General features: G+C 58.4%; 49 protein-coding genes (2 of these 49 cut by a window edge). 13 read left to right on the top strand and 36 right to left on the bottom strand.

Translation table 11 applies throughout. From position 1 onward, the window contains the following. Together ppdK and BW950_RS10505 are read right to left on the bottom strand one after the other, a co-directional pair. Window positions 1–1,276, bottom strand: partial view of a pyruvate, phosphate dikinase gene (gene ppdK / locus BW950_RS10500; RefSeq protein ID WP_076489256.1) — the 5' portion only. Its footprint begins 1,394 nt before the window's first position; only the first 1,276 of its 2,670 coding nucleotides appear in the window; its start codon is at window positions 1,274–1,276; the stop codon falls past the left edge of the window. A gap of 153 nt (window positions 1,277–1,429) precedes the next feature. After that, window positions 1,430–2,311, bottom strand: coding sequence for a sigma-70 family RNA polymerase sigma factor (locus BW950_RS10505; protein WP_076489257.1), 882 nt, complete (start codon window positions 2,309–2,311; stop codon window positions 1,430–1,432). 434 nt (window positions 2,312–2,745) lie between these two features. On the opposite strand from BW950_RS10505, the gene BW950_RS10510 reads away from it, so the two are divergent. Continuing rightward, window positions 2,746–3,012 (top strand): co-chaperone GroES, encoded by a 267-nt coding sequence (locus tag BW950_RS10510; protein WP_076489258.1) that lies wholly within the window; start codon window positions 2,746–2,748, stop codon window positions 3,010–3,012. On the opposite strand, the gene BW950_RS10515 is transcribed toward BW950_RS10510, so the two are convergent. Then, window positions 3,009–5,516, bottom strand: coding sequence for a helicase C-terminal domain-containing protein (locus tag BW950_RS10515; RefSeq protein ID WP_076489259.1), 2,508 nt, complete (start codon window positions 5,514–5,516; stop codon window positions 3,009–3,011). The genes BW950_RS10510 and BW950_RS10515 overlap by 4 nt on opposite strands. Before the next feature lie 68 nt (window positions 5,517–5,584). Here BW950_RS10515 and asd point away from each other — a divergent pair, with 68 nt between their 5' ends. Then, a complete protein-coding gene (asd, locus tag BW950_RS10520; protein WP_076489260.1) occupies window positions 5,585–6,637 on the top strand; it encodes an aspartate-semialdehyde dehydrogenase in 1,053 nt (350 codons plus the stop codon). Beyond that, window positions 6,634–8,025 carry an aspartate kinase gene (locus tag BW950_RS10525; protein WP_076489261.1) on the top strand — a complete coding sequence of 464 codons (1,392 nt, stop codon included), beginning with the start codon at window positions 6,634–6,636 and terminating at the stop codon, window positions 8,023–8,025. The genes asd and BW950_RS10525 overlap by 4 nt, the downstream gene beginning before the upstream one ends. A 30-nt stretch (window positions 8,026–8,055) precedes the next feature. Here BW950_RS10525 and BW950_RS10530 read toward each other — a convergent pair whose 3' ends face one another. The 11 genes from BW950_RS10530 to rnhA form a co-directional block, all read right to left on the bottom strand. Beyond that, window positions 8,056–9,411, bottom strand: coding sequence for a sigma-54-dependent transcriptional regulator (locus BW950_RS10530; protein ID WP_076489262.1), 1,356 nt, complete (start codon window positions 9,409–9,411; stop codon window positions 8,056–8,058). Further along, on the bottom strand, window positions 9,408–10,655 hold the full coding sequence (locus BW950_RS10535) for a two-component system sensor histidine kinase NtrB (protein ID WP_234969088.1): 1,248 nt from the start codon (window positions 10,653–10,655) through the stop codon (window positions 9,408–9,410). The genes BW950_RS10530 and BW950_RS10535 overlap by 4 nt, the downstream gene beginning before the upstream one ends. Beyond that, window positions 10,656–11,855, bottom strand: a complete 1,200-nt coding sequence (locus BW950_RS10540; protein WP_076489263.1) for a DNA polymerase III delta subunit-related protein — start codon at window positions 11,853–11,855, stop codon at window positions 10,656–10,658. Window positions 11,856–11,857: 2 nt separating this feature from the next. Beyond that, window positions 11,858–12,331 carry a CvpA family protein gene (locus tag BW950_RS10545; protein WP_076489264.1) on the bottom strand — a complete coding sequence of 158 codons (474 nt, stop codon included), beginning with the start codon at window positions 12,329–12,331 and terminating at the stop codon, window positions 11,858–11,860. Between the two features lie 18 nt (window positions 12,332–12,349). Then, window positions 12,350–13,453, bottom strand: a complete 1,104-nt coding sequence (murG, locus tag BW950_RS10550) for an undecaprenyldiphospho-muramoylpentapeptide beta-N-acetylglucosaminyltransferase (RefSeq protein ID WP_076489265.1) — start codon at window positions 13,451–13,453, stop codon at window positions 12,350–12,352. After that, window positions 13,450–14,790, bottom strand: a complete 1,341-nt coding sequence (locus BW950_RS10555) for a DUF445 family protein (RefSeq protein WP_076489266.1) — start codon at window positions 14,788–14,790, stop codon at window positions 13,450–13,452. Before BW950_RS10555 ends, murG begins: the two co-directional genes overlap by 4 nt. Window positions 14,791–14,798: 8 nt before the next feature. Continuing rightward, window positions 14,799–15,188, bottom strand: a complete 390-nt coding sequence (locus BW950_RS10560) for a hypothetical protein (RefSeq protein WP_076489267.1) — start codon at window positions 15,186–15,188, stop codon at window positions 14,799–14,801. Beyond that, on the bottom strand, window positions 15,185–17,167 hold the full coding sequence (uvrB, locus tag BW950_RS10565; protein WP_076489268.1) for an excinuclease ABC subunit UvrB: 1,983 nt from the start codon (window positions 17,165–17,167) through the stop codon (window positions 15,185–15,187). The genes BW950_RS10560 and uvrB overlap by 4 nt, the downstream gene beginning before the upstream one ends. An 88-nt stretch (window positions 17,168–17,255) precedes the next feature. Further along, window positions 17,256–18,446: a S1C family serine protease gene (locus BW950_RS10570; RefSeq protein ID WP_076489269.1), complete on the bottom strand. Its 1,191-nt coding sequence runs from the start codon at window positions 18,444–18,446 to the stop codon at window positions 17,256–17,258. Window positions 18,447–18,466: 20 nt separating this feature from the next. Beyond that, entirely contained in the window at window positions 18,467–19,981 is a 1,515-nt protein-coding gene (locus tag BW950_RS10575) for a YifB family Mg chelatase-like AAA ATPase (RefSeq protein WP_076489270.1), read from the bottom strand. A gap of 71 nt (window positions 19,982–20,052) precedes the next feature. After that, entirely contained in the window at window positions 20,053–20,508 is a 456-nt protein-coding gene (gene rnhA, locus BW950_RS10580; protein ID WP_076489271.1) for a ribonuclease HI, read from the bottom strand. 61 nt (window positions 20,509–20,569) lie between these two features. Here rnhA and BW950_RS10585 point away from each other — a divergent pair, with 61 nt between their 5' ends. Then, a complete protein-coding gene (locus BW950_RS10585; protein WP_143559209.1) occupies window positions 20,570–21,193 on the top strand; it encodes a restriction endonuclease subunit S domain-containing protein in 624 nt (207 codons plus the stop codon). Here BW950_RS10585 and BW950_RS10590 read toward each other — a convergent pair. The 8 genes from BW950_RS10590 to BW950_RS10625 form a co-directional block, all read right to left on the bottom strand. Next, window positions 21,190–25,233, bottom strand: a complete 4,044-nt coding sequence (locus BW950_RS10590) for a hypothetical protein (protein WP_076489273.1) — start codon at window positions 25,231–25,233, stop codon at window positions 21,190–21,192. The genes BW950_RS10585 and BW950_RS10590 overlap by 4 nt on opposite strands. Before the next feature lie 122 nt (window positions 25,234–25,355). After that, window positions 25,356–25,778, bottom strand: a complete 423-nt coding sequence (locus BW950_RS10595) for a secondary thiamine-phosphate synthase enzyme YjbQ (RefSeq protein ID WP_076489274.1) — start codon at window positions 25,776–25,778, stop codon at window positions 25,356–25,358. Next, window positions 25,769–26,302, bottom strand: a complete 534-nt coding sequence (cmk, locus tag BW950_RS10600; RefSeq protein ID WP_076489275.1) for a (d)CMP kinase — start codon at window positions 26,300–26,302, stop codon at window positions 25,769–25,771. Before cmk ends, BW950_RS10595 begins: the two co-directional genes overlap by 10 nt. A gap of 62 nt (window positions 26,303–26,364) precedes the next feature. Beyond that, window positions 26,365–27,231, bottom strand: a complete 867-nt coding sequence (locus BW950_RS10605; RefSeq protein ID WP_076489276.1) for a YicC/YloC family endoribonuclease — start codon at window positions 27,229–27,231, stop codon at window positions 26,365–26,367. Window positions 27,232–27,243: 12 nt separating this feature from the next. After that, window positions 27,244–28,800 carry a UDP-N-acetylmuramate--L-alanine ligase gene (gene murC / locus BW950_RS10610; RefSeq protein ID WP_076489277.1) on the bottom strand — a complete coding sequence of 519 codons (1,557 nt, stop codon included), beginning with the start codon at window positions 28,798–28,800 and terminating at the stop codon, window positions 27,244–27,246. Between the two features lie 57 nt (window positions 28,801–28,857). Further along, window positions 28,858–29,226, bottom strand: a complete 369-nt coding sequence (locus tag BW950_RS10615; protein ID WP_234969089.1) for a response regulator — start codon at window positions 29,224–29,226, stop codon at window positions 28,858–28,860. Window positions 29,227–29,354: 128 nt separating this feature from the next. Next, a complete protein-coding gene (locus BW950_RS10620; RefSeq protein ID WP_076489278.1) occupies window positions 29,355–30,104 on the bottom strand; it encodes an RsmE family RNA methyltransferase in 750 nt (249 codons plus the stop codon). Beyond that, the gene (locus BW950_RS10625; protein ID WP_159438782.1) at window positions 30,082–30,642 is read right to left on the bottom strand and encodes a TetR/AcrR family transcriptional regulator; all 561 of its coding nucleotides are present in this window, start codon (window positions 30,640–30,642) and stop codon (window positions 30,082–30,084) included. Before BW950_RS10625 ends, BW950_RS10620 begins: the two co-directional genes overlap by 23 nt. A 194-nt stretch (window positions 30,643–30,836) precedes the next feature. Between BW950_RS10625 and BW950_RS10630 the strand changes: the two genes are divergently transcribed. Beyond that, on the top strand, window positions 30,837–31,046 hold the full coding sequence (locus BW950_RS10630) for a PspC domain-containing protein (RefSeq protein WP_076489280.1): 210 nt from the start codon (window positions 30,837–30,839) through the stop codon (window positions 31,044–31,046). A 45-nt stretch (window positions 31,047–31,091) separates the two neighbouring features. Here BW950_RS10630 and udk read toward each other — a convergent pair whose 3' ends face one another. After that, complete coding sequence (gene udk / locus BW950_RS10635) at window positions 31,092–31,697, bottom strand: uridine kinase (RefSeq protein WP_076489281.1); 606 nt, start codon at window positions 31,695–31,697, stop codon at window positions 31,092–31,094. 117 nt (window positions 31,698–31,814) lie between these two features. After that, a complete protein-coding gene (locus tag BW950_RS10640) occupies window positions 31,815–33,668 on the bottom strand; it encodes an ATP-binding response regulator (RefSeq protein ID WP_159438783.1) in 1,854 nt (617 codons plus the stop codon). A gap of 46 nt (window positions 33,669–33,714) precedes the next feature. On the opposite strand from BW950_RS10640, the gene BW950_RS10645 reads away from it, so the two are divergent. Next, window positions 33,715–34,788: a metallophosphoesterase gene (locus BW950_RS10645; RefSeq protein ID WP_200796821.1), complete on the top strand. Its 1,074-nt coding sequence runs from the start codon at window positions 33,715–33,717 to the stop codon at window positions 34,786–34,788. Between the two features lie 79 nt (window positions 34,789–34,867). On the opposite strand, the gene BW950_RS10650 is transcribed toward BW950_RS10645, so the two are convergent. The 3 genes from BW950_RS10650 to BW950_RS10660 all read right to left on the bottom strand — a co-directional run bounded on the left by BW950_RS10650 (window position 34,868) and on the right by BW950_RS10660 (window position 37,611). Beyond that, the gene (locus tag BW950_RS10650; RefSeq protein ID WP_076489284.1) at window positions 34,868–36,154 is read right to left on the bottom strand and encodes an O-acetylhomoserine aminocarboxypropyltransferase/cysteine synthase family protein; all 1,287 of its coding nucleotides are present in this window, start codon (window positions 36,152–36,154) and stop codon (window positions 34,868–34,870) included. Continuing rightward, window positions 36,151–37,089 (bottom strand): cysteine synthase A, encoded by a 939-nt coding sequence (gene cysK / locus BW950_RS10655; RefSeq protein WP_327077627.1) that lies wholly within the window; start codon window positions 37,087–37,089, stop codon window positions 36,151–36,153. Before cysK ends, BW950_RS10650 begins: the two co-directional genes overlap by 4 nt. Window positions 37,090–37,194: 105 nt before the next feature. Further along, the gene (locus BW950_RS10660) at window positions 37,195–37,611 is read right to left on the bottom strand and encodes an RrF2 family transcriptional regulator (RefSeq protein ID WP_076489285.1); all 417 of its coding nucleotides are present in this window, start codon (window positions 37,609–37,611) and stop codon (window positions 37,195–37,197) included. A gap of 216 nt (window positions 37,612–37,827) precedes the next feature. Here BW950_RS10660 and BW950_RS10665 point away from each other — a divergent pair, with 216 nt between their 5' ends. After that, window positions 37,828–40,836, top strand: a complete 3,009-nt coding sequence (locus tag BW950_RS10665; protein WP_076489286.1) for a M16 family metallopeptidase — start codon at window positions 37,828–37,830, stop codon at window positions 40,834–40,836. Between the two features lie 179 nt (window positions 40,837–41,015). Next, a complete protein-coding gene (locus BW950_RS10670; RefSeq protein ID WP_159438784.1) occupies window positions 41,016–41,465 on the top strand; it encodes a GyrI-like domain-containing protein in 450 nt (149 codons plus the stop codon). Between the two features lie 80 nt (window positions 41,466–41,545). Here the strand turns inward: BW950_RS10670 and BW950_RS10675 are convergent, their stop codons facing one another. Both BW950_RS10675 and BW950_RS10680 read right to left on the bottom strand, forming a co-directional pair. Next, window positions 41,546–42,130, bottom strand: a complete 585-nt coding sequence (locus BW950_RS10675) for a 5-formyltetrahydrofolate cyclo-ligase (RefSeq protein ID WP_076489288.1) — start codon at window positions 42,128–42,130, stop codon at window positions 41,546–41,548. A 153-nt stretch (window positions 42,131–42,283) separates the two neighbouring features. Further along, on the bottom strand, window positions 42,284–42,850 hold the full coding sequence (locus BW950_RS10680) for an LPP20 family lipoprotein (protein WP_076489289.1): 567 nt from the start codon (window positions 42,848–42,850) through the stop codon (window positions 42,284–42,286). A 133-nt stretch (window positions 42,851–42,983) separates the two neighbouring features. On the opposite strand from BW950_RS10680, the gene ptsP reads away from it, so the two are divergent. Then, window positions 42,984–45,251 (top strand): phosphoenolpyruvate--protein phosphotransferase, encoded by a 2,268-nt coding sequence (gene ptsP, locus BW950_RS10685; protein WP_159438785.1) that lies wholly within the window; start codon window positions 42,984–42,986, stop codon window positions 45,249–45,251. A gap of 57 nt (window positions 45,252–45,308) precedes the next feature. Here ptsP and BW950_RS10690 read toward each other — a convergent pair whose 3' ends face one another. The 3 genes from BW950_RS10690 to BW950_RS14930 all read right to left on the bottom strand — a co-directional run bounded on the left by BW950_RS10690 (window position 45,309) and on the right by BW950_RS14930 (window position 49,040). Beyond that, the gene (locus BW950_RS10690) at window positions 45,309–45,926 is read right to left on the bottom strand and encodes a YqgE/AlgH family protein (protein ID WP_076489291.1); all 618 of its coding nucleotides are present in this window, start codon (window positions 45,924–45,926) and stop codon (window positions 45,309–45,311) included. Window positions 45,927–46,020: 94 nt separating this feature from the next. After that, the gene (locus BW950_RS10695; protein WP_076489292.1) at window positions 46,021–48,057 is read right to left on the bottom strand and encodes a tetratricopeptide repeat protein; all 2,037 of its coding nucleotides are present in this window, start codon (window positions 48,055–48,057) and stop codon (window positions 46,021–46,023) included. 101 nt (window positions 48,058–48,158) lie between these two features. Beyond that, window positions 48,159–49,040 carry a tetratricopeptide repeat protein gene (locus BW950_RS14930; protein WP_159438786.1) on the bottom strand — a complete coding sequence of 294 codons (882 nt, stop codon included), beginning with the start codon at window positions 49,038–49,040 and terminating at the stop codon, window positions 48,159–48,161. On the opposite strand from BW950_RS14930, the gene BW950_RS10705 reads away from it, so the two are divergent. The 3 genes from BW950_RS10705 to BW950_RS10715 all read left to right on the top strand — a co-directional run bounded on the left by BW950_RS10705 (window position 49,021) and on the right by BW950_RS10715 (window position 52,133). After that, window positions 49,021–50,373, top strand: a complete 1,353-nt coding sequence (locus tag BW950_RS10705; protein ID WP_076489294.1) for a tetratricopeptide repeat protein — start codon at window positions 49,021–49,023, stop codon at window positions 50,371–50,373. The two genes, BW950_RS14930 and BW950_RS10705, sit on opposite strands and share 20 nt — an antisense overlap. Next, a complete protein-coding gene (locus BW950_RS10710) occupies window positions 50,370–51,038 on the top strand; it encodes a metallophosphoesterase family protein (protein WP_076489295.1) in 669 nt (222 codons plus the stop codon). Before BW950_RS10705 ends, BW950_RS10710 begins: the two co-directional genes overlap by 4 nt. 111 nt (window positions 51,039–51,149) lie before the next feature. Continuing rightward, entirely contained in the window at window positions 51,150–52,133 is a 984-nt protein-coding gene (locus BW950_RS10715) for a transcriptional regulator (protein WP_076489296.1), read from the top strand. On the opposite strand, the gene BW950_RS10720 is transcribed toward BW950_RS10715, so the two are convergent. From BW950_RS10720 to recO, 4 genes are all read right to left on the bottom strand, one after another. Continuing rightward, on the bottom strand, window positions 52,130–52,798 hold the full coding sequence (locus BW950_RS10720; protein WP_143559211.1) for a hypothetical protein: 669 nt from the start codon (window positions 52,796–52,798) through the stop codon (window positions 52,130–52,132). The two genes, BW950_RS10715 and BW950_RS10720, sit on opposite strands and share 4 nt — an antisense overlap. 61 nt (window positions 52,799–52,859) lie before the next feature. Continuing rightward, complete coding sequence (rpsU, locus tag BW950_RS10725) at window positions 52,860–53,069, bottom strand: 30S ribosomal protein S21 (RefSeq protein WP_026245120.1); 210 nt, start codon at window positions 53,067–53,069, stop codon at window positions 52,860–52,862. Between the two features lie 75 nt (window positions 53,070–53,144). Continuing rightward, window positions 53,145–55,292 (bottom strand): single-stranded-DNA-specific exonuclease RecJ, encoded by a 2,148-nt coding sequence (gene recJ, locus BW950_RS10730; RefSeq protein WP_076489298.1) that lies wholly within the window; start codon window positions 55,290–55,292, stop codon window positions 53,145–53,147. A gap of 168 nt (window positions 55,293–55,460) precedes the next feature. Next, window positions 55,461–56,222 carry a DNA repair protein RecO gene (recO, locus tag BW950_RS10735; RefSeq protein WP_076489299.1) on the bottom strand — a complete coding sequence of 254 codons (762 nt, stop codon included), beginning with the start codon at window positions 56,220–56,222 and terminating at the stop codon, window positions 55,461–55,463. Window positions 56,223–56,282: 60 nt separating this feature from the next. Here recO and lon point away from each other — a divergent pair, with 60 nt between their 5' ends. Further along, window positions 56,283–57,671: the 5' portion of an endopeptidase La gene (gene lon / locus BW950_RS10740; protein ID WP_076489300.1), read on the top strand. The gene runs 978 nt beyond the window's last position; the window shows 1,389 of its 2,367 coding nt (coding positions 1–1,389); its start codon is at window positions 56,283–56,285; its stop codon lies off the right edge, out of view.

The following is a 57,671-nucleotide window of genomic DNA, read 5'->3' on the forward strand; positions in this document are numbered from 1 at the left end:
CCTTGTTTTTTACCCAGTCCTCGGCCTCGTCGGCGGTGAAGACGATCTCACCAGCCGCGGCACCGGGAGAGGCGTTGAGTCCCTTGGCGATAACGGGAGCGCTCTTGCGGGCTGCCGGATCGATCATGGGATGGAACACCTGGTCCAGCTGCTCCGGAGTTACCCGGGTCACGGCCTCTTCCTTTGTGATCAACCCTTCGGCGACCATGTCCACGGCGATCTTGATCGCTGCAAGACCGGTGCGCTTTCCGTTTCGAGTCTGGAGGATGTAGAGCGTTCCCTGCTGGATGGTGAACTCCAGATCCTGCATGTCCCGGTAGTGCTTCTCAAGCTTGGAGCGGATATCGTCGAGCTGCTTGTACATCTCGGGGTTGGCGTCGGCCAGGGATTGCAGGGGCTGGGGCGTGCGGATACCAGCCACAACGTCCTCACCCTGGGCGTTCATCAGGTACTCTCCGTAGAAGTAGTTCTCGCCCGTGGAGGCATCGCGGGTAAAACACACACCGGTTCCGGAGGTGTCGCCCAGGTTGCCGTAGACCATGGACTGGACGTTCACGGCCGTTCCGATGAGCCCTTTGATGTTATTGAGCCTCCGGTACTTTTCTGCCCGGGGGTTATGCCAGGAGCCAAAAACAGCGTTGATGGAACCCCAGAGCTGCTCCACGGGATCCTGGGGAAAGTCAGTTCCCACATGGTCGCGGTAGACGGCCTTGTACTTCTCGACGACCTTCTTGAGGTCCTCCGTGTCCAGGTCCAGGTCTTCCTCTACGCCCTTCTCGGCCTTGACAGAGTTGAGTGCTTCCTCAAACTTCTCGTGATCGCAGCCCTTTACCACATCGCCGAACATCTGGAGGAAGCGGCGGTAGGCGTCCCAGGCAAAGCGGTCGTTGCCGGAGACCTTGGCGAGTCCCTCGACAGCTTTATCGTTCATTCCAAGGTTCAGGACGGTGTCCATCATTCCCGGCATGGAGGCTGCTGCGCCCGAGCGAACCGACACGAGCAAGGGATCGTTGGCATCGCCAAGTTTCTTGCCCATGAGCTTTTCCAGACGAGCCAGGTGCTCTGCCACTTCTTTCTGCAAGCTCTCGGGATGTTGCTTGTTGTTCTCATAGTAGGCCGCACAAGCCCTGGTAGAAATGGTGAATCCTGCCGGTACGGGAACGCCCGCGCTGGACATGTCCGCCAGGTTTGCTCCTTTTCCGCCCAAGAGTTCCCGCATGTCTGCGGTTCCTTCAGCCTTCCCACCACCAAAAAAATAGACGTTCTTCTCTGCCATAGAAAAAATTTCCCCCTGGAATGTTATGGTTGCACAAATCGATTGATACAATTGCAACAGTAAACGAAAGGCCCCCTGCTGTCAACTGATCGTTGTGATCGGTTGACACGCGAAGGGGCCTTGGTGTAATGCGAAACGGGTCAGCCAGGCCGATCAGGCCACGTAGGCTTCCAGATACTGCGCCCGACGCGGGCTCTGGAGCTGGCGGAGGGCTTTTTTCTCGATCTGACGGATGCGCTCCTTGGTGAGGCCATAGCGGTCACCAATCTCTTTCAGTGAAAGGGGACTCCGTCCGTTCAGACCAAAGCGAAACCGGATGATGTCAGCCTCTTTCTCCGTGAGGGTAGTGAGCGCCTTGTCTATATCGGTCTTGAGCGCCCGCTCGATCATGAGAGCCTCCGGCTGAACATACTGCTTGTCCTCGATGAAGTCTCCCAGCATGGAAGAGTCCTTTTCGTTGTATACCGGTGTCTCCAGGGAGATCATGTCCCGGGATATCCCCACCAGATCGGCCACGTGCTCGGGCGTCATGTCCAGGGTCCGGGCAATTTCCCGCAACTCTGCTTCTTCACCCCTGGTACCGGTGATCTCCTTGCGGACTTTTTCGATCTGCACCAACTCGTTTGCCCTGTTCAGAGGCAGCCGGATCATCCGCGATTTCTCGCAGATCGCCTTGAGAATCGCCTGACGAATCCACCAGACTGCGTAGGATATGAAGTGGTACCCTTTCTCCACGTCGAATCGGTCAATCGCGTTCATAAGACCAATGTTCCCCTCACTGATCAGATCTGACAGAGGGAGGCCCTGGTTTTGGTATTTTTTTGCCACGTTCACCACGAAGCGGAGATTTGCGTTTATCAGAACCTCTTTGGAGGCCTCATCGCCGGCAGCAACCCGCCGTGCATGTTCCACTTCCTCTTCCCGTGTGAGCAGGGGAATGCGGTTGATTTCTTTCAGGTATATGGAGAGCACATTCTCGTCATCGCGAACGGGAGCGTTCACGGTCACATGCTTTTTTGTCATTGTTGTCGTCATTATTGCCTCCTGGTACTATACAAGCAACTTCCGTGCCATCCTGCGCAAATCACCCTAAAAGCAATCTATCTCGTTGCTACACAAAACATTACGTTTCTTCAACCAAAGCCCTTGGTGCTATCAGATTGTTTCTCTGGCGAGACATTTTGACCCACACCGGACCGATCGCCAAAAAAGCGGGTTTTTTTGGCCCATTCCAGACCTGAAAAGGGGGAAAAAGCGGGTGACCTCCGGTAAATTCTGAGCCTCTCCTGGGTTATTCCGGCAGTCCTCCCCGGCCAGGCGGGAAAAAACACGAACAAACCAGTCTCTTCACGTGGCGAATGCCCGGGATAACTCTGTTTTTTCTTGACCCCGCGACAGTCCATCGGTATATTTCGGAGCGGATAATTTCTCCACAGAATTATAAACACATAGAATTACAGGAGGACAGCATGACTGTTAAACCGTTAGGCGATCGAGTGCTTGTGAAGATGGAAAAGGAAGAAGAGAAGACCAAGGGGGGGCTCTTCATTCCCGAGACCGCCCAGGAGAAGACCCAGATCGCTGTGGTTGTCGCCGTGGGCGACGACAAGGACGAGATCAAGGTGAAAGAGAAAGACCGCGTGATGTTCGACAAGTACGCAGGAACCCAGATCAAGATTGACGGCGACGATCACCTGATTCTTTCCATGGGCGATATCCTGGCAGTAGTTTCCTAACCCTCCTGGCTTGCCAGTGTTTCCTGTCCCTCCGAATCACGGAGGGATTTTTTTTGCCCTTGACTGTGGGCTCCCAGGAAAGACCGGACTTCTTCAACCACCTCTTCTCCCGGAGCAACCAGCGGGCGGGCCGGCGGCAAGCTTTCCCAGAAGAAGGAACCGTAGCGTTTCCGCACCATGCGGGGGTCGGCAACCACAACGGCACCATAATCACCAGCCTGGCGCATGAGCCGCCCGAAGCCCTGCTTGAGTCTCATCACAGCCTGGGGAAGGCTCAACTCGTAAAAGGCGTTCCCCCCTGCCTCCACCACCGCTTCGGCCCGGGCCAGTTGAACCGGTTCCGTGGGGACCCGGAAAGGAAGTCGGCAAACCACCACCAGACGCAGGGATTCCCCCGGCACATCCACGCCTTCCCAGAAACTGTCAGTTGCAAAGAGAACACTGGCCAGGTCGCACCGGAACTGATCCAGAAGGCGGGAGCGATCCTCGCTTCCCTGGCGATAGCAGGAAAATCCCCGTTGTTCCAAATCAGGCGCCACGGCCTGATAGATCGATTCGAGCTGCCGGTAGGACGTGAAGAGAATAAGAGCGCCTCCCCCGGAGGCGTTGATCAACCGGGGAATCAGTATGGTCAGGTACCGCCCGTAGTCAGGGCTCTCGGGAGGCGGTGCATCGGAAGGAACAGCCAGCATTACCCGGTTTGTATAGTCAAAGGGCGAGGGAAAGAGCCCCTGCAGGGATTCCCCCTGCCCCAGAGGGACTCCCAGCCGTTTACCCCAGAAGAGGAAGCTCCCGTTCACACTCAAGGTGGCACTGGTGAGAACAACCGTCTCGTGAGGCTGAAAAAGAGAGTCTTCCATCAGTTCCCGGATATCAAGGGGAGTACTGCACAACACAACGAAGGGCTCACCCCGACCGTCCCGGCGACGATCCATCCAGAGGATCGATTCAGCCTCAAGCTCCGCTGCGGCGAACCGTTCGTAGAGCGAGGCGACCTCCTCAAAGCGGCGGATGGCTGATGCAAGTTCTATCAGGGGAGGTTCTTCCCGAAGCTCTTCGGAGACCTCCCGGATAATCGCCGCCAGATCCTCCGCCACGGCCAGCACCGCCTTCTGGGCATCAAAGAGCGCCCCTCCCAGGAAGTCTGCCAGACGGTCAGCTTCCTTCTCCACAAGGCGCCAGGAGGTCTCTGTCCCCAGGAAGGCCAGAAGCTCGGCGTTGAGACGCAGCGCCTCGTTCCGCACCGTCTGGAGCGAGGCTTCTGCCCTGGCAATACCCCGGGAAGAGGCTCCCAGGGGGATCACCCGCTCCAGCAGACCGAACCGGCGTCCCCGGCGCGTTCTCAGAACACGGGAAACCTGGCGCAAGAGAGCGATCCCACTGGTCTGGTGGGAAAAAAAGGACGTGGCAGACCGCTCCAGATTATGAGCCTCGTCAAGAACAAGCCGCGAGAAGGGAGGGAGAATCGCCGTGGCGCCCCAGCCGACTCCAGCGTTTCGAAGCGCAAGATCGCTAAAAACAAGATGGTGATTGGCCACCAGAAGAGATGCTCCGGCTGCCCGTTGCCGTGCCCGGAGAACAAAACACCCCTCCCGCCGGGGACACCGAATGGCGCAGCAGGTGTCAGCCTCGCTATTCACCCGATTCCACTGTTCGTCGCTCACGGGAAAGGGAAGATCGCTTCTTGAGCCATCGGTGCTGGCCCGGGCCCATTCCTGGATTGCCTTCACCGTTTCCCCATCGTCAAAGAGATCTGCTTCCTCGAGGCGGTCATCGAGACGGCGATGACACAGATAATTGCCCCGCCCCTTTACCAGGGCTGTCTTCAGATCAGTCCCCAGAGCGCGCTGCACCAGCACCAGATCCCGTTCCAGAAGTTGCTGCTGCAGGGTAATCGTGGCCGTGGCGATCACAACCCGTTCTTCGTTTGCCGCCGCCCAGGCCACCGCCGGCAACAGGTAGGCGAAAGACTTCCCTACCCCCGTGCCCGCCTCGGCCACCACCACCAGGGATTCGTTGAAGCCCTGCACCACCTGGCGGAGCATTTCCTTCTGGCTGGGCCGTTGCCTGAAGCCCGGCAAAATTTTCGCCATGGCCCCCTGATCAGAGAGGATTCCTGTCAGCTCCTCCGGATCGATGGGGCTGATCTCCCGGGGCGATACTGGCTCAACCAGCACATAGATCGAGGTAACCTGATTGTCGATGATGGCCGAACCGATGCCGTCTGCAGCAAGCCTGGCCGAGATAGCCACGTCGGCATCGCTGGGCCGGAGATCGCCCGAGGGGTGGTTGTGGATGACCAGGTCCCCCGGCTCGCACATTCCGATTCCGGCGGCGGCTACGCTGGAGTAATTGCCCCGAGCGTAAACCTCCACCTGGGCGATCCGTCCCGCCCGATCGGGGTGGCCGATACATACTATTTCCTGGCCCTGGGCTCGGAGGATTTCCGTACGAAGAGTTGCCTGCGCGGCAACCCCGAGACGGTCCTGAATCTGTGAACTCACTGAAGACAAGTGTACCACCTTTTGGCCCTCTGTTGACAGTAGATATTCTCCTGCCATACGATCAGCCCATGAAGAGAACTCCCGTAGCGATCCTGGGTGCGACCGGCACCGTAGGACAGAAGTTTATCACCTTGTTGCAGGATCATCCGCAATTTGAGATTGTCGAGCTCGTGGCAAGCCCCCGCAGCGCGGGGAAGCCCTACCACGAGGCCACCTCGTGGAAACAGAACGTCCCCATCCCTGCCTCGGTTGCCACCATGACCGTCCAGGACACCTCTTCTACCCTCACGGCACCCCTGCTCTTCTCGGGGCTCGACAGTTCCGTGGCAGGAGAAGCAGAAGACCGCTACAGCAAGGCCGGTCATGTGGTGATCAGCAACTCCAGCAACTACCGCATGGCCCCCGACGTGCCTCTGGTTATTCCCGAAATCAACCCCGATCATTTTGAGCTGATCCATCGCCAGGGTCGCAGCGGAGCAATCATTACCAACTCGAACTGCTCCACCATGTTCCTTGCCATGGCCCTGGCCCCGCTGTACCGGACCTACGGGATCGAATGGGTACAGGTGACCACCCTCCAGGCGATCAGCGGCGCCGGGTATCCGGGAGTTCCATCACTGGACATTCTGGGGAACGTGATCCCCTTTATCGGGGGGGAAGAAGAGAAGGTGGAACAGGAAGCCCAGAAAATCCTGGGCACCCTCACAGAAAAGGGTATCACCCCGGCACCATTTCGCGTAAGCGCCACCTGCACCCGTGTACCTGTGGTGGACGGCCACCTGGAAACGGTGACAGTCAAGTTCCCCCAGGGAGTTGATCCCTCGCCCGAGGAGGTAATCCAGACTCTCTCATCCTGGCGGGGACTCCCCCAGGAGATGAACCTTCCTTCAGCACCAGGGCAGCCCCTGGTGGTCCTTCCTGATCAGGACCGGCCTCAGCCAGCCAGAGACATCTGGTGCAACGGGGGCATGTCCACCGTGATCGGACGCGTCCGCAGGGATACCATTGGAAACATCCGCATGGTCATCCTGGGGCACAACACCGTGCGCGGCGCTGCCGGAGCGGCGGTGCTCAACGCCGAGGCCCTTCTTGCCCAGGGCCTTCTGGACGACCGCCTGTGATCGTTCTCAAGTTCGGCGGTACCAGCGTCAAGGATGCTCACTGGATCGGCAATACCCTGAAGATAGCAGAGCAGCGACTGGATCAGGCCCCGTTGCTGGTGAGCTCGGCCATGGCCGGGGTCACCGATACCCTCATAGAGATCGCTCACTTTTCCGTAGAGGGAGAGATCACGTCTGCCCAGGCCCTTCTGGAGGGCATCAAGTCCTCCCACCGGGCAGCTCTGACGGACGTAACGGCATCGCTGGATCAGACCGTTGCCGAACCCTGGAAGGTCCGGCTTGAAGAGCTTCTGGATGATCTGGCGGTGCTCGTGGAGGGCATGGGGCTGGTTCACGAGGCCAGTCCCCGCTCCCGGGATGCCCTGCTCTCCTTTGGAGAACTTCTCTCCACCACCGTGATCGCTGCGGCTGCCCGGGCCCGGGGCATTTCAGCCACCCTGCTGGACAGCCGGGAACTCATCATGACCAGCACCGACTTCGGGGCGGCCCGGCCCGACCTGGCCGAAACGACCCGCCGTATCACCGCCCAGGTATCTCCCCGCCCTGGACATCTCTACATTGCCCAGGGGTTCATCGGCTCCACCACCAACCAGGTGACCACCACCCTGGGCCGAAGCGGATCTGACTTCAGCGCCACTATTTTCGGCGCAGCCCTGGAAGCTGAACAGGTAGAGATCTGGACCGACGTGGACGGCATCATGACCTCGGACCCTCGAATTGTTCCCTCGGCCCGCACCATCCCCGAGATCAGCTACAGCGAGGCTGCCGAGCTGGCCTACTTCGGGGCCCGGGTGATTCACCCGGCCACACTTGTCCCGGCAGTGGAGCGAAACATACCGGTGGTGGTCTGTAACACCCACAACCCGGAAGGTCCCAAGACGCACATTCTGAAGAGCCCCTCCCGGGCAGGACTTCGAGCGATCGCCGGCCGCCGGGGGGTCACAATCATCACAGTCTTTTCCAGCCGCATGCTGAATACCTGGGGGTTTCTGAGCCGCATGTTTCGTGTGTTTGAGACAAACCGGGTGAGCGTGGACCTGATCGCCACCAGCGAGGTTTCCGTTTCTGTTTCCCTGGATCTTCCGGATCCGCCGCCGGCACTCCTTCAGGAACTGGCTATTCTGGGTTCCGTCCAGGTCGACCGCGACAAGGCGGTCTTCTCTCTGGTGGGAGAAGGAATGTGGAAGAGCCCCGAACGGATACGGGATGTCTTTGATTCTGTAATGTCTGTCTTCTCCGGCCCTGGCGGGGTGGAGTCCGGCCCTGGTGGGGTGGAGATGATCAGCCTGGGGTCCTCCGAGACAAACCTTTCGCTGGTGATTCCCCAGGATCAACTTGATCCGGTGATGCGGGAAATCCACCAGAGGTTCTTCACCGCCCCGGCCTGATGAGGGGCTGCGGCGGCGATCCGGGAAAAGCTACTCCCCGTCGAGACCATACTCGCTGATTTTGCGGTGCAAGGTCTTCCTGCCGATACCAAGCGTTTCGGCGGTGCGAGTCTTGTTGCCCTTGTGGTGAGCCAGGTTTGCCCGAATGATCTCCCGCTCGGCCCGGGAAAGGGTGCTTCCCAGAGGAACCCGGATAGCATCTCCCTCATCCTCGGCCTGGCTGATGCTGGGCGGCAGGTCGTCCAGCGTTATGATCGATCCCTTGCACATGACCACAGCGCTCTCGATGCTGTTACGTAACTCCCGAATGTTTCCCGGCCAGCCATGCCTGTGCAGAGCCGCTCGGGCGCGAACGTCCACCCCCTCTACGGGCTTGTTGTTCTCCCGGGCAAACTCTTTTATAAAGGAAGCAACCAGGAGGGGGATGTCCTCTTTTCTCTCTCTCAGGGGAGGGACATGGATGTTCACCACGTTCAGACGATAGAAAAGATCCTCCCGAAAGGAGCCGCTTTCGATCTCGCTGCGCAGATCCCTGTTTGTGGCCGAGACGATCCTCACGTCTACACTAACTGTCTCTTCCCCTCCAACCCGTTCAAACTGTTTTTCCTGAAGAACCCGCAAAATCTTGATCTGCAGGGTCTGATTAACCTCTCCAATTTCGTCAAGGAAGATCGTGCCGGCGTTGGCAAGCTCAAAGCGTCCCCGCTTTCGCCCGATCGCGCCGGTAAAGGCTCCTTTCTCGTGGCCGAAGAGCTCGCTTTCCAGGAGCGACTCCGAGAGGGCTGCACAGTGAACCTTGATCAACGACTTTTCGGCCCGCTCCGAGAGGCGATGGATCGCATCGGCCACCAGCTCTTTTCCTACGCCACTTTCACCGGTGATCAGGACCGAGGCCTTTGTAGGAGCCACCTGGCGAATCACGTCCAGAAGGCGCTGCATGGCCGTGCTTTTGCCGATGATCTCCGAGGTCTTGCGATGTTGCTCCAGCTCCTGCTGGAGCTGGCGGTGCTGGATAACCAGTTCCCTCGACGAGAGCGCCCGCTGTGCCAATAACGAGAGACGATCCAGCGAAACCGGCTTGGTGAGGAAATCGTAGGCTCCATCGCGCATGGCCTGAACAGCTGTTTCGATTGTTCCATGACCGGTCAGAATGATTACCGGCACAGTGGGATAGTTCTGGACCACCCGCCGGAGCAGCTCCTCTCCAGGCAGACGAGGCATCTTCAGGTCGGCGATCACCAGATCGACCTCTTCACGTTCGATGATATCCAGCGCTTCCTGGCCGTCGGCGGCAAGAAAGACGGCGTAGCCATCTATCTCCAGGGCCTTCCCCAGACCGGAGCGGATGTTTTTCTCGTCATCAGCAATCAGCACATTGAATTTCATGATTCGGTGGCCTCTCTCCGGGGTATTTGACCGTTCCGGGTAGTCTGGCCTTCCCGGGACAGATGATCCTCCCGGGGGCGATTGCCTTCCCAGGTGATAAGACGTTGCTCTCGCTGAGGGACGGGCAAGGTGATCGTGAAGGTAGACCCCCTCCCCTCCCGGGAATGAACAGAGATGTCACCCATGTGTTCTTTCACCACCTTGTAGACCAGGGTAAGGCCAATGCCGCTGCCGAAATCTCTGGTTGTGAAATAGGGTTCGAAGATCTTTTCCAGCACCTCCGGGGACATACCCAGGCCGGTATCACTGATACGCACCAGCGCCTCATCGCCCCGCACCTGGGTGATAACACGAAGGGTTCCTCCCTGAGGCATGGCGCTCATGGCGTTTTTCACGATGTTCAGAAGGGCCTGTTTGAAATAGCGCCGGTCCAGATCAAGCTCGGGGACGGCCGGATCAAGATCGCGCTCCAGCTTGATCCCCCCCTCTTCCAGCTCGTAGCGCAGGAAGTTGAGCAGATCATCCAGAAGCTGGTTCAGATCAGCTGGTTCCAGCTGCGTGTCCATGGGGCGCACGGCAAAGAGAAAATCCACCACGATCCGGTTCAGCCGCTCGATCTCCTCGCTGATAACCTCCAGATATTCCTTCATGGTGCCGGAATCGGGGCAATCCAGGCAGTCCACGCTCTTCTCAAGAAGCTGGGCATGGATACCGATCGATCCCAGGGGGTTTTTTATCTCATGGGCTACGCCCGCAGCGAGGGTGGTGAGGCTGGCCAGACTCTCGGCACGCCGGAGCCGCGCCTCGCGGGTTCGCTTTTCAGAGATGTCCACCACCTGGAGGATGTTCCCCCGGACGTGGCCATCCTTCACCATAGGAAGAATGCTGCAACTCAGAATGCGGGTAACCCCCGCATGATCCAGGGCAAACTCCTGATCCGATACAGTGTCTTCCCGGGAGAGGATCATCTCGGTAAAGGTGGCGATATCCCTGTCCAGGATCACATCCCAGAGCGGCCGTTCTCCCATGGGCTTCCCCGTGACCAGAGGGATCATCCGTTCGGCCGCCTTGTTAACCAGGACAAGACGGTGCTCTGTATCGGTGATCAACACGCCGTCGCTCATGGAATCCAGGGTTACAGCCAGGCGTTCGTTCTCTTCGGCCATCACAAGGAGCAGCTGTTCAATCTGCTCGTTATCCAGCTTGGATATTTTTTCCAGCGCCCGTTTTACCAAGCCTCTCATTCACCCCCCCTGACCGTCCTGTATTGCCAGCAGAAACCCTGTGATGGTGGTCACGGGGTGCATATTCCGAACCTCTATACGGGAGCGGTAGGCACGAAGGAGCGGCCCCCACCGTTGCAGCCGGAGAGTTTCCCGGGGCTGGGCACGCCGAAGGCGATCGCGGGCTACCTCGGAAAACTCCTCAAAAAAGAGATAACTGCTCGTTGCAGCGGTACCCTGGGCGTACTCTCTTCCGATTTTTTCAAGAAGATCGCCGTCAACTCGTCCCTGAAGCGCCTGATCCACCACCTGATCCACCAGGTCCCGACGCACCCCGGCATCCCCGCCGCCAGAGGATCGGAAGAAGGATGCCAGCGAGGAATAGTCACCCGATTTCTGGCGAAAGATCTTTTCCTGCACCCGATCCTGCACATCCCGGGGACGATCGGGAAGATAATACGTGCGAAGCCGGGAAAGCAACGTGGGTATCACGGCGCTGCGTTGCGATGTGGTCAGTATCAGATGCACGCCCCGGGGCGGCTCTTCCAGGAGTTTCAGAAGGCTATTGCGCGCTCCTTCCTGGAGCGTGTGAGCCTCCTCGATAATCGCTACTTTCACACCATCGGCGCTACTCACGTGGGCCCAGCCCGCCAGGGCCCGAACCAGATCCACAGGAACCAGCTCGTGGGGAACAACACGCTGAAACCGCACAAGAGCGCTTTCGAGTTTTTTGAGTGAGGTCTCGGGGATTCCCCCCGGGGGAAGCTCCACCGCCCCCGGAGGGGGCTCCATCGCCTGGAGCAACTCCTCCACCGGTTCCAGGGCAGGGAGGATTTTTTTGAGGCGGAGATCGCTCCAGAGGGCAGAATCAAAACGCCGCACAAGCTTCCTCACCGCCCGGATCAGAAGGAAGAGAGTCCCCCCCCGGGGCTCCCTGCGATACGCCTCCAGAGAGGCGGCGATTTCCAGATCGAAATAGCGGGGACCCGCACAAACCAGCCCCGGGTGAGACAGGGTTCGGTGCAGCCCGCAGGAATGGCACCGGCAGTCCCACCGGCCTCCTTCGCGGCAGGAAAGACTTCGGGCGATTTCCAGGGCTACCGTGGATTTTCCTCCGTAACGGGGTCCTGCCAGAAGGATCGCCGGGGGGAGTTCTCCGCGAAGGATCTCCCGGGAAAGCTCCCCGGTAACGGTTTCCAGACCAAGGGCGTTCTCGAACATTTCTATCCGCTAATCAATCGCTCTGCATAGGGAAGCAGGGGCAAAAGAAATTGTGCCACCAGACTCTCTGCGATGATCCCTCGGGCATCGAAGACAGGCTGAAGCTGAAGAACCAGAACCAGTATAAAGGAAACCAGAATACCCTCGGCAATTCCCAGAAAAAAACCCAGGGCCCGATCGAGGCTTTCCAGATTGATCTTCTCTACAAGCCGATCCAGGGCACTTTCGAAGATTTTTACCACCAGATAGACCAGCAAAAAAAGCCCCAAAAATGAAAGAACCTGCGACCAGGCTCCCGAACCGATCCAGGGCTGTACGTAGACAGCCACTACCCCGGAAAAAATAACGGCCACACCGATTCCCAAAATAACCGCAGCCATGGAAAGACACTCCCGGACAAAGCCCCGGAAAGCCGCCCGAAGGGAGAGAAAGACGATGATGATCAAAAAGACGATATCCAGACCCGATAAATCCACCTCTACTCCTCTTGATAACTATTCTATAATGCGCCCGATTATTCCCGCAATGCTCCTGGCGCTGTTCCCTCCTGCAAAGGATCGAGCAGCCTCGGCCATGGCCGCCCTCCGGGGGCTATCCTCCAGAAGGCTTTGCACCATCACCAGGAGATCCTTCGAATCTTCCGGACCTCCCTCAAAGACCAGGGCTGCGCCAGAAGCGGCGTAGCGTGCGGCGTTTCGCACCTGATCCCCCCGGGATGAGGCCGAACTGAGGGGAACCAGGACCGCCGGAGTCGCCGTCACAGCCAGTTCCCAGATTGATCCCGCCCCGGCCCGACATATTACCAGATCGCTTCTCTGCAGAAGAGGGGCAAACTCTTCGGAAAATGAGGGGAATCCTGCGTACCTGCCGGGGACAGCCTCGGCAGCGATCTCCCCGATCAATTCTTTCCCGTGGTCGCCTGTCTGGTGAACCACCAGAGCGATCTCCGTAAGCGCCTTGATCTGCTCCCGAACGTACCGGTTCAGCTGGTGAGCCCCCAGAGACCCCCCCGTGACAAGAATCACCGGCAACCCCTCGTCCTGAAGCCCCACCAGAGAAAGCGCATGCCGGGAAGAATCAGAAAAGAACTCCCGCCGCACGGGGTTTCCCGTAACGACAACTCTTCCACGAAGGGAAGGTGAAAAGGCCTGGATTGATTCCTCATAGGGAAGGCAGATCACCCGGGCCAGAGGTGCCGTCAATCGGGTGGCAAGCCCGGGATCGGCATCGGACTCGTGAACAACCACGGGTATTCCCGCAACCCGCGCTGCCGCAACCACGGGGACAGCCACAAAGCCTCCCTTGGAAAAAACCAGGGACGCCCCTTCGCGCTTGAGTATCCAGAGAGCTGCAAAAAACCCCGCCGCTACCCGGAAGAGGTCCAGGAAGTTTTGCCAGTCAAAATACCGGCGCAACTTACCCGTGGGAACACTCCGGTAACGAAGCCCCTCGCCCCCCACAATTCCGCGCTCGATCCCCCGGCGGGACCCGATCCAGAGGACCTTCTCCTGGTGATCCCGGGAAAGCTCCCGGTATACCGCAAGACCAGGGTAAACGTGCCCGCCGGTGCCTCCACCGGTGAAAACAATGGTACTCACACAACCTCCATGAGACGAAACACAACCTGTGAAGCTCCGATCATCGCACCCAGCAAGGCACCAAAAACATTTATCCATCGCAGGTGTCTGCGAATGATGCCCATCAGCAGGGACTCGACACGCTCCACCTCCAGACTGTCGATCCGGCTCACCACCAGTTCCTCCACATCGAGATGGGACAGAATTTCCCGGGTTACCCCCAGAAGGAGAGCCTGGATTCTCCGGGCGCCCCAGCGACTGAGCGAGGACCGGCGGCGACGGAATCCAGGGAGGAGATCCCCCAACAGGACGTGGCCCCGGGGGCAAACCCAGGCCCGGAGAGCCCGAACCAGGAGGGAGGCCCCCTCACTTCCCGGCTCATCGGGAGAAAACACCCCGGAAAGCCCCTGAAGATGGCGTTCCAGATACGACGCCAGAGGATCTTCCCGGCCGATCCCTTCTTCCAGGATCTGACGGAACCGTTCCAGAAGCTCCCCTGAAAAAAGGTCCCTTCCCCGGCTGTGCCTGTGGTCCTCCAGCCACTGCGCCAGGAATTCCTGCACCCTCCTGCGACACGACCCCTGGTGAAGAGCACGGGTGATCTCCTGGATTATCCGGTCCACCAAGAGGGGCATCTTCTCGGCTATCTGGCGATCGTATTGCACGGCCGCAACCAAGAGCCGCTGCATGGGATTCAACTGGTCCAGGGCAAAGGCAACAACCCCTTCTACCCCCTGCCGGAGCTCTTCACGAACCTCCTGGCGCTGGAGCAGCTCCTCCGCAGCTTGGGCCACCTGCGGCCAGTATTCATCCACCAGGAATGCTGCGTCCCCGGAAGAAATCTCCTCCAGAGGTCTGATTCCGGAAAACTCCTCCAGGAGAACGGAGGAAATCTTCCCTGCCCGCTGTGAGAGCGCCCGCGCAACCCCCTGAGCGATCGTCCGGCGGACACCCCTGCCGGAAGGCCCCGCAAGGAACTCCTTTATCCGGAAATCCAGGTGCCCCAGAAGCCTTTCAGCATCAACCTTCTCCATTGCTGCAGCCAGAGGAAGAGACGAAACCCAGACACACCCTCGAGAGAGGGCGCGCTGCAACCCCAGGCGAAAAGAATCAGCGGAAAACCGTTTCTCCAGCACCTCCTGGGAAAGAAGATCCTGCGATACCATGCGGGCAATGCTCCGGGCCAATTCTCCCCGCTGCCGGGGAATCACCCCGGGGGTAAAGGGCAGGGAAACCTTCCAGAGCATAACCGGCCGCAGCGGCCGAAAAAGCATGCGAATCGCCACGGTGTTGGTAAGATACCCGATTGCGGCCCCCACCACCACGGGGAGGGACCAGGACAAAACCATTCGAATCATGGATTCCGTCACCGTTCACCGGGACGCCGCAGCTGGCGGCGGGCGCTTTGGGCCTGGGCATCGCTCATGTAGAGAGCCACGTCGTCCCGGTATACCCAGCCCTCTCGTCTGGCCGCCACCAGATAGAGCCAGCGCTCGTCGGGGGTACGCTCCGAAACAGAGAGAATATCACCAAACCGACTGTGCACCATGACGGGACTGTCGATCGATGGCTCGCGATGCATTCGTGCGTACTCCACGGAAACCAGGGCAATACTATCGCGGTGGACCAGAACGGATGTTTCCGGCAGAGGGATATCCGGAGCCTTGTCGCCACACGAGACCAGGAGGCAGGCTGGGACCAGAAGAAGCACTGTGAGGCAAAGGGCAGGAAAGACCTGGACAGGAAAGCGCTTCACATGGTCCTCAACTTTTCTACCTCGTCCCGAAGGACTGCCGCCTGTTCGAACTCCAGATTTTTTGCGTGTTCCAGCATCTCTTTCTCCAGAAGCTTGATCAGTTTCTTCCGCTGCGTGGGAACCAGGATATTATAACTACCCTTGAGGATCTCCAGCTGCTTCTCTTCATCCCTGACCTTTTCCTCTTTCTCCCGCGCAATAATCGTCTGAACCGTCTTTTTGATCGACGCCGGAGTTATACCCTTTTCTTCATTATAGGCCTGCTGGATCGCCCGGCGCCGTTCGGTCTCCTCGATCGCCTGGTCCATGGCAGGAGAGTGTTTATCGGCGTACATGATCACCGTTCCCTCCACGTTTCGGGCAGCCCGGCCGATCGTCTGAATAAGAGCGGTGGCGGAGCGCAGGAAGCCAATCTTGTCGGCGTCCAGAATCGCCACCAGGCTCACCTCGGGCAGATCGAGCCCCTCTCTGAGAAGATTTATTCCCACCAGCACATCGAAAGTTCCCAGCCTCAGGTCTGTGAGTATCTCCACCCGCTCGATCGTCTCGATCTCCGAATGAAGATATCGGACCTTGAGCCCCAGGTTCACCAGATAATCCGTGAGATCCTCCGACATTTTCTTGGTCAGGGTTGTCACCAGCACACGCTGGTTTTTCTCCACCCGCAGACGGATCTCGCCGTAGAGATCATCGATCTGCCCCCGGGTGGGGCGCACCGAGATAACCGGATCCAGCAGGCCCGTAGGGCGAATCACCTGCTCCACAACCCGGACGGAGCGGTCCAGCTCCTCCCGGGAGGGGGTGGCGCTCACAAAGATGCACCGATCCAAAAGCGCCTCGAACTCCGAAAAAATCAGGGGACGATTGTCCAGGGCCGAGGGGAGCCGAAACCCGTAGGCCACCAGCGATTCCTTGCGGCTTCTGTCTCCGGCATGCATACCGCGAATCTGGGGAACCGTAACATGCGATTCATCGATCAGCGTGAGAAACTGCTGGGGAAAATAATCGAGCAACGTAGCGGGCCGCTCCCCTTGGTCACGGCCACTGAGATGGCGGGAATAGTTTTCCACTCCCGGGCAGTACCCCATCTCTTCCATCATCTCCAGATCGTACTCCGTGCGGGTCTTGAGGCGCTGGGCTTCGGCTATTTTCCCCTGATTGAGCAACTCCTGAAAGCGATCATCCATCTCCTGGCGGATTCTTCCCAAAGCCCCCTGCATCTCCTGCTCGGGCATAACAAAATGTTTGGCCGGATAGAGAAAAAGGGTCTCCATCTCCTCCACGGCCCCACCCGAAAGCGGATTGATCCGCTGGATACGAACCACCTCGTCCCACTCCAGCTCGATCCGGTAGGCTTCTTCCAGATAGGCCGGATATATCTCGAGAGTATCGCCACGATGGCGGAACTTTCCCCGCTGCAGGATCTGATCGTTCCGATCGTACTGAAGCTCGATCAGCTTGCGTCGGATCGTCTGCAGATCCAGGGTTGTCCCGCGATCGATGCGGAGGCGCATATCCCGGTAGTCCCGGGGGCTTCCCAGACCGTAGATGCAACTCACCGTGGAGACCACGATCACGTCGGGCCGTTCCAGAAGATCCGTGGTCGCTTTCAGGCGAAGCCGGTCTATCTCATCGTTGATGGAGGAATCCTTCTCGATGTAGAGATCCCGAGCCGCCACGTAGGCTTCGGGCTGATAATAGTCGTAGTAGCTGACAAAATACTCCACGGCATTTTCGGGAAAGAACTCGCTGAACTCCCGGTAGAGTTGCGCTGCCAGGGTCTTGTTGTGAGAAACAACCAGGGTGGGCAACTGAACCTCTTCGATAATCTTTGCCATGGAGAAGGTCTTTCCTGACCCCGTGACTCCCTGAAGTGTCTGAAAGGAATCCCCCTGGAGCACGCCCCGGGCGAGGGCCTCGATAGCCGCTGCCTGATCTCCCGCAGGACCGTAGGGTGCTTCAACCTTGAACTTTCCCATTCCCTCTAAAATCCTTTTACCCGTGTGTGACATCACCAACCCCGAGACCAGGCCTCTCGCCCGTGCCCGAAGACCCGCCCGGGGAGGGTCAATCCCAGGAGTATTGCCGGGGCCGCTCGCTCAAGACGACCGTTGTCTCGTGGACCTCTCTGCCCCGGTAGTACCGGACCTGTACAGTATCACCGGGGCGCTTATCCTCCAAGGCCTCGTAGAGGTTCGCCAGGGTTGTCACGGGGATCTCATCGATTCCGACGATAATATCCCCCCCCAGATAGATGACTGTTCGGCCGTAGCGAACGCCCCGGTTACGGGATCCGCCCTGAAGCCCCGCCTCCTGGGCGTTCCCCCCGGGAACAATCCCGTGAATCAGCACCCCCTGGTTCACAGGCAACCCCGCATACTGAACGAGCTGGGGAAAGAGCTGTCGGGGCTCGATATCGATCCAGCCGCGCCGCACCTGACCGTGGGCGATCAGATCGGGGACCACCCGACGCACTGTGGAAACAGGAACGGCAAAACCGATCCCGACAGATCCGCCGCTAGGCGAAAAAATCGCCGTATTCACCCCCACCATCTCACCCTGCCGGTTCAGGAGAGGCCCTCCGGAGTTGCCGGGATTAATGGACGCGTCGGTCTGAATCATATCGCGAATCACCAGGTTATTCCGGGCGCGCAGGGGTCGCCCCAGACCACTGACTACACCGGCGGTGAGTGTACGGTCAAGCCCGAAGGGGTTCCCTATGGCCAACACGGTCTGTCCGATCCGAAGCGACGAGGAGTCTCCAAGGGGTATGGGCTCCAACTCTCTTCCTTCGGGATCAAAACGGATCACCGCCAGATCGTTCTCCGGGTCTCGCCCCGTCACTTCTCCCTCCAGGCGGGAACCGTCGGCCATCGTGACAAAAACCCTGGAAGCTCCTTCAACGACATGATCGTTGGTAAGAACAAATCCTCTGGAATCTATGATCGATCCGGACCCGCTCGAACCCTCCTGGGGAACGGCTTCGAGAAACCAGTTATACACCACCGTCTCGGTGTTGACGTTCACCACCGATTCGTTTCGCGACTCGTAGACGGTGATCGCGTCGTGCTCCTCCTGGGAGACCTCCAGGGGGGGCAATTCTCTACGCCGGGGCTCCTCGAAGGAGGACTCTCCCAAGGACGGAGACACCGGCTTTTCCCGGAGAGTTCCTCCAGCTCCACTGCTCCCGAGAAGCCATCCGCCATAGAGGGCCGCCAGAAGCAGCACCGGATAGAGAAACCTCTTTCTTCCGTTCATAACGAGGAGAAATATACGAACTAGACCGGCTCCCTGCCAAGCAACCGGTCGGCGCCGGAGGCCCGGAAGGAAAGAGCCTCCCGGAGATCCCCGGCAGTCACCGAGGGGCGATCCTCCAGGTCGGCAATGGTCCGGGCCACGGCACGGACCGATGCAGCAGCCCGATCGGAGAGTTCCAGCCGCCGCATCGATTCCTGAAGGAGGGATCGAAGTGGCGAGGAGAGAGGGAATGCGTCGCCGGCCCCTTCGGGAGAAATCAGCCCGTTTCTGGGATCTCCCATGACAGAATGTCGGCGATCCCGGGAAAAGCGCAGCTTCTGGCGTTCAATCGCGGCGTGAACTCTCAGTTTCAGTTCGTCCTGTGCCGGAGCGTTCAGGGAGGATCCCTCGTAATCGGTTTTCACCCGCAGATCAACCCGGTCCAACAGGGCAGAACCGATACGGCGCCAGTAGCGGGATATTTCCTGAAGGCTGCACATGCATCGCCCCTGATTGCGTCCCAGCTGACCGCAAGGACAAAGATTGCTGGTCATAACAAGCTGAAACGCTGCAGGAAACACCTCGATTCGGCCAGCACGGCTTATGGTAACCGATCGACCTTCCACGGGTTCACGGAGCGCCTGGAGCACCTGGGGCCGAAACTCTGTGGCTTCGTCGAGGACAAGGACTCCCCGATGCGCCAGGCTTGCTTCACCAGGAAGGCAGGATCGGCCGCCTCCCAGCAGCCCCTCCAGAGAGGCTCCGTGGTGCGGCATTCTCAAGGGAGGATCTTCAAAGGACCGTTCGCTCTCAAGACCCCGCATGGAATAGATCCGCGCCACCTCCACCGATGCCAACGGGGATAGGGGCGGCAACAATGAGGGGATTCTCCTGGCGGTCATGGTCTTTGCGCTTCCCGGAGGGCCAAAAAAGAGCAGGTTGTGAAAACCCGCCGCACCAATGGCAGCCGCGCGTTTCAATAGAGGCTGGCCGTTGATATCGTCCATGGTCATCCGGGGCGCCTGATCTTCCCTCCGGGTCACCGGGGGATCGACCCGGCGGAGCCCCTCCGACAAGAGCTCCTGCAGAGAATCAACTGCAAAGAGATCCCCTGCCACGCGGCCGAGTCCTTCAAGACCACCCACCGCTGCCGAGGGAACCACCACTGACCCTATTTGACGATCCCCGGCGGCAAGAACCGCCGAGAGGGTGCCCCGCACGGCAATGCACCTGCCTTGGAGAGATATTTCTCCTGCTGCGAGAACGTCTCCGGGCAGGGTGACCTGTCCCGTCTCGGCAAGAAGAGCCAGCGCAATAGGAAGATCAAAACCCGCCCCTGTTTTGGGGATTTCCGCCGGAGAAAGGCTCACCAGTATGCGATCTCCGGGATAGATGAATCCGCTGTTGCGCAGGGCAATTCGCACCCGCTCGCGGGACTCTCTCACCTCGTTGGAGGGAAGCCCCACAATATCCATGCCAGGCAGACCCCGGCGAACATCGACCTCAACACGAACAACCTCCCCACGGGCACCGTAGGGAGAAAAACCGTACACCATGAACCCTCCAGAAGTCCTGCCAGTATGGACCAGCGGCAGCCCTCCACGGGTCAAGACGGTTCAGGGAACGCTCACGCTTGTCCCTTGCCAAGGATAGCTTTCTGGACGAGCTCGTCACAGGATTCGTTGTAGTGGTCGCCGGCGTGCCCCTTGACCCACTCCCATTGGGGGGAGACCTCCCCGTTCAGGGCATCCAGCTTTTGCCAGAGATCGACATTCTTCACAGGTTGCTTTGCAGCCGTGCGCCAGCCGTTCCTGCGCCACCGATGAATCCAGTCGGTGATGCCCTGGCGTACATACTGGCTGTCAGTACGCACGAGACAGCTCTGGAACTCTCCACGGGTTTTGTAATCTTCAAGCCCCTGTATGACCGCCGTCAGCTCCATGCGGTTATTTGTCGTAGCCGGATCATACCCGGAATCGAAGGAGACCACCTCGCCCCCGTCGATTGTCATGTAGTAGGCCCACCCACCAGGCCCGGGATTCCCGTGACATCCTCCGTCGGTATAAATAACAATTTTCTCCATAAATAAAACTCCAAAGTATATATTGACAATAAATTAATTCAAACGTTATCATGTAAGTGCGATGGAAATTTCTACACACACCCAATTATCTGATGAATCGGCCTGGTCCCCCCTCTCGCATCATGCCCAGGTATTGCGAGCACCTCTTTTCAAGTCGGAATCAACCCAGGGGAGTCATATCTTTCACGTAATATCGATCATGGATTTTCCTCCTGCAGGCTACCTGCCCGAACCGGCACGGACCGTGTCCTTGCCCACCGGGGCAGAACGCGCCCGGCAGTATACCGTAAAGCCCTATGATGTGCTGATTACTGCCGTAGGAACAATCGGACAGATTACTATCGTGCCCGAGAAGTGTCCTGATAACTGGATACCTGCCACCAATATGTTTGTGGTGCGTTTCCGGGAGAACCAGAAAGACAAGGGCCGCGCCTACTACGGACTCATGAAAAGCGACTTTGGAGCCAGGATTTTGCAAGAGCTCTCCCACGGAAGCAGCATAAAACTCATCTCAAAGAAAGCCTTCTCCCGAGTCCCGCTGCCTCCCTGCACGGACGACCTCCTGGCCTACTTCATCACTCTCTGGGAACAACAGGAAGACCTCTACACGCGGAGCCAGAAGCTTCTCCAAGAGGCACTGCAAGTCTACCAGGCCGTCCCGGAGCTGGCAAGAAAGGGCGCTTAGACAGGAACAGCCCCGGGAAAGATCTCTGTCTCCCGACAAAGGTCTTTCAGGGTGTTGTGTTTCTGCAAAAACCCCACCATGAGGTATCGCTGACGCTCGCGGGATTGCAGGGGAAGCAATAGCCAACTGTGGACCGGGGGAAAGTGCTCCCCGAAGGAAACCCCTGAAAAATCCCGATACTCCCGCAGATTCTGCTTCAGGAGGAGAACTCTCCGGTGCGGAAAGATACACTGCGCCAGATCGCACTCTGGTTCCAGACGAAAGTCGTCACTCCAGTCTTCAGGGAGGCCAAGGGAGAAGCTGCTTGTAATTGAGTTGTCGTCTCCCGCTTCCAGAACCGTGGCAGCCCGGGCGTTCCAGATCCGTGTAAGCTTGACCAGTTGCCGATAGACCTGACGAACCTCGGCATCCCCTTCCTCGAGAGAAGCGCTGAACTCAAACCCATTCGCCCCCAGTCGGAGAGGCGCATCCGGAATATCACCTCTTCGAGCGGCATGGTCCACTCCTGAATCGGAATCCTCCAGGATGTCTTCAAAACTGAGATCTCCGAAGGCGTTTCCAAACAGAGCATCGATAGTCTCGACATGGCGGTGATTCACAATTTGATCTACCAGCTTGTGGAGCAGGCGATCTTCCCGGGAGGATGCTCCTTCGCCATGGTACGCTTCTGACTGGATGTGAACCAGACCATCGCGTTCGCCAATCACCTGAACCCAGGAGGTATTGAGATTTACAAACTCCTCCAGTTCGACAGCCTGGTGCGTGAGAGTATTAGCGGCCCCCCGGATTCGGGCTCCACCGGATTCAGCTTCATCGGCTTCACTCGTGTTCTTCCCGAACCGTCCTTCGCTCTCGGGAAAAACGGTTGTTGCCGGGGCTGCACGGCCTGAAAAAGAGAAGTTGAATCCCAGAAAGGGGCTGCCCGAAGGGCTTAATTCCTCGGCCTCCAGAACTTCCTCATCATCTTCGATGACATCAATTTCCTGAACTTCTCCCAGCTCTTCGAGGTCATCGACCTCGAGGGGTTCCTCGGGACCTTCATCACCGGCAGGCAGGATTTCCGGCAGGTCTTCATCCGTTTCAAGAGACTCCTGCGGTGCGGGGAACCCTGTGGTATATGTCTCTTCTTCCCGCTCTTCTTCCCGAAATTCCTCCCCGGATGATTCCTCAAGGACCGTTTTCAGGATCGGAAAAAGCTCCTGCGGAGGCTCACCCTGCGGTCCCTGGCCGGGATTTTCCCAATACTCCTGGATTGGGCTACCCTGTTCTGTCAGACCTTCATGGATTACTGCGGCGAGAGGTGCTTTGGTTTTTTTCGGGGGTTCAAGCTCGTCTTCCGGCTCGAGTTCGTCTATCGTTTCGGCTTCCGGGGCCTCCCCGGGGACTGCCTCCTCGGTGTCAAGCTCTTCCAGGGGTTCCAGCTCATCCTCGGCATTCAGATCTTCCAGGGGTTCAAGCTCATCCTCGGTGTCCAGCTCTTCCAGGGATTCAGGCTCACCTTCGGAATCCAGCTCTTCCAGGGGTTCAAGCTCGTCCTCGATGTCCAGCTCTTCCAGGGGTTCAAGCTCGTCCTCGGTATCCAGCTCTTCCAGGGACTCAAGCTCACCTTCGGAATCCAGCTCTTCCAGGGGTTCAAGCTCATCCTCGGTGTCCAGCTCTTCCAGGGGTTCAAGCTCATCCTCGGTATCCAGCTCTTCCAGGGGTTCAAGCTCATCCTCGGTGTCCAGCTCTTCCAGGGGTTCGAGCTCGTCCTCGGTGTCCAGCTCTTCCAGGGGTTCGAGCTCGTCCTCGGCATCCAGCTCTTCCAGGGGTTCAAGCTCGTCCTCGGCATCCAGCTCTTCCAGGGATTCAAGCTCACCTTCGGAATCCAGCTCTTCCAGGGATTCAAGCTCGTCCTCCGGCTCGAGTTCGTCCACCGCTTCGGCTTCCGGGGCCTCCAGAGGTTCAACCTCATCCTCGGCATCCAGATCTTCCAGAGATTCGAGCTCTCCTTCGGAATCCAGCTCTTCCAGGGGTTCGAGCTCACCTTCGGAATCCAGCTCTTCCAGGGATTCAAGCTCGTCCTCCGGCTCGAGTTCGTCCACCGCTTCGGCTTCCGGGGCCTCCAGAGGTTCAACCTCATCCTCGGCATCCAGATCTTCCAGAGATTCGAGCTCTCCTTCGGAATCCAGCTCTTCCAGGGGTTCGAGCTCACCTTCGGAATCCAGCTCTTCCAGGGATTCAAGCTCGTCCTCCGGCTCGAGTTCGTCCACCGCTTCGGCTTCCGGGGCCTCCAGAGGTTCAACCTCATCCTCGGCATCCAGATCTTCCAGAGATTCGAGCTCTCCTTCGGAATCCAGCTCTTCCAGGGGTTCAAGCTCGTCCTCGGTGTCCAGCTCTTCCAGGGGTTCAAGCTCATCCTCGGTGTCCAGCTCTTCCAGAGGTTCGAGCTCGTCCTCGGCGTCCAGCTCTTCCAGGGATTCAACCTCATCCTCGGCGTCCAGCTCTTCCAGGGATTCAACCTCGTCCTCGGCGTCCAGCTCTTCCAGGGATTCAACCTCATCCTCGGAATCCAGCTCTTCCAGGGATTCAAGCTCGTCCTCGGCATCCATCTCTTCCACAGGTTCAAGCTCATCCTCGGAATCCAGCTCTTCCAGAGGTTCAAGCTCGTCCTCCGGCTCGAGTTCGTCCACCGCTTCGGCTTCCGGGGCCTCCTCTTTTCTGACCTTTCCGGCGGATTTTCTGGCAGGCACACTACCCTCAGAGGCCTCCCCTCCCCCGCTTGCTGAGGGAGCAAACCTGTGACGGGCAAGAGTTCTCTCAATAATTTCTTCAATCTGCTTCAAACTAAGCTGTTCGATCTGAACAGCCCCACCACCACCGCCAGACCGGGGCCCCATGAGCTGGTACAGTTCGTCCCAATTCCGCTCAAAATCCTGTTCGACCCGGACCCGCTCCTCTTCCTTTAACTTCCCGATACCCCGACGCAATTCGGCCTCTATCCGCTGGCGCCGGCTATCCAGTTCCCGTTTCCACATCTCGGGATTAACGACCCTTCCCTCCCGCAAATAATCCCGGACAACGGCTTGCTGAAAACGCCGAAAACGCTCCGCCACAACCACACTGGGATCCTGTCGTATGTTCAGAATCAGATAGCACCCCAGGAACGCCGCCATGAAGACTGCTCCCAGAAGAATCAGTTGTAACGGACGATCCATGGACAGATCGCTTTCGTTCAGGAGAAGCACCAGAGACGGAAGGGAGCGATCGGCCTCCAGCCGTTCCAGGGCATAGCTTTCTCCCAAATGGCTTCGAAGTACGGGAAAGACCTCATCGTCTTCAAGAGCTCGATCGAGCGCGGCCAGATCGTCCTGGTTGAAATGCCGCCGGGCATTCACCACAAGGTTCCCTGCCGGGGAAAGTCGGACTCGAGCAGAGGGAGGAATTATCCCTTCGGCCTGGAGGCGCCCGTAGAGTCCCGTCGTGCTTGCCCAGGCTATCAAGAGGCCTCTCGGCGCCCGGAAGGAATCCATTACAGGCACGAGAGCCCGCAGGGCAGGAGGGTCCGAAATCCATTCGATTCCCGAACGTTCCTCACCGGGATCAGGCACTCCCAAAGGAGGCTCCAGTTCTTCCGAAGCCCGATACTCCAGACGGGCATCGCTTCGGGCTCGCAGATCCTCCTGAAGAGTGCTGAACCAGAGGTCGCCTCGCTCGTTATCGATAATCCTGAGATAGTCAAATTCGGGGTATCTGTCAAAGAGAAGATCTACCGCTTCTGCCCGTGCTTCGATATCCTCCCGGCTCTGGTTCACACGGAAGACATTTTGCACCGTTGGAAGCGCAGCAAAGGACGACGCGGCATCACGCAACTCCCGCTGATACTCTTGAGCCACAGAACGGGCTTCTTCCAGAAGCAGGATTGCGTTATCCCGCACCCGCTGATTGTAAAACCTCGCGTCCAGAAGATCAAAGAGGCCAGAATAGGCAGCTATAGCAAAGCCGGTGAAGAGAACCGTGGCGAGGAGCAAGCTGACAAGAACTTTCTGAACTACTTTCATCGCTATTATCTACCCGCCACTTCAGATACCGCTCCAGACGCTACCCCGGATACCGGAGGATCTACTTCAAGGGTAGTATCAATCATCGGCGGGAACAACGTTTACATTGACAGATTTTGAGGCTATTCCCCCAGCACAGTCACCACCAGGCGGCGCGGTCCTCCGTGATCACGAAATTCGCAGAGATATATTCCCTGCCACGTACCCAGGACAAAGGCCCCTTCCCGCACGGGAATCGTCACACTGGACCCAACCAAAGAAGATTTGGCGTGGGCCGGCATATCATCAGAGCCTTCCAGAGTATGGATATAGGAAGGATGGCCTTCCGGCACCAGCCGATCAAAAATGCCAGAGAAATCGTATCGCACATCGGGATCGGCATTTTCGTTCAGGGTCAGCCCGGCGCTGGTATGAAGGATCATCACCTGGGCAAGCCCCTGGCGAACCGGAGAGAGCCCGGAGATTCCCCTCTCCACCTCATGGGTGATTATATGGAACCCCCGGGGACGAGGTTTCAGGGTGACAAAATCCTGCACTATTCGCATGAACGTTTATGCTCCAGGGCCTCCATGATGAGCGGAAGAATCTCCTCCGGCTTGTATTGTTCCGTGTCCACCACAAGATCGGCAAAATCCCAGGAGTCAATATCGATGTTGTAGAGTCTCACGTATCGGGCGTGGTCACGCCGATCCCGTTCCCGGGTTGCAGCCTGAACCGCCTCAAGATCGCCCCCCTCCCGCTGGTGAATTCGGGCGGATCGAACCTCCGGGCTGGCCCAGAGATAGACCTTGAGGTCAGCCTCCTGCAGGAGCCATATGGCCAGGCGCGAAGCGAGAACGCAACTTTGGGCCTGAGCCCGCTCCACCTGACGCTGATCCAGCAGTCTGTCCCAGGACTCATCCGACTCGGCCCGGCGACACATCTCCTCGAAGGAAACCCCCTCTTCCTCGGCCATGGTGTGGAAGGTGTAATTGACAAGTTCGACCTGAAGCGTCTCCGCCAGGAGACGGCTCACGGTGGTATTTCCGCATCCGCTTTTTCCCGATATGGCGATTCGAAGTGGTTTCATTTTTCTCTCCTCATCATCTCTCCTCAGTATTCAATATTCCGGAATTGTTCAAGATTACGGAATTATTCAACATTACGGATCTGCTCTCTCAAAGCCTCCACGGCGTCCTTTGCTTCCACCACAGCGGTCTGAACCACCGAGAGGATTGTCTTGCTTCCCGTGGTGTTAATTTCGCGGTTCATCTCCTGACAGATAAAGTCCAGACGTTTACCTTGGGGCCCGTTCCCATCCAGGAGCTCCCGGAAGGTCCTGATGTGGCTGTGAAGACGGGAAATTTCCTCGCTTGTGGAGTGACGAAGGATCAGAGCTGCCGTCTCGGCATAGATCCGCTGCTCCTCTGCCTCGTCACCCAGAACGTCACGAAACTTGTCACGCACGGTTTGAAAGATCACCTGTTCCACCTCACCGGCATGGCGTTCAAAAATTTCAGCGCACCGCGATACCCGCTCCAGGTGCCTGGCCATATCTGTTGCTGTGGCAGATCCCTCACTGCGACGGGTCTCGTTCCATCGATCCAGCGTCTCCTCAAGGACAGATACAACCTCCCGGGCCGCATCATCCTGGTCAAAGGAACGCTCGGTATGGACAACGCCCTCAAAAGCAAGGATGTCAGCGTATGAAGGCTCCCGAGAAAGCCCCGCCCTGTTCCGGATTTCTTCCAGGGCAGAACGGGCCGCCTCAACGGCGCGGGGATCGACACGGACCTGAAGCTTCTGATCATGCTCCTGGAGACGCACCGCCACCTCCACCTTGCCCCGGGCCGCAACGCTACTTACCAGGGCCTTTATATTTGGTTCCAGAAAGGAGAGGTAGGCAGGAAGGGAAGTGTATACTTCAAGGTAGCGATTATTTACGCTCCGAACCTCCACCGAACAGGACCGTTCCCGGCTGTGACGTTCCACCGTTGCGTAGCCTGTCATGCTCTTCATAGAGTTATCTCCTCATGGTCTTTCCGTCTCCGAATCCCCGCGCTCCCGGAGCAATTCTTCTACCCGCCTTCCAATGCGGAAATTATCACCGGCTCCCATGGTAACCAGCACATCCCCTGGACACAACGTCTTCAGCAGGTACCGGGCAACCTTTTCGAAATCGGGCTCATAGATCACCTGGGGATGGCATCGGGAAACTTCCTGAAAAAGCCGTTCTCCGGTGATTCCCGTTTCGTTTTCCTCGCGAGCCGAGGCATAGATATCGTTCAGAATAACCTGATGGGCCCCGGAGAAGGCCCTTGCAAACCTGTCCAGCAATGCCGCAGTGCGAGAGTAGGTGTGGGACATAAAGACCACCACCAGCCGTGACAAGGGATAAAAGGCCCGAAGCCCTTCCAGGGTGGCTTCTATCGCCGTGGGATGATGAGCGTAATCATCGATGATCGTCACTCCCCCCAGGCGAGCCACCACCTCGCTGCGGCGCCGGGTTCCCCGAAAATCGGCCAGCCCTGCCCGCCAGGAAGGAATCATTCGGGCAAGATCCCCGGAAGAAACCTGCCGCAGCCGCAACAGTTCCCGGAGAGCACAGATAGCCCCCGTTGCATTCGCCACCATATGCACTCCCGGAAGCGGCAACTCCCAGGGTTGATTCCTGAAGAGCCTCAAGAGGTCACTCTCCTGGTTCCTCGCGTCATGAGCATCGTCGAGCTGCCCTCCCGGGGAAGATTTCTCCGGTTCTCCATCACCAAGGATGAACCGCTGAACTCCCTGGCCCTGATTCTGCACGGTGCAGCGCCACGCTCCCTCGGCAGAGAACCCGTAGGGAAGAAGCGTCAGATCACCCCGCTGGATCGATGCCCGGCGGGCCACCTCGCAGGCTCCGGCATCGTCGGCACAGTAGACCAGGGTTCCTCCTGACGAAATCCTCAGGGTGTATTCCACAAAAGCTTCGATCATATCTTCCAGAAGGGGAAAATAATCCTGGTGATCAGCCTCCACACTGGTCACAATCGCCACATCGGGAGCGAACGAGAGAAAATGGCGACGATACTCGCAGGTTTCGGCGATCAGGAGGTCCCGGCCTTGAAGCAGCGTTGCAGACCCGCCAAAGGATGGCACAGCGCTCCCTACCACAACGGTGGCGGGAAGATCCGTGCGGGCTACCATGGCCCCCAGCATCGCCGTGGTGGAGGTTTTGCCGTGGACCCCGCCGACCCCAAGGCTCAGACGTCCCTGCGAGAGAGCCCCCAGAGCCTCGGCGTAGCTGAACTGGGAGATTCCCCGGCGCCGGGCCTCCTGGCGCTCGGGATTTTCAGGGCCATAGGCCGCCGAATAGACCAGCACCTCCGCATCGGGAGGAACATGATCTGGAGAAAAACCCACCCGGGGAGTCACCCCGATCTTCTTCAGAAGCTCATCGGTATAGAACGTATCGGGACCGTCGCTGCCAGAAACAGAGGCCCCCCCACTGACAAGAACTTCGGCAAGTGCAGCCACGCCGGTTCCCTTGATCCCCGTCAGGTGCACCACACGAGCCTCTGCTACAGATATCGGGTCAGAATGCATCATGGCCGGGAGTGTACGCCGTTGCCGCCGGCAGGTCCAGCGAGGACACCATCTGTCTCCTCATAGCCCTTCACGATGGACCACTTTCGCCATAGTTCCCAGAAGCAGATCTTTGCTGAAGGGCTTTGTGATCCAGGCCGTGGCACCGGCACGCATACCCTCTCGTTTCTTTTCTGCCCCGCTCTCGGTGGTAAGAATGATGATCGGAACATACGGGCAGACATCGCCAGCCCGGATCCTGCGGACCAGCTCCAATCCGTCCATACCAGCCATATTGATATCGGTTATCACCAGATCGAAGGCGCAATCCATCATGTTCAAGGCAGCAACCCCGTCGGCGGCCACATGAACATCATGATTCTCGCCGGAGAGTACCATCGCCAGCGTCTGACGCATCGAGACAGAATCATCTACCGCGAGAATCCTCACCCCGTTTTCCTCCTCCGGCACAGCGCCGGTCAATTACCACTCAAACGCCACGATCTCATCTGCTTTTATGGTAGCATAACTGTCGCAATCGCACCACGCATAGGTTACCCCACCAGGGGAACACCCCCCTAAAGTCCGGCCGTCGCTGCGCCAGCAAGCCCCGCCAGAAGAACCGCCGCCGTCTCGGTCCGTAATTTTCGCGGACCCAGCGTCATGGGGCGATACCCCTGATCCCTCAGGAGGGCCTCCTCCCGGGGTAACAAACCCCGCTCCGGCCCCACACAGAAACGCAGATCCCTCACATCCTCCGACCGGGCCAGAAACTCTTGGGGAGAAATCGCTCCGGCAGGGTTCAGGGTGCCGAAAAACCGCCCCTCTCCCCGGACGGGCGAGCGATTGTCCTGACTCAGGGCATCCTCCAGAGAAGGAAACCGGGAAAGTTTCGGCAAGGCGGTTTGTTCACCCTGGGAAAGCCCCTCCACAAGATGTTCTTCGGGGTTTTTCCAGAGGGAACTGGTCTGATAGGAGGTTTCGCTGAGAGCGCTTGAGAAAACGCGGATTTCTCCCACCCCCAGGGTGGTCAAATCCCGGAGCAACCGCTTCAATACAGGCGGCCGGGGGTGCCCCAAAAGCAAAACCACCGGGTCGGGAGATCGGAGAAGCGGGACTCCCGACACACCCTCCCAATTCACCGAAAGGCAGAGCCCCTCTTCATCCAGCGAAACCAGGAGAGCTTCTCCGACAGGGCCGTTTACAACCCCCACCCGCAGGGTATCGCCGGGACGTGCCCGAAGAATTTTCCGGATGTGTCCGTACCGGTGGTCTCCGCGGACCAGGTGATAGATTTGCTGCTGGTCAGGAAAGAGAATCAGATTCATCGCGGGGAAGCCCCTGATACAAAGCGCCTGCCTGCTCAAAAAAAGCGGCAATATCATCGATGGGAACAGTATCGCTTCCCACCAGCCGCTGGAGCACCAGGCCGTCCAGAGTTGTCAGGAGAACCTGCGCCATGACGGTATACTCCCGCTGATCTCCATAAATCCGGGTCAGCCCCTCCTCTATGATCCCGCGCCAGCGATGGTACTCCTCGACAAAGCGCGCTTTCAGGGAAGGATTCTGGGTGAGCGCTTCCTGGAGGAGGTAGACGTGGGTGTGACCACGACTTCGGGAATGCATGACTGTGTCCAGGACCAACCGGAAAACTGTCCGTGGAGACTGGCCGGAACCACTGGATTCAAGCCGGCGGAAGACTCGACTGGTCATATTGTTCATATGCCGATCGGCTATATCGAATATCAAATCACCCTTGGTGGCGTAATAATAATAAAGCGTTCCCTTGCTGATATTAGCCGCCTCGGCGATGTGCGCCAGGGTGGTGTGCTCGATCCCCTTTTCCCGGATCAACTGAGCAGCCACTCTGAGGATGCGCTCCCGGTTTTCAGGGGTTGTTTTTCGTTGGCCCATGGGAGACACGATACCGTATCTTCCGAGAGGAGGTCAATTTACCAGACATACCAGACATACCAGACAATGGACCAGCAAAAAGAGGCGGCTTGGAAGAGGAGCGACCGTATTGCGCAGACCCGGCCGTGCCAGTAGAATGGGCAGTCATGTCCGACTACCGAATTCCTGAAGGGAAAAAGCTCTACCGGAGCCGCCGGGACCGAAAGCTCCTGGGCGTCTGCGGAGGGATCGCCGAATACTTCGGCATTGACTCAACTCTGGTGCGCCTGATCCTGATCTTTCTGATTCTGCTCAGCGGCAGCGGCTTCCTGGCCTACTTTGTGGCCGCCCTGATCATGAAAGAAAGCCCGGTCTGATCAGGCCCTTTTCCTGCCACCTGCCCAGACCTTCGTTACCCCCTATTACGCCAGAATCCCCTGCATGAAGGAAACAAGAACCTCCAGAGCCTTCCGGTTCTCTCCACCTTCAGGCACGATCAGGTCAGCGTAGACCTTGCTGGGTTCGATGAACTCGTAATGACCCGGGCGAACCGTGTCCAGATATTGATCGATAACCGATGAGACCGTGCGGCCCCGCTCCTCAATATCCCGGGTAAGACGCCGAATGAAGCGAATATCGTCGGGGGTATCCACAAAAATCTTCAGATCTATCAGTTCCCGTATACGGGGCTCAAAAAAGAGCATGATCCCCTCAAGAATGACCAGCTTGCCCGGCTGGACCCGGACCGTTTCTTCCTTGCGGCGATGCCGGACAAAATCGTACTGCGGCATGGCGATCTCCTGGCCCTTGCGCAGCAGCCCGAGTTGCTCCACCAGCAGATCCGTGTCAAAGGCCGACGGATGGTCAAAATTGAAGGCTGTTATGTTGGTGTTACTCACGTATTCGGCAGAACGGTAATAATTATCCTGCGGAATGAAGGTAAAGTCCCCCACGATCTCGGAAATCTTCCGTACGATCGTTGTCTTGCCGGACCCGGATCCGCCCGTTATTCCAATTATTCGTGCCATAATAGCCCCGTACTATAGGGTCTGTTTTCAAGGTTGACAACGCTTTTCCGAAGCTTTACCGGGGTCCGGGCCATCTTTTTTGCACCAGGAGATCCCCCGGGGGCTCCCGGGAACGAGTCAAGCCATCGCTGCCGGAGGATCCAGAGGGGTCGAGATCGCCTCCTGCACCGCCTCACGCAGCTGGTCCAGGCCGAAGGGCTTGCGAAGCACCGCCTGAAACCCCGCTTCATGGTAGGACGATCCATGATAGTCGTGGAGCACTCCGGAACTCAGAAGGGCCGGCAGGGCCGGATAAAACTCACGCAGCCGACGCAGAAGCTCGATACCATTGATTCGTCCCGGCATGGACAGATCGGTCATGAGTAGATCGAAGGTCGCTCCTTCGTGCTCCCGCATTTGATCCTGAAGGAGAGAAAGGGCCCGCTCTCCGTTTTCTACGGACGTTACAGAACACCCAAGAACTCGCAGGCTCCGTTCGACGGAACGCCGCACCAGGAGATCATCCTCCACCAGGAGCACCGAGAGCCTCGCCAGACTTCGCCGATCTTCCCGCTGCCGGTGCGTCCCCGATCGTTCTGGTTCGAGGATCAGATCTTCCCCCTTCAGGGGAATCTTCAGAGTGACGGTCGTTCCAAAACCGGGTTCAGCCGAGAGAGAAAACCGGCCTCCGCAGGCTTCCACCAGGGAAACCGCCACGGGCAGGCCCATTCCTGTCCCTCCCTCTTTGGTGGAAAAATAGAGCTGAAGTGCGTCCCGGGCCGTTCGGGAGTCCATGCCGTGGCCCTCGTCCCGGACAGTAATGGCCACATAATGGTCCTCCCGCGAGACACCAGCCTTCACGTGGAGGACGCCACCCTCGGGCATTGCCTCCACAGCATTGGTTATCACGTTGAACAGGGCCTGCCCCAGGAGATCCGGGGGGAGCACCAGAGGCTCCAGAGGGCCTTGAATGTCGAAGGTCGCGCGAATGGAGGTCCCGCTCAAGGCGAGATCGACAACATTCAAAAGTGTCTCTTCAACCTGATCGGCCACCTCGGGGTCGCCTTCGGAAAGGCTGGAGAGCGTCCGTGACGCCGAATCGGCAGAGAATGCCCCGAAACGGTGGGCCAGACGCTGGACCTTTCTGACAGCCGCCGTCAGGGCTGTCACGTCTTCGTCGGTATTCCAGCGGATTATCTCCAGATGACCAAAAAGAGATGTGCAGGCGTTGGTCAGATCGTGGGCGAGGCCCCTGGTAGCGCGCAGAATGTTCTGGGCGTGCTGGACGTGTGCAAGATCCTGGCGAATTCTCACCCGTTCCTCGGTATTGACCACCGCGATAACCGCTCCCTGGAACTCCTCTGCCAGGCATGTCTCATCCCTGAACTGGCCTTCCTTCGTTTCCGTCAGCGGAAGGGGGGACCGGGGAAAGGGATAGACCTGAAGCTCCACCTGCACCGAGGCACCCCGAACGGTGAGTAGCGATATTCCCGCCCCAAAGCGGGAATCCTCGCCGTTCCGCAAGGTTTCCCTCACAAGGCCGACCGTATCCACGGGACGGCCGTATTGGCTGACCCGGAGCTCCTGGTCGATAGTCCTGCCCCCGCACAACCGCTCGCCCGAGAGGGCATAATCCCGGGCAAGATCGTTCCATGCCAGGATCGATCCCCTCTCGTCCACCACAAAGGTGGCATGATCGGTGCTCCGCAGGAAGGCCGGGACGATCCGGGAGGAGCAACCCGACAATTTCTGCTGCTCCGCCCTGTCCTCGGCCTGACCGGAACAAAGAAAGAGACACTCTCCCCCTTCCAGGGCCATGAACCGAACCTTCAGGGAAGGGCAAAGCGCGCCTGTCTCCAGATCGGTCTTGTCCTGGGCCCATTCGCCCGACGGGAGCCAGCCACACAGTTCGCCCCCTCCTGCCGAGAGAGCCAGCACCAGGGGGGCGCCTTCGGCAACTCCTCCGAAACGACGGGCAAAGGGATCGTTCACGGCAACAAGGCAGCCCCGACCATCCACCAGGCCGGCCGGAGATAAAATGCTGTTTAAGAATTCATTTTTTTCGACCACCTTGAAATTTTCAACCAACTTCGATGCAATTGCAAGGGTGTACGACATTATTGGTGACATTCATGGCCACTTTCGTCCCCTGGAAGAACTTCTTCGGCGCCTGGGGTATCGCTACCGTGGGGGAACCTGGCGTTTTCCCGGTGGTATCCGGCAGGCTCTCTTTGTGGGAGACTTTCTGGACCGAGGCCCGGCTATACCCGAGACCCTGACCCTGGTGCGCTCCATGATCGAAGGTGGATCTGCCCGGGCTGTTCTGGGCAATCATGAATACAACGCCCTGGCCTGGCACACCTCCGATGGTGCAGGCGGCTGGCTCCGGCAACACTCGGCCGTGCATCGACGACAGCACCGGGCAACCCTGGAGCAATTCGGCATCGACCCTGAAAGCCCCGAGGGCAACAGGGGAGTTCTCGACGACAATCCTCCACCGACCAGGGCAGGACGGCGTCTGCGTGAGGCTCTTGTGTGGTTGCGCCAGCTCCCGCTATATCTGGACGATCCCGGGCTCCGGGTGGTCCACGCCGCCTGGGAGGAACGGGCTCTGGACGAAATTGGCCGCAATCCCGAGGCCCTCCGGGACGACAGAACCCTTTTTCTGAGCGCCTTCGGCGAAAACCCCGAGAGCAGGGCCGTAGAAATACTCCTGAAGGGGGTGGAATTTCCCCTTCCGGACGGGGCGTTTTACCGTGACAAGGAGGGAGTTGCCCGAACCAAAACCCGCGTTCGCTGGTGGCTCTCTCCCGGGGAGGCACCTGCTACCATGGCGGGCCTGGCCATGCCGCCGGCAGATCAGGAACTGGGGCACCTCCCTGTGGACACTTCTTTCCTGAGACGGCTTCCCGGATACCGGGGCGACAAACCTGTTTTTGTTGGCCATTACTGGCTCCGGGGAACTCCGAAACCGCTCGCCCCTCTGGTGGCGTGCCTGGATTACAGCATCGCCCGGGAGGGATTGCTCTGCGCCTACCGTTTCGACGGGGAAGAGACCTTGCAGAAAGAGAAGTTCATCTCCGTGGCGGGGGAACCTGCGGATGCGCCCTGAAACAGGGACGCACCCGCACCGGACCTCACCACGTCGGAAGCGATTGCTCCCTCAGGACAGATAACGACATCCCGTAAGGTCATCCCCGGGCTGCGGCAAAGCCCCGTTCCAGATCTGCCAGGATATCCTCGGGGTGCTCAATCCCGATGGAAAGACGCACCAGCTCCGGCCGCACCCCGGAGCGCTCCTGTTGCTCCTGGTTCAGCTGGCTATGGGTTGTGCCGGCAGGGTGGATCGCCAGACTCTTGGCATCGCCCACGTTTGCTACATGGCTGAAGAGCGAGAGCCCGTCGATGAACCGTTCCCCCGCAGCACGTCCTCCCGATATCCCAAAGGTGACCATTCCCCCGAAACCTCGAGAGAGGTATCGTCGGGCATGATCGTGTCCTGAAGTCCCTTCCAGACCGGGGTACCAGACCCACTCGACCTGGGGGTGATCAGCGAGGAACCGGGCTACCTTTTCTGCGTTGGCGCTGTGTCGCTCCATGCGAAGAGGAAGCGTTTCCAGGCCCTGCAGAAACATCCAGGCGTTATCGGGGCTGATAGCAGCCCCCAGATTCCGCAGGGGAACAAGGCGCATCCTGAGGATATAGGCCAAGGGCGAGAGGTCGCCCAGATCGTAGGCGTAGCGCAAGCCGTGGTAGCTGCCGTCGGGTTCCACGAGATTCACAAACTTGGGGTTTTTCCAATCGAAAGTCCCCTTGTCCACCACAACACCACCAATGCCTGTGCCGTGGCCACCCATCCATTTGGTAAGGCTATGGACCACGATATCTGCCCCATGCTCCAGGGGCCTGAGCAGATAGGGCGTGGTAAAGGTTGAATCCACAATCAGAGGAACCCCGTGACGATGGGCAATCTCGCCGATCGCCTCAAAATCGGGCACCACCAGTGTAGGGTTTCCGATCGTCTCCAGAAAGACAGCCCGTGTCTTCGGGGTGATCGCCGCCTCCAACTCTTCAAGATTCAGGGGATCCACGAGACGGACGGTGATCCCGAACTGCGGGAGGATCTCGGTGAACATCGTGTAGGTTCCGCCGTAGAGGTACCGCGACGAGACAATTTCGTCGCCCGTGCGAGCGATATTAATAATGGAGTAATAGATTGCACTGGTTCCTGAGGCCAGGGCCAGAGCCGCAGCCCCTCCCTCCAGGGCCGCAATCCGTTCCTCCAGGACGTTTTGGGTGGGGTTCTGGAGGCGCGTGTAGATGTAGCCCAGCTCCTTCAGAGAGAAAAGGTTTGCTGCATGCTCGGTGTCGCGAAAATTGTATGCCGTAGTACGATGGACTGCCACGCCCCGGCTGGGTACGGCGGGATCCGCTTCCTGTCCTGCATGTAAGGCCAGTGTCTCAAAGTGGTACTTCATGAAATTGTCTCCTCGTAAAGCCAGGTGCTCAAATAACGCTCTCCCGTATCGCACACGACGGTGACGATGGTCTTTCCCTGGTAGGCCGGGTCCGCAGCCAGCTGTAGAGCCGCGTGGATATTCGCCCCCGCCGAAATGCCCGAGAAGATTCCCTCTTCGCGGGCAAGTCGCCGGGCTGCTTCGCCCGATTCCTCGGCCGTCACCTGGATAATCCTGTCCAACAGGGTTGTATCGAGAATTTCCGGAATAAAACCCGCTCCGATTCCCTGGATCATGTGGGGACCCGGATCTCCCCCGGAGAGAACCGGTGATCCTGCGGGTTCTACCGCCACAAGCTGGACCTCCGGTTTCTGTGCCCGCAGAGCCCTCCCCGTACCAGTGATGGTTCCTCCCGTACCTACGCCTGCCACAAAGACATCCACTTCCCCCCGGGTATCGCGCCAGATTTCCGGACCCGTGGTCCTCTCGTGCACGGCCGGGTTTGCGGCATTGGAAAATTGCGACATCATGACTGCCCCGGGCGTTTCCTCCACGATTTCCCGGGCACGCTCCACAGCTCCCTTCATTCCCCGGGAACCATCGGTCAGTTCCAGCCTGGCCCCCAGAGCAATCAGCAGACGACGTCGTTCGAGACTCATCGTCTCGGGCATGGTGAGAATCACCTTATAGCCCTTGGCGGCACCCACGTAGGCCAGGGCGATGCCGGTGTTCCCGCTGGTGGCCTCCACTATGGTGGCCCCCTGGGACAGGGCCCCCGATTCTTCGGCTGCTTCAATCATGGCACGGCCAATTCTATCCTTCACGGAGCCCAGAGGGTTCCGGTTTTCCAGTTTCACCAGAACCGTTCCCGGGAGGCCCTCACTCATCTTCCGCAGCTCTACCAGGGGAGTGTTCCCGATCGTGTCGATAACCGTCATAGTTTTCATCTTTTCCATACCCTTTATCTCTCCCATGCCTCTGACCTCCGTGAGATATCTTCCTGTACGAGTTCCGGAATTCACCGGATCATCAATACAATAATCATCAAAACCGAAAAACCATCATATCGAGTAGTCTGAGGATCTCTGAAGCGCCTGCCACTTCAAAACTACCTCCGCCAGGGATGCCCCTTTCGCCTGTTCTACAAAGCTTCGTTGCAAGTCCTCCAGAAAGGGTTCTTCGCTCCCTGCCCTGTCTTCCTGTTGACGATGGGAACAGCGAAGGAATTCAGGATCTGTCAGGTTCAGGACATCCACAAAACCGATTGTAGAGGGCTCCCTCACAATCCGGTATCCGCCGGATTTCCCCCTGGAACTTTCCAGCATCCCCCCCCGGCGCAGATCAGCCAGAATCGATTCCAGATATTTCTGTGGTATTTCACAACGCCGGGAAATATCTCCTGCTGAAGCCCTGCGATCTTCCTGAAGCGAGAGATGTATCAGGGCTCTCAGGGCGTAACGTGTTTTTTGCGACCACACAGCAAAGACTCCATAATCATGTATGATTACAGGATAATATACCATACAATTTTGGTCAACCTTTTATCAACAAACTTTCCGCGCCGTACCTCCTGCGTTGTATCCTTCGAAGCTGGATGCTTTCGGCAGATCGGGTCCGATGCCTGGGTCCGATGCCTGGGTCCGATGCCTGGGTCCGGTGGACGATAATCCGTCGGCGGTTGTATTTTCCATCTCATGAAGCGTCGATACAGCATCTTTTCAGCGCCCCTGGTTTCGGTCCGGCGGTTTTTCTCTCACCGGGAAATATCTGCCCTGGTGATCGCTCTTTTCCTGGGCCTGGCCATCGTCCTTACGCCCCTTGCCGCAGGAGGGCGACGGGAAAAGCCTCAACCGCAGCCTTCTGCGGAGGAGATCATCCCTTCCCGGGAGAGCCTGAATACCAGCGCCCCTCGGGAAGCCCCCTCCTTTCTGGAGGAAGAACTTCCCTTCTCCCGGGACATCCGCCGGGGAACTCTCGAGAACGGTCTCGATTTCTTTCTCAAATCTCACTCCTGGCCGGAAGAAACAGTGGTACTGCGTCTCGTGGTGGATGCAGGAAGCGTCCTGGAGGAGGAAGACCAGCGGGGCCTGGCCCACTTCGTGGAGCACATGGCGTTCAACGGCACAGAATCTTTCCCTGAGGGTGAGCTCGTGGCGTATCTGGAGAGTCTGGGCCGACGCTTCGGTCCCGACATAAACGCCTACACCAGCTTTGACGAGACGGTCTACAAACTCGAGCTCCCCGGAAAAGACGAAGATGCGCTCCGGCAGGGATTTCAGGTGATGAAAGAGTGGGCGTCGGCTCTTACCTTTGACAACGATGCGATTGATCGTGAACGGGGAGTGATCGTGGAAGAATGGCGCCGGGGTCGAGGTGCGGCGGGTCGCATCATGGACCAGCACATTCCCGTCATTTTTCAGGGATCACGCTACGCCCGGCGCCTGCCCATCGGCGACATGGAGGTGGTGAGAACCGCCCCCAGGGAACGGCTGGTAGATTTTTTTGAACGCTGGTACCGCCCGGATAACATGGCTCTCATCGTCGTGGGCGATCTCCCTCTGGACAAACTGGAGGAGCTTACCCGTCACTATCTGGGATCAATTCCTGCGCCCGACACGCCCCTGGAACGAACTCGGCATCCCGGTCCTTCCGGAGAAGGCCGACGTGTCAGCATCGCCTCCGATGCCGAGGCCACCGCGAACAGAATCTCGCTCTACGGGCTGTCCCCCCACACACCCCAGAGAACTGTGGGCGATTACCGCCAGGCCCTGGTGCTGAATCTCTTTTCCTCTATCATGAACGAGCGTCTGCGCGAGGAAACCCGGTCGCCCGATTCTCCGCTCTCGAGCGGGGGCGTGGGAATGAGTTCTTTTCTTCACGATACGGAAATCGCCGTCGCCCAGGCCGTTGCACGAAACGAAAAAGTTCGGGAGGCCCTGGAGGTGCTGGTAACAGAACTTGAGCGAGTTCGGAGATTCGGCTTCAGCGAGGGAGAACTCCACCGGGCAAGAGCACGGATGATTCAGGGTATCGATAACGCCCTGATCAACGCTGATACTCGGGAATCGGCATCCCTGGCAGACGAGCTGGTACGCCACCGGACCCGGCAGGAACCGGTTCCGGGGATAGACTATGAACACCGGCTCTACCACGACCTTCTGCCGGAGATCACCCTGGAAGAGGTGTCAGCCCAGGTATCGCGCTTTCTGGAGAGCCCGGAGCTGGTCCTGCTGGCGAGCCTCCGCGATGACGGCCAGGGCCGACTCCCCGACGGAAGCCCTCTTCCCTCCCGGGATGAGCTACTCCACATCATCGACGATGTGAAAACCCGTCCCCTGACGCCTCCAGACAAGGAGGACCGGCAGGAACTTCTTTCCACGACGCCTGCCGAAGGAGGAAAGATCCTGGAACGGCGGGACCACCCCCAGGTTGAAACCCGGGAGTTTCTCCTCTCCAACGGAATTCGCTTGTTTGTTCGTCCCAGTGATTACCGCAGCGACGAGATTCTCTTTGCGGCCCACAGTCCCGGGGGATTCCAGAAGATAACCGATCCTCTCGTGACTGCAGCACGGCTGGCACCGGCTGTGGCCAGCGAGAGCGGTCTTGGAGAGCTCTCGGCCTCGGCCCTGGAGCGGGCCCTGGCAGGACGGTCGGTCCGGATTTCCACCGACATAGGCCTCACGGCAGAACGCATGACAGGGTCCACCCGGCAGGAAGACCTGGAAACTCTTTTTCAGCTCCTCTATCTGAATCTTGCAAGCCCCCGTTTTGACCAGGCGGCACTGGATACGGTGAAACAACAACACCTTCAAGCGCTACGGGGCCGCGACGCCTCTCCCCAGGGGATTTTCCAGCGGCAATTTCAGGAACTCTACAGCGCAGGAGACCCGCGAAAAGCACCCCTGACAATAGCCAAAGTGGAGGCGATAACTCTCGAAGAGGTGCAGTTGGCCCACCAACAGTGGTTCCACGATACCCGGGAGATCGCTCTCTTCTTTACCGGCTCCCTGGATCCGGAGGAGACAGCCCGACTGGCCGCCGACTACCTGGGAGGAATAGCTCCCCCCGGTGAGCCCCATCACCCCGTGAAAGAAGAGGATAGGGCCTTTCCCTCCCGAAGTTTCTCCCTCCCGGGAGAGCTCATCCAGGAAACGGTCAGAGCAGGCAGCGAAGAAATTGCCCAAGTAGCGATCCTCTTCCACAATGACTATTCCTGGTCCCAGGAGGAGAACCACCGCTGGAACAGCCTGGGAGACCTGCTCAATCTCCGTCTTCGTGAAGTGATCCGCGAGGAAGAGGGCGGCACCTACGGTGTCCGGGCCACCGCCTGGCGCCAGCAGCTACCGGACCCCCAGGCTTTTCTGCAGATCAGCTTTGGAATGGACCCCGAGCGAAGTCATGACCTGATCCAGCGAACCCTGGAGGTCCTTCAGGAGGTTCTGGATGAACCGGCTTCGGAAAGCGCCCTCCAGCGGATCAAGGCGCAACAGCGAGAGCGATACCGCCGAAATCAGCGGGAAAACAGCTACTGGCTGAACTCGCTTGTTTTCTCCTGGGAACAGGGCCGTGATTTTGCTGCGATCCTGGATCTTCCGGATTTAATCGAATCCCTCTCGGCCGAGGATATCCAGAGCGCTGCCCGCCGATATATCCACATGGACCAACGCCTGGAGGTCCTTCTTTTACCGGGCCTGGTCGAATAACGTTTAACCAAAGGCCGGACTCTGTCCTGATCGTTTCGGGACAGGTCCGGCCTGATCCGTTCCAAAACAATCCGGAAATCGGGCGTAACCAGGACACAGGGGTGTCGCCTTTCCTCTGATACCATGCGCTATCTACCATGAGAAACCAGGGTAGAATCATGAACCCTAGGAGGAAGACGATGGAAATCAAGGAACGGCAGGAAGAAAAGACAGTTTCGATCAGGACGACCGTGTCGCTGCACAATCTGCCCGACACCCTCACAGAGGTCTACGGAGAACTCATGGAATACCTTCAGCGCCAGAAGGAAACCATGACGGGGTATCCCTTTGTGATGTATCATAACCACGATATGGAAGCCTTGGACATAGAAGCGGGATTCCCCGTGGAGAAGGTTCTTCCCGACGAAGGGCGCGTCCGGGCGAGCCGCATTCCCGGTGGAAAGGTGCTCTCGGCCGTCCATACCGGCCCCTATACCACTCTGGAAAAAAGCTATACCCCTCTGATGACGCACATCGAAGAGACAGGTCTCAAGGTAACTCCCTGGATGTACGAACTCTACCTGAACTGCCCCGACGAGACTCCCCCGGAAAAACTGCAGACGGAGATCTGTTTTCCCCTGGCCGAATGATCCAGCGACAAAACAGCGCAGGGATCTCCGGGCGGGCACACCAATCGGCCCGCCCGATCGCCACGGGAGAACATAAAGGGTCAGGAGAATGCTGTCAGGGAATCCCTCAGGACCCTGGTGACAGCTACGTCCCAGGGGTCGCACGGCACCTCAGGGACAACCTGGCATCCGAAGGCAACGCCCAGAAGGGCTATGCCGGGATCGACCCTGGTCAGCCAGCGGTCGTAATAGCCCCCACCCCGACCCAGACGCCTCCCCTGAAGATCAAAGGCCCGTCCCGGGATAATCACTATCGATGCATTTCCCGGGATTGCTTCTGAATCGTCTTTCCCCGAGGGTTGCAGGAACCCCAGGCGATGCCGCTCCAGAGAGAGACAGGGGGAATTTTCTCGCTCCGGGAAGGCACGAAAAAAAGCCATCTCTTTCTTCCCCTCCCCCACCCGGGGAAGAAACACTTCCTTTCCCTCTTTTCGGGCAGCGAGCAGAAGCTCCGAGAGATCCACCTCGTCGTCCATGGCCGAATAGGCAAAAACAGAATCGCTTTGGCCCCAGGCCGAAAGCTCCAGAATCTGCCCGATAATCTGCTCCTGGGCAGCAGAACGCACCAATGGATCAAGTTCACGAACCGTTCTCGAAAGGCTGGAGCGGAGATTTTTTTTGTTCATCCTGTTGTTCATGTTGTGAAATGTGAATCGAGGATCGAGGATCGAGGATCGAAAAAAGGCCGCCCCGGTTACCCGGCGGCGGCCCCCACTGGTGATGCGCCCAGGAGGAGAAACCCCTCCCGGACGCCCCGCTTGCCTCCCTCCGGAATCAGTCTAGCGCTGAGATCCGGCTGCGGGAGGATTGTTCTGCAACTGTGCGTCCAGCGCCTGAAGCGCCTGATCAGCCTTGAACTCGGCAAAGGCAGCGTCCTCGTTCCGCTGGAACGCCTCGCCTGCAGCCTGGGCAAAGCCGCTCAAGGGATAGCTCACCAGAGCATAGATCGTTCCGTCGGGACCCTGTTCAACCTGGTCGGTGCGGGCACCCTGGAGGGTTGTCTCCGTTACCTGCCGGGAGATGGTCTCGACAAAGCTGATAACCTGGACGTTGCCATCCATGCCCGCTTCCTGGGCGTAGTCCGTGATGGCCGCCTGGATCGCTGCGTTCATCTGGAACGCGATGTCCTCACGGGCCCGGGAGACGGCCATGCGGCGGGAGGTGTCCAGGGTGGACATCTTGGCTGAACCGACACCGTAGATGGCATCGTCGGCTTGGGGCGGGTTCAGATAGAAACTGGGAAGTCCCGGGGGAGCCTGCTCGGGTGTGGGAGCGGGGGCTGATCCGCACCCGATAACCAGAACCAGGGCAAGAGCAACCGTCAGGAACGCAATACTTTTCTTCATCGTAGATTCCTCCTGTTAATTCGTCACATCTGTGACATTCACTACGGTAATTATAGTCTCAGTGAAATACCTTTTCCATAGTTCCGGCACGAAAAAACTTTTTTCTCGCGCAAAAAGCGTCTATTATAGGGGCGTGACACAATTCAACAGCCTGGCTCTGATAAATGCAGTAACCGACCTGGCGGAACTTCTGGGGCGGCGGACCACCGTGGAGGGCTTCCTTCAGGATCTTGTAGCAACCGTGGCAAATCATCTCGGGTCTGACGTATGCTCGGTCTATCTCTACGATGTAGAGCAGGACCTTCTGGTGCTGCGGGCAACCCGGGGACTAAACCCTCTCCTCCTGGGGAAGGTCCGCCTGAATCCGGGCGAGGGCCTCACGGGGCAGGCCTTTCTCAAGAACAGTCCTATCCTGGAACGAAACGCTGCCGCCTCGAGCATGAACAAGGCGATTCCGGACCTGGGGGAAGATGACTACCCGGCCTTTCTGGGAGTCCCGATCAAGCGCAACGACCTGGGAATCGGTGTACTGACCCTGCAATACCGCGACGCCGATTCGATAGATCCCCAGGCCCTGCGCGCCCTGCGCACCCTGGCATCTCACCTGGCATCGACCCTTGAGAATGTTGCTGCCCTCTACGAACTTCACGAAGAACCATCACAAGGGACTCCCTCGGAGGAAAAGCCCTTTGAAGCAGGCTTGCTTCAGGGAACCAGCGCCTCCAGGGGAATAGCCATCGGCCTTCTGGAATACCTGGACGGCCGTGTTATCGACCGATCCCTGCCAATCCAGCGATCCATCGAGGATGCAATCGAGCTGAGCACGCGCCAGCTCCAGGAACTTCAGCACAAGGTTGATCAGTCTCTCTCGGATGTGGCCCTGATGATCTTCAGCTCTCACCTGCTGATGCTTCGGGACGAGAGCTTCGTAGGGCGTATGGTTGATCTTGCCCTGGACGGCAGCGACCCCCGGGAAGCGGTAGAATCGGTGGTGGCTGATTTCTCCAGCCGCTTCGCCGCAATTCCGGACCCACGGTTTCAGGAAAAAGCCCAGGACGTCCAGGATCTGGGCAACCGGATCATGCGAAATCTCCAGGCCCTGGAAGACAAGGACGGAGACTATCGGGGCCACGTTGTGGTGGTCCAGGATCTCTTTCCCTCGGAACTGGTGAAACTCCACCTGCAAAAGGTGGAGGGAGTGATCTTCGCAGGGGGAGGAGCCACCAGCCATGTGGCCATTCTGGCCCAGTCCCTGCATCTTCCTGTAGTGGGAACCGGTGATCCCCGGCTCTTTTCCATTCCTTCGGGGGTCCACGTGGTGGTGGACGCCGAAGACGGGAAAGTAATCGTCGCCCCGGGCCGGGAGGTCCTGGAGGCTTATCGCCAGCGATTGCGGCCGCTCCTGCGCCAGGCCCGTCACCCGGGGGAAGAAAAGATCCCCTCGCCCCTCCTCAGCGCCGACGGCATACCCCTGACACTTTTGGCAAACGCGAATCTCGTCAAGGACGCCCGGAGCGCCTTCTCCCTGGGTGCCCAGGGAATCGGGCTGTACCGGAGCGAGTTTCCCTTCCTGATACGCAACGGATTTCCCACCGAAGAGGAGCAGTACAACGTGTACCTGAGGGTGGTTGAGGAAACTCCCGGACTTCCCGTGGGGTTTCGAACCCTTGATCTGGGGGGGGACAAACTTCTCAGCAGTCAGGTGGGGCGTGAGGACAACCCCTTCCTGGGGTACCGGGGAATCCGGTTTCTCCTGGATCACCGGGATCTTTTTCGGGATCAGCTGCGGGCGATGCTCCGGGCAGGTCACGGGGCAGAGATCAGCATCCAGTTTCCCATGATCGCTTCTCTGGATGAGTTCCGGACAGCCCGGGAGGAAGTGTTGCGATCCATCGCCGATCTTCAGGCGGAGGGCATCCCCTGCCACACCGCCCCACAGCTGGGCGTGATGGTGGAGCTTCCTGCCACAATCGAAATAGCCCGGGATCTGGCGCAGGAAGCAGATTTTTTCTCCATCGGCACCAACGATCTGATCATGTACATGCTCGCGGCCGATCGAGCGAACCATCGGGTTGCCTCGCTCTACCGCTCGGTTCATCCCGGTGTCTTGCGTGCCCTTCAGCGACTCACTGAAGTAGCTCATGACACAGGTCGCCCCATCTCGGTCTGCGGAGCCACAGCCGAAGATCCGGCGATGATCCTTTTCTATCTCGGTATCGGGATCACCCGCCTCAGCGTAGATGCAACCTCGCTTCTCGGGGTTGCCCGAATCCTTCAAGGCATATCCCTGAGCGAGGCCCAGGAACGCGCCCGGCGGATGCTCTCTACTTCCACTCTGGCGGAACTAGACAGCCTTGCCTGCGCCATCCGGGGCGAGTTTTCCCAGGAAGGGAGAGAGTAACACAGCCCGGGTGTCTGGTGGGCCGCACCTGATGGCCTGGCTAACCTGATGGCCTGGCTAATTGAGAGACGGTTTAAACCCCGTTTGGGCGACAATGCGGTAAAACCCGCCTTTCTCACTCAGGACCTTTTTCCAACCCTCCGTTGCGTGGGCCTGGAAGGCCAAATCCGGCGAAGCGGGATGGATAAACCAGGAATCGCTCCGGAGTTCCTCCTCAAGCTGGCCGGGGGCCCAACCGGAGTACCCCGCAAAGACCCGAACCTGGGGCCGTTCCTTCTCGGGAAGAGCCAGGTAGTCTTCTGAAGCCATATAGTCAAGAATGTGCTGGAACGAGGGTTCAAAGAAGACCCCCTTGCACGGTTCCAGGGCATGATCACTATGGTAGCGCCTGGGAATACCCGAATGAAGCACAAAAATATAGTTCTGCTGGACCGGCCCACCCACATACACTTTCAGGCCGGAGGCAGGAGAGCGCTCCAGGTTGTCCAGGACATCTCCCGCAACCACCTCGCTCTCCCGATTAACAACGAGGCCGAAGGCTCCCTCTTCGTTGTGGTCAACAAGAAGAACCACGGCACGAAAGAAGTTGGGGTCCTGCAGATCGGTCTCGGCGATCAGAAAATACCCTGTCAGGTCAGGCGGGTGGGCGCCGGTACGGTCATCCAAAGCACTCATGCCGCCCAGTATACGCCTGAATGAAGAGAGCGCAAAGCCCCCGCTCCAGGACCTCCCAGGGACGCCTCACAGGGTCGGGCCACAGGGACGGGCCTCACAAAGAGGAAAGAATCGCCTCGACAGCGCCACGTCCCTCATAATTCGGGTGGGCCGCCAGTAGTTGCTCAAGGACCTCCCTCGCCTTCCCGGTCTCATCCCGAGCCACATGGAGTTCCCCCAGACGATGATAGGCGCCCCAGTAGTCCGGGTTCATTTTCACCACATCCTTCAGAGCCCGCTCGGCCCGGGAGTAGTCCTCGGCCCCCAGGTAGGCCAGGGCGAGGTTGTAGTGGGCTGACGCCTCGTTGGGCCGTGCCGCCACGGCTTCCCGGAAATGCTGTATTGCCCGGTCAAAAAGATCGCGGTCCAGATAGACCCTGCCCAGGTTCGTATTGACCTGAAACCCCTCCGGCTCCTGGCGATGGGCCTGAAGGAGCACCTCCATTGCCTGATCGTGAGCGCCCAGGTTGTTCAACAGACGCCCCATCTCCGAGAGAGCCCGGGTATACCCGGAATCGCGCTGCACAGCCGTGGCATGGGCCGCAATTGCCTCCTCGTAGTTACCCAACCCCTCCTCGATCTGGCCCAGAGTGAAGTGGTACTCGGGGGGGCGTCCATCGACCCTGATTGCCTGACGGATAAAGGGGTGCGCTTCGCGGTACCGTCCTCGCTCGCTCAAAACCAGGGCAAGGTTGTAATTGTTCAGGGCGTTTTCGGGTTGAAGCTCCCGGGCCCGGGAGAAGTGGGTCTCCGCTCCCGCGAGATCTCCCTGGCGATACAGCGCCGTAGCCAGTCGGGAAAAATAACGCATGTCCGCATCGTGATGTTCCACAGCCTCTTCGAAGGCCTCCCGGGCTCCCTCGAGATCTCCCCGGTCAAGGAGGATATTGCCCAAACGGTACCATGAAGCGTGGTCGTCGGGACGCACCTCAATCGCAAAGCGAAAGGCCTGCATGGCCCGGCCGGTATCACGCAGCTGCAGGTTGGTAACCCCCAGGTTGTGATAGGCGTTCCCGTATTCAGGGTCAATCCGCACACAGGCCTCGTAGGAGGCGCGAGCCGCCTGGAACTCCCGAGCCCTGTATTGAGCCCGCGCAAGCTCATACAGCACAGCAGCGCTCTCGGGGTTAATTCTGGCAGCCGACGAATAGGCCGCAATGGCGTCACTGAAGCGCTCGGTCTCGTAGTAGACCTGTCCCTGGACAAAGAAGGCATCCCAGACATCACGACTGCGGTCCAGGGCCTCCGACGCCAGCCGGAGCGCTTCCTGACGGTTTCGGGAACTGGTTATATCCTCGTCGACATAACTCCGCGCCAGAGCAGCCAGAGCCTGCCCGTGGAGCTGGTTTTCCCGGCGGGAATCGGCCAGCGGGATATTGAGAACCCGATCCATCTTTCCCCGGAGTCGGGCGTAATCCCTGGCCTGAAGCAGATCCGGCGCCTGGGCAAGCAATTCCTGGATCTCTTCGGTTTTCTGGCGTTCTTCCGTATCAAGCCGCTCCAACTCGGCCTTTCGTTCAGCTTCGCGCCGCTCGGCCTCCTCCCGACGCCGCTGCTCTTCGGCAACTCGTTGCTCTGCCAGCTGTTGCTGCACCGCAAGCCGGGCCTCTTCGCGGCGGGCTTCAGCCTCGGCCCTTCGGGCAGCGGCTTCTGCCTCCTGGGCGGCCAATTCCCGGTCGCGACGGTCTTCTTCGGAGGAACGCTCTTGCCGTGTTTCCGCAGCGGCCCGAGCTGCCTCACGCCGCTCCTGCTCCTCCCGCGCAGCACGCTGCGCCTGGAGCGCACGAGCTTTCAGATCTCGCGCAGTCTGGTTATCCACATCCTCAATCAACACTTCATCGATGAGATTCAGGGCTCTGCTATATTCCTGGTTCTCCAGATAGTCCTTGGCCAGAACCAGCTTGTTTGCCCGGCGTTGCTCGGCGGGGTCGATATCATCGGCTTCTGTCCGTTCTTCCGCTACAGGCGGTTGCGACGGGGCCTCTGCACCTGAAGGACGGCCAAAATAGTAGGCAGCCCCCCCGCCGATAAGCAACGCCAGCAAGCCGATTCCGCCAAAAAGAAGAACCTTCTTTCGTGATTCATCAGTCATATTTGATATCCCCCTCCCACAGGTTCATCTGCTTCGTCCACACGTCATCAATACGTCATCAATACGTCATCAATCAATCAGACAGGATCAATCAAACAGCATTAATCCAGAATATCCAGCTCGTCGTCGAAATCACGGATATCCTCGCGATCCACCTCAAAAGTCCGGGCATCCTCACGGGATGACCCCAGCGATTCAAGAACGGAATCCATCATCTTCTGGCGACGCGCCGCAGCTTGCTGGCGCTCCCGCTCCTCCCGCTCGCGACGTTCCTCTTCTGCAATCCGCCGCGCCTCGGCCTCTTCCCGGGCCAGACGCTCTTCCTCTTCCTTTCGCAACTCCTCGGCCTGGATCGTCTCCCGAAGAAGCGCGATCATCTCCTGAATTTCTCTCCGCTGGGGGTTTGAAGGGCGCAAGGCCAGATAGCGCTCGTAGTCGCGCACAGCCAGATCATAATCGCCCAGTTTTACCTGAGCGTTCGCCCGATTCAGATAGGCCATCACCAGCGTGGCGTTCCGGTCGATCGCAGCGGAATACATGGCAACAGCCGCTTCCTGATGGTCCTGACGTCCCAGCAAAAGGGCCAAATCAAAGGCGATCCGGCCTCGCAGCTCCCGATCAAACCGGGAATCATCCAGGCCGCGCCGCAACAGCTCCTCGGCTTCACCAGAGTTCCCTGCCATCTCCCAAACCGAGGCAAGAAGCCGGAAAGCCTGACCGTTTCCCGGCTCGCGCTCCAGCAAGACCTCCAGCAACGGAATTGCCTCGTGATAGTTCCGGAACTGGACCTTCTCTACGGCACGTTCCCAGAGATCGCCTTCACCCGGTTGATTCGCAGCCAACTCCGGCGGAGCAGCCAGAAGCAGGAAAAAAACGACCAGAACAGACAGGACCGCCGGGAAGAAACCCGACAAAACCCAGGAGGCTTGCCTATTCTGCCGCAGATATTCATAATACCCCGCAATGGGTGTTGTAATAATCATCACTGTCCTGGGTGCGCTCATCGGATTCATCTCTTTCTTTATCGTCCGGAACCTGGTCGCTCCAAAGAAGATAGCCCGTGTGGAGCAACTTCTCAAGCAGAACAAGCCCTCTGCTGCGGTGAAAGTCGCAAAACAACACCTGGCCAGGGACCCCCGCAACCCCGAAGCTCACTATCTTCTGGGCCGGGCCTACCTGATGGATTCAAAACCCGAGCTGGCCCTGATGGAGTTCCGAACGGTCAACCAGATAGGCCAGTTCGGAGGACTGGTCCCGGAGGTTCCCTTTCGCCGCCAGACGGCAGAGCTCTTCCAGCGCTTCAACCAGCCCGAAGAGGCTCTCAAGGAATATCTCCTGCTCATCCAGAAAGACCCGGAGAACGCCGACAATTATTACCAGACGGGAGTCCTTTTCGAGGAACGGGGCAAGGCCACAAAATCGATCAACTATTTCCGCAAGGCAATCCAGCTCCAGCCCCGCCACGGACTGTCCTATCTCCATTTGGGGCTGATTCTCTACCGGGCAAAACGCTTTCCCGACGCCCTGGAATACCTCCAGAACGCCCTGAAGTATCAACCCGATCACTATCCAGCCTATTATTACATCGGACGCATCCAGAAAGAAAACAAAGATTTCACGGGAGCCCTCCAGTCTTTTGAGTGGGCAACCAAGGCCCCGGAGTTCCGGACCAAGGCGCTCATCGAGCGGGGAACCTGCTACATGGAGCAAAACAACCTGGAACGGGCAACCAGCGAGCTTGAGCGGGCGATCAACACCGGAAAAACTCCCTCCGAGGGGGATCTCCTCTGGGCTCACTATTTCCTCGCCTCCTGCTACGAGAGGCAACGAAAAATTGAGTGGGCAATCGAACACTGGGAAACGATCTACAAACGAAAACCCAGCTTCCAGGATGTGGCAGAAAAACTCGGCCAGTATCAGGACCTCCGGCAAGACGACCATATCAAGGATTTCCTCACCGTTTCCCAGACGGAGTTTCGGGGCATGTGCGAGCGAATAGCCAGCACCTTGGGCTACACCATCCAAAGCGTCGAGGATCAGGACAACGGCGTGCAGATGATCGTCGTCGAGAGCGGCTCCAACTGGCGGTCAAACAAGAAACTCCCCCGCCTCATCCAGTTTATTCGCGTAGCAGAAATAATCGACGAAAACACCATTCGGGAGATCCACGAAACGATGCGCTCCCAGGGACTCACCCGAGCCATGGTGATCGCCAGCAGCACCTACTCCCGCATGGCTCTGGACTTTGCAGAATCACGGCCCCTGGAGCTGTACAACAAGGATCATCTTCAGGAGTTTCTTAAAAAATCGTCGTGAAAATTCTCTGCGTAGCCGACCACATTGACCCTCTGGTGTACAGCGCCGCGGTAAAAACCCGTTTTTCCGACGTGACGATGGTGCTTGGTGCCGGAGATCTTCCCATGGAGTATCTGGGGTTCCTCTCATCGAGCCTCAACCGCACGGTGGGATTTGTCTTCGGCAACCACAATCTGAAAGCGCTTCCCCTCTTCCAGAGATCAAAAGCATCCCTTCTTGATCAGACGGCCCTCACTGCGCAAACACAAAACTATTACGGCTCCACCTGTCTGGAAGGCCGCGTCATGCGCCTGGAGGGAATCCTCATTGCCGGACTGGGAGGCAGCATCCGCTATAACCGGGGCGAACACCAGTTCACCAATTTTGAGATGAATTGCCGCCTGCTGCGGCTTGTCCCCCGCCTTCTCTGGAACCGCCTGGTCCACGGCCGATACCTGGACATACTCCTCACCCATGCCCCGCCCCGGGGAATCCACGACGAGGAAGACCTCTGCCATCAGGGATTTACGGGTCTGCTCTGGTTCATGCGACGGTTCCGGCCCCGCTACCTCCTGCACGGCCATATTCATCTCTATGATATAAACGCTAATCGGGTTTCACAGTATCATGACACAACAATTATTAACGTCTACGACCATTATGTATTAGACTATGAACTGGATTAAGCAGCCAGATATATCACGCTGTCCGGTACAGCCGGTTATCAGGCCACCGGTCCCGGAAAACGGAAGAGACCGGCGCACAAACTCAGGGTAAACGGGAGCCTCCTAGCGACGATGCGCGAAATACTTGAAGCAGAGGCCAGGGAAGATTTCAACCGGGCCCGCAAAAACGCTTTCTTCAGTCAGATTTTCACTCTTTTCTCTTCGAACCAGGAGGGCCTTCTCTCTCTACAGGAAGTCCGGGAGAAGCTCATTCCCCGAGGAGAAACCTACCGGGGAATGAAAACGGTACCCCTCGATCAAATCGTAGGGAGCGAGGGCCGATACCGGGATTTCAACAGCCAGTTTCTTCCCCGTTACGAGCATTTGCGCAGCCGCTGGCAACGGGTCGATCTCGCACATCTCACCGATATCATTCTCCCCCCCGTTACGCTGTACGAAGTCGGGGGAGTCTATTTTGTCCGGGACGGAAACCACCGAGTTTCGGTGGCTCGGTCCCAGGGAGTCAAGGAGATAGACGCCGAGGTGGTGGCCCTGGAGACGGAGATCCCCCTCCACGGCACAATGACCCGCGAGAACCTCCGAAAAGCTGTCATCAACCACGAGAAAAAACTCTTTCTCCAGCGCCTGCATATCACGGAGTTCCTGCCCGAAGCAGACTTCACCGTAAGTGCCACGGGACGGTACGACGAACTGGAAAAGCACATTCACGGTCACAAATACTTTCTGAACGAGTGCCAGGTGGTGGAGATCCCCCTGGAGCAGGCCATAAAAAGCTGGTATGCCAACGTCTACCGCCCCATCGTTCGGATCATCACCGAAAACAATCTGATGAGCCGCTTCCCCGACCGCACCCCCACCGATCTCTATCTCTGGATTGTTCGCCACTGGGACCAGCTGAAGGGGCAATACGGGCTTGACTTCCCCCTGAACGCAGCTGCCGAGGATTATGCCCGTCACTACGGGGCAAGCCGCGGGCACCGATTTCTCCGGTCGTTCCGGCTGGGAAGAAAGATACTCCATCTCCTCCTCCGCCTCCAGCGGTATCAACACCGTCGGAAAAAGAGACGCAGAATCAAGGAAGAAGAGGGTCTCTAATCGTCCAGGCCCCGGTCGGAGTGCCAGGGGCCGGATTCGAGCCACAGTGCCGGGCCAGCCTGCGCCAGCAGAAAGAACTCCTGATCCCCCACAAAATCCCGAAAGTCCGCTCCCAAAGGAGCCGGCCCTGAGAGATCCCCCTGAAATTCCAGGACTCCCCGGTCAGTCCTGACAAAATGTCGCCCCCCCCCGGAAGCTGGAACAAGAGAAAAACCTGCCTCACTGGCGGAATCAGTTTTCAGGCGAGGAAAGGTGCCACACCCCGAAACCCCCGGCGGACGAGGGAGTATCTGCTCCATCTCGACCGTTCGACCCGAGTAATCACCCACAGTCACGCGCAGAGGCCCCCGCGGCAGAGTTGCAGTACCGGGGAAAACAAGGCCTGGAGAACCAAACCAATGACGATCATCGCGATGGTGGTGCTCCAGGTCCTGGCCGGAAAGCTCCCACCCAAAGCCCTGGTCGGGAAACTCCACAACCATCCAGGCCACGTCTTCGGGTCCATCAGGATCATGGATATCGGCAAAGACCATCAGCCGTTCCTCAACGGAACCACGGACATCCGGGCAGGAAGCAACAATCGAGATTTCCATCTGCATGATTTCGGGATCGGCAGAACTACACCCCGAGACAGCCAGCACCGCGAGAAAACCCGCGCAGACCATCGGGAGAAACAAAAAAAAACGCCCACCGAGGGGCGCTTTATAATAAACCACAGCGCCCCGCTCAGTAGCTGCGCGATGCCTGGGCTTTGCGGATTTTCTTCTGGATCTTCCGCTCCATTGACTTCTTTTTGCGATTCTTGATCGTGGAGGGTTTCTCAAAATATTCCCGCTTCTTCCACTCACGAATGATACCTTCTTTTTCTACCATTCGCTTGAATCGTTTGATGGCTTTTTCCAGGTTCTCGCCATCCTCGATCTTTACAACGGCGATACAATCACCCCCTTCCTGGTACAGACTCGTTTCATAATGCCCGGTAGCACCGGAATATGTCAACCGGCATCCTCGTCAACCCTCGTCAAGACCATCCAGAAGCTGCTCGGCAGAACGGATCATATCGATGATCACTAACTGAATCGTCTCGTTTCCGTTGTAGTAATTCCGGGAAAATTCAAAAACCACGTCAACCCGGTCCCCCCGGGAAAATTCCTTTGGCACCCGTTCTGCTGCGCTCCAGTACACGGAAGGCCATTTGAATCCGCCCCCTGCGAGCAACAGCCGCAGGTGATCCTGATCCTTGCCGATGATCTGCACGTCCTCCAGCACCATTTTGCGCGCCAGAAAGCGCAGCTCCGGGTTTCCCTGACCGTAGGGTTCAAAGCGCCCCACCAGTTCCTCCAGACCAGGATTAAGGTAGCGAGGGGGAAGTTCTGCATCAATCAGAACCTCCTCCTCCTGGTGATCATCCAGGTCAACCGATGCCATTACCTGGGAGAGCCGATCCCAGAACCGGGGCAGCCGATCCTGAAAAAAGTGAAACCCTGCAGCCTGGTTATGTCCGCCCCACTTCTCGAGAATATCCGAAAATTGATCCAGAAACGCCGTTGCAACAAACCCCCGGGCGCTGCGGACACTTCCCACCACATGACCTCCCACGGAGGTTAACACCGCTGCGGGCAGATTATAGCGGCGGCTCAACCGGCCGGCGATGATTCCTGTCACTCCCCGGTGAACTGTCGGTTCGTGCAGGACGATAATCTTTGGCTCTTCACCCTGAAGAAGCTCCTTCGCCCTGGGCAGAACAGTTTTCCAGGCTTCCTGGCCTACTTTCCGCCGCTTCTGGTTGAGCTTGTGGATCTCCCCGGCAAGACGAACCCGTTCCGTCTCGTCAGCAGTAAGAAACATCTTCACCGCCATCGAGGGTGTTCCCATGCGCCCACTGGCGTTAATCACCGGTGCAATGGCCCAACTGATATCCCGACTGACTATTTTTCGGTGCGCGAGGGAAAGTTCCCGCAAGAGCGCGGCAATTCCTGCATGAGGATGTTTGTTGAGCCGCTCCAGCCCGGCCCGAACCAACGGACGGTTTTCATTCACTATGGGCATCATGTCGGCCAGCGTAGCCACAGCCACCAGATCCAGCACCGATTCCAGAGACTCCCGAATTGCCGGGAACCGTGCCGCCGCGACCGCCCGGTAGAGAGCGAGCAGAACGTCCATTTCCCGGGCCGTTTCCCGGGTGTAACGCGCCAGACGGGAGCCCTCGCCCATTTCCAGGAGCGTCTTTCCCGTCAGGGCAGGGAAGAGTTCCCGGGTCTGCACAGCCAGATCCAGAAGATAGATATCAACCCCGCCTCCCAAAGCGTGTTTCAAAAGCTGCTCTTGCCGGGGAGCATCAAAACAGATCAGACTTCGCCCCACCAGAAAACGCTCCAGAGCGCCCATCTGCAACCGTGTTCCACCCGGGGGAAAGACCTCTCTGGCCCGATCAGCCTCAAAACCGTGCTCCAGGGCCACAGCCTCTACTTCGATGCCTCCATCGCCGTCCAGAGGGCGGGCGTGGAGCAGCGTCACAGGCTGCCCATAGAGTTCGGTTTGCCCCAGAGCGAGGGCCTGGCGCAGTTTTGCCACGACGGCACAGGCACAGAGCCCCTGGAAGGGATACCCCTCGCCCACCTTGGGGTTGATTACCGCCACCGCCGACGGCACCCGGGCCGCTGCATTATGATGATCAACTATGATGGTGTCTATTCCGAAGGTTCCCGCCAGGGCAATCTCGTCTACGCTGGTTATCCCGCAGTCTACGGTTATGATGAGCGTTCCGTGCTCCTCGGAGAAAGACTTGACCACTTCGCTGGTGAGCCCGTAGATATCGTCTCCCTCGGGAACCTGCCAACGGGTATCGATCCCCAGGCTCCGGAGCGTCTCCACCATCACGGCAGTGCTGGTGATGCCATCCACGTCGCGATCTCCAAACACAAGAACCCGCTCGCCTTCATCGCGAGCCTGAAAGATCCGCTCCACCGCCTCAGGCATATCGGGAAAATGAAAAGGATCGTGGAGATACCGGAGATCCTCCTCGAGCCAATAGGGAAGATCATCGGGGGTTGTGATGTTCCGTCTCACCAGAACAGCCGCTGAAAGCAGATCCAGTCCGTACCGTTGGGAGAGATGCTTGACCGCCGCCGCATCGACGGGTGTTTTTTGCCATTTCATGCAGGACGCCATTTCATGCGGGAGATGATCCCTCGGGAACAACCCGGCAGGCCGTGTGCAACAGGTAACTCAACATGAACCGTACCGTACCACGAATCGGATAATTTGACACCCCGCCAGACCGGCTCAGCCAGACCGGTTTGGCCAGACCCGGTTCAGCCAGAGTGATCACAAGAGAACGGCCGCTGCCTGAAGCGTCTTCAGCGGATATTGAACAGCATCCTGCACCGCCGCTGTAACAAAGCGCCGGGTTGCCTCCAGGGTAGCCGCCGTCACGGGAAACCGGGAGGCCCGTTCCAGAGAAACCTGTTCCGAGGCCATAAGAAGCCGGGCCGTCCCCGATGGCACCGGGAGCCCCCCTGCGGCCGCCCATTCCCGGGAAAAGATCGTCCCCTCCCGGCGGTCGTAGAACCGGTCCTCCTCGGGCTGAATCGCCTTTTCTGAGGCTGCGCAGATCTCCAGGGGAGGCCGCACCCCCAAAAGAGCCAGATACCGCCACAGGAGAAGCATCGAAAGGAGCTGCATCGACGCCCTGCCCCGAGGGGCCTGTTCCTCGAGCAACAGATATCCCCGGGATAAAAGATCAAAAGCCTCCTGATCTCCACCGCCGGAAGCGAAGGTTCTCCAGACCACCTCAGCCCAGAGACTGCCATGAGAATAGGCGGTAAGATTCTCCTGAATAGAGGGGTAGTGGGACCCATCAAAGTCTGTTATTTTTGCAGTATCACGACGAGGATCGCGGTAGAGATAGATGGTGCCCCGGGCAAAAGGGACCACCTTGCCCCGAAGCGAGCTTCGACGGGAACGGAGACCGTAGGCCATGGCCCGGGATACACCCTCCCGGGGGGAGAGAAAATCCACCGCACCGTGGCTTTCTCCGGCGGGAGCGATGCGCAATATGATCGCTTCCTGTTGACTGCTACGATTCATCCTACATAGCTTATACCTGTCGCCAGAGATAATCACAAGAGAGAAACTAGGAAAGAGGCTATGTCAGAACAGAACCAGATACTTCCCGCAGACCAGGTGCTGCCCAACAAGCTACTCATGATCGCCCTGAACGGAAAGCCGATCTTCCCGGGCCTGTTTACTCCGCTCATGATCACCTCTCCCGAGGACCTGGATGTTATTCGTCAGGCCCTGGAAGGCGATCAGCACATCGGTCTCGTCCTGACCCTGGATGAAAACGAGGAGAATCCCCGCGTGGAAGACCTCCACACCGTGGGAACGGCCGCAAAAATTCTAAAGCGCATCAACCTCCCCGACGGCGGAATGAACATTTTCGTCTCCACCGTAAAACGATTCCGGATCAGGAAGAGCCTGAGTTCCGAAGGACGCCCTCTGGTAGCCGCCGTGGACTATCTCGAAGAAGAGGAGACCAGCACCGACGAGGTTCGGGCTCTGACCAGGGCAATCATCAGCGAGACAAAACAGGTCAGCGAAAACAACCCTCTTTTTTCGGAAGAGATGCGCCTGAACATGGTGAACATAGACCATCCGGGGAAGATCGCCGACTTTGTCACAAGCATTCTGAACATCGACCGGGACGAACAACAGGACGTCCTGGCCACAGTGAACGTTCGGGAGCGGCTGGAAAAAGTTCTGCTCTTTATCAAGAAAGAGCAGGAGCTGCTACGCATTCAGAAGCGCATTCAGAAACAGATCAATGAGAAGATCGAAAAGAGCCAGCGGGAATACTTCCTCAAGGAGGAGCTGAAGGCGATCAAGCAGGAGCTGGGAATGCCCACCGACTCCAAAAGCTCGGAGTACGCCCGCTTCCAGGAGGCCCTGGAAAACCTTCCCCTCGATGAAGAGGCTCGAAAGCAGGTGGAACAGGAGCTGGAAAAGTTCCAGCTCATGGAACCCAGTTCCGCCGAGTTTACCCTGACCCGAAACTACCTGGAAACGATTATTCAACTCCCCTGGGAGGTCCCTTCTGCCCGAAAGGTTGACCTGACCAAGGCAGAACGGATACTCGACGCCGATCATTACGGCCTGGAGGACGTGAAGGAGCGAATCCTCGAGTTTCTGGCGGTTCGGACCCTCAGGGGGGACAACAAGGGGTCCATTATCTGCCTGGTGGGGCCTCCGGGAGTGGGCAAGACCTCGATCGGAAAATCCGTAGCACGGGCCCTGGGAAAGAAATTCTTCCGTTTTTCCGTGGGGGGGATGCGGGACGAGGCCGAGATAAAGGGCCACCGCAGGACGTATATAGGGGCCATGCCCGGCAAGGTTCTCCAGGGCCTCAAGATCGTGGGTGAGAAAGATCCCGTCTTCATGATCGACGAGATCGACAAACTGGGAGTCAGCTACCAGGGCGACCCTTCGTCGGCGCTCCTGGAGGTGCTGGATCCGGAACAAAACAACAGTTTTCGCGAC

Origin of the sequence: Alkalispirochaeta americana (genome assembly GCF_900156105.1) — a bacterium.
GTDB lineage: Bacteria > Spirochaetota > Spirochaetia > DSM-27196 > Alkalispirochaetaceae > Alkalispirochaeta > Alkalispirochaeta americana.

Coding starts and splice junctions, on each gene's coding strand:
- BW950_RS10505 (WP_076489257.1), bottom strand. CDS start 2,311: ATGACGACAACAATGACAAAAAAGCATGTGACCGTGAACGCTCCCGTT.
- BW950_RS10510 (WP_076489258.1), top strand. CDS start 2,746: ATGACTGTTAAACCGTTAGGCGATCGAGTGCTTGTGAAGATGGAAAAG.
- asd (WP_076489260.1), top strand. CDS start 5,585: ATGAAGAGAACTCCCGTAGCGATCCTGGGTGCGACCGGCACCGTAGGA.
- BW950_RS10530 (WP_076489262.1), bottom strand. CDS start 9,411: ATGAAATTCAATGTGCTGATTGCTGATGACGAGAAAAACATCCGCTCC.
- BW950_RS10535 (WP_234969088.1), bottom strand. CDS start 10,655: ATGAGAGGCTTGGTAAAACGGGCGCTGGAAAAAATATCCAAGCTGGAT.
- BW950_RS10540 (WP_076489263.1), bottom strand. CDS start 11,855: ATGTTCGAGAACGCCCTTGGTCTGGAAACCGTTACCGGGGAGCTTTCC.
- BW950_RS10555 (WP_076489266.1), bottom strand. CDS start 14,790: ATGATTCGAATGGTTTTGTCCTGGTCCCTCCCCGTGGTGGTGGGGGCC.
- uvrB (WP_076489268.1), bottom strand. CDS start 17,167: ATGGGAAAGTTCAAGGTTGAAGCACCCTACGGTCCTGCGGGAGATCAG.
- BW950_RS10570 (WP_076489269.1), bottom strand. CDS start 18,446: ATGAACGGAAGAAAGAGGTTTCTCTATCCGGTGCTGCTTCTGGCGGCC.
- BW950_RS10575 (WP_076489270.1), bottom strand. CDS start 19,981: ATGGTGTACGGTTTTTCTCCCTACGGTGCCCGTGGGGAGGTTGTTCGT.
- rnhA (WP_076489271.1), bottom strand. CDS start 20,508: ATGGAGAAAATTGTTATTTATACCGACGGAGGATGTCACGGGAATCCC.
- BW950_RS10585 (WP_143559209.1), top strand. CDS start 20,570: ATGGAAATTTCTACACACACCCAATTATCTGATGAATCGGCCTGGTCC.
- BW950_RS10590 (WP_076489273.1), bottom strand. CDS start 25,233: ATGAAAGTAGTTCAGAAAGTTCTTGTCAGCTTGCTCCTCGCCACGGTT.
- BW950_RS10595 (WP_076489274.1), bottom strand. CDS start 25,778: ATGCGAATAGTGCAGGATTTTGTCACCCTGAAACCTCGTCCCCGGGGG.
- cmk (WP_076489275.1), bottom strand. CDS start 26,302: ATGAAACCACTTCGAATCGCCATATCGGGAAAAAGCGGATGCGGAAAT.
- BW950_RS10605 (WP_076489276.1), bottom strand. CDS start 27,231: ATGAAGAGCATGACAGGCTACGCAACGGTGGAACGTCACAGCCGGGAA.
- murC (WP_076489277.1), bottom strand. CDS start 28,800: ATGATGCATTCTGACCCGATATCTGTAGCAGAGGCTCGTGTGGTGCAC.
- BW950_RS10620 (WP_076489278.1), bottom strand. CDS start 30,104: ATGAATCTGATTCTCTTTCCTGACCAGCAGCAAATCTATCACCTGGTC.
- BW950_RS10630 (WP_076489280.1), top strand. CDS start 30,837: ATGTCCGACTACCGAATTCCTGAAGGGAAAAAGCTCTACCGGAGCCGC.
- udk (WP_076489281.1), bottom strand. CDS start 31,697: ATGGCACGAATAATTGGAATAACGGGCGGATCCGGGTCCGGCAAGACA.
- BW950_RS10645 (WP_200796821.1), top strand. CDS start 33,715: ATGCTGTTTAAGAATTCATTTTTTTCGACCACCTTGAAATTTTCAACC.
- BW950_RS10650 (WP_076489284.1), bottom strand. CDS start 36,154: ATGAAGTACCACTTTGAGACACTGGCCTTACATGCAGGACAGGAAGCG.
- cysK (WP_327077627.1), bottom strand. CDS start 37,089: ATGGAAAAGATGAAAACTATGACGGTTATCGACACGATCGGGAACACT.
- BW950_RS10665 (WP_076489286.1), top strand. CDS start 37,828: ATGAAGCGTCGATACAGCATCTTTTCAGCGCCCCTGGTTTCGGTCCGG.
- BW950_RS10670 (WP_159438784.1), top strand. CDS start 41,016: ATGGAAATCAAGGAACGGCAGGAAGAAAAGACAGTTTCGATCAGGACG.
- BW950_RS10675 (WP_076489288.1), bottom strand. CDS start 42,130: ATGAACAAAAAAAATCTCCGCTCCAGCCTTTCGAGAACGGTTCGTGAA.
- BW950_RS10680 (WP_076489289.1), bottom strand. CDS start 42,850: ATGAAGAAAAGTATTGCGTTCCTGACGGTTGCTCTTGCCCTGGTTCTG.
- BW950_RS10690 (WP_076489291.1), bottom strand. CDS start 45,926: ATGAGTGCTTTGGATGACCGTACCGGCGCCCACCCGCCTGACCTGACA.
- BW950_RS10695 (WP_076489292.1), bottom strand. CDS start 48,057: ATGACTGATGAATCACGAAAGAAGGTTCTTCTTTTTGGCGGAATCGGC.
- BW950_RS10705 (WP_076489294.1), top strand. CDS start 49,021: ATGGGTGTTGTAATAATCATCACTGTCCTGGGTGCGCTCATCGGATTC.
- BW950_RS14930 (WP_159438786.1), bottom strand. CDS start 49,040: ATGATTATTACAACACCCATTGCGGGGTATTATGAATATCTGCGGCAG.
- BW950_RS10715 (WP_076489296.1), top strand. CDS start 51,150: ATGCGCGAAATACTTGAAGCAGAGGCCAGGGAAGATTTCAACCGGGCC.
- BW950_RS10720 (WP_143559211.1), bottom strand. CDS start 52,798: ATGGTCTGCGCGGGTTTTCTCGCGGTGCTGGCTGTCTCGGGGTGTAGT.
- recJ (WP_076489298.1), bottom strand. CDS start 55,292: ATGAAATGGCAAAAAACACCCGTCGATGCGGCGGCGGTCAAGCATCTC.
- recO (WP_076489299.1), bottom strand. CDS start 56,222: ATGAATCGTAGCAGTCAACAGGAAGCGATCATATTGCGCATCGCTCCC.